The sequence below is a fragment of the Bradyrhizobium diazoefficiens genome (assembly GCF_016616885.1).
GTDB lineage: Bacteria > Pseudomonadota > Alphaproteobacteria > Rhizobiales > Xanthobacteraceae > Bradyrhizobium > Bradyrhizobium diazoefficiens_F.
In genome coordinates this window covers 2453100-2510770 of the sequence record NZ_CP067102.1, presented here as the reverse complement: position 1 = coordinate 2510770, position 57671 = coordinate 2453100, and the positions used below count along the sequence as shown (strand labels likewise).

General features: G+C 65.0%; 49 protein-coding genes (1 of these 49 only partly in view). 25 read left to right on the top strand and 24 right to left on the bottom strand.

What is annotated here, in order from left to right; translation table 11 throughout:
- Positions 1-283: 283 nt before the first annotated feature.
- From nadA to nadC, 3 genes are all read left to right on the top strand, one after another.
- Positions 284-1387, top strand: a complete 1104-nt coding sequence (nadA, locus tag JJC00_RS11355) for a quinolinate synthase NadA (protein WP_200472643.1) — start codon at positions 284-286, stop codon at positions 1385-1387.
- A gap of 182 nt (positions 1388-1569) precedes the next feature.
- The gene (locus JJC00_RS11350; RefSeq protein WP_200472642.1) at positions 1570-3177 is read left to right on the top strand and encodes an L-aspartate oxidase; all 1608 of its coding nucleotides are present in this window, start codon (positions 1570-1572) and stop codon (positions 3175-3177) included.
- 11 nt (positions 3178-3188) lie between these two features.
- Complete coding sequence (gene nadC / locus JJC00_RS11345) at positions 3189-4067, top strand: carboxylating nicotinate-nucleotide diphosphorylase (RefSeq protein ID WP_200472641.1); 879 nt, start codon at positions 3189-3191, stop codon at positions 4065-4067.
- Between the two features lie 4 nt (positions 4068-4071).
- Here nadC and JJC00_RS11340 read toward each other — a convergent pair whose 3' ends face one another.
- The 3 genes from JJC00_RS11340 to JJC00_RS11330 form a co-directional block, all read right to left on the bottom strand.
- Positions 4072-5529: a cell wall hydrolase gene (locus tag JJC00_RS11340; RefSeq protein WP_200472640.1), complete on the bottom strand. Its 1458-nt coding sequence runs from the start codon at positions 5527-5529 to the stop codon at positions 4072-4074.
- Positions 5530-5972: 443 nt separating this feature from the next.
- Positions 5973-8933: a pyruvate, phosphate dikinase gene (gene ppdK, locus JJC00_RS11335; protein WP_200472639.1), complete on the bottom strand. Its 2961-nt coding sequence runs from the start codon at positions 8931-8933 to the stop codon at positions 5973-5975.
- A gap of 96 nt (positions 8934-9029) precedes the next feature.
- The gene (locus JJC00_RS11330; protein ID WP_084291949.1) at positions 9030-9185 is read right to left on the bottom strand and encodes a DUF3096 domain-containing protein; all 156 of its coding nucleotides are present in this window, start codon (positions 9183-9185) and stop codon (positions 9030-9032) included.
- Positions 9186-9415: 230 nt separating this feature from the next.
- Here JJC00_RS11330 and JJC00_RS11325 point away from each other — a divergent pair, with 230 nt between their 5' ends.
- Complete coding sequence (locus JJC00_RS11325) at positions 9416-9769, top strand: DUF1236 domain-containing protein (protein ID WP_200472638.1); 354 nt, start codon at positions 9416-9418, stop codon at positions 9767-9769.
- Between the two features lie 120 nt (positions 9770-9889).
- Here the strand turns inward: JJC00_RS11325 and glyS are convergent, their stop codons facing one another.
- From glyS to JJC00_RS11295, 6 genes are all read right to left on the bottom strand, one after another.
- Positions 9890-11998 (bottom strand): glycine--tRNA ligase subunit beta, encoded by a 2109-nt coding sequence (gene glyS, locus JJC00_RS11320; RefSeq protein WP_200472637.1) that lies wholly within the window; start codon positions 11996-11998, stop codon positions 9890-9892.
- The gene (locus JJC00_RS11315) at positions 11998-12933 is read right to left on the bottom strand and encodes a glycine--tRNA ligase subunit alpha (RefSeq protein ID WP_200472636.1); all 936 of its coding nucleotides are present in this window, start codon (positions 12931-12933) and stop codon (positions 11998-12000) included. The genes glyS and JJC00_RS11315 overlap by 1 nt, the downstream gene beginning before the upstream one ends.
- A 216-nt stretch (positions 12934-13149) precedes the next feature.
- Positions 13150-13341, bottom strand: a complete 192-nt coding sequence (locus JJC00_RS11310) for a hypothetical protein (RefSeq protein WP_008131462.1) — start codon at positions 13339-13341, stop codon at positions 13150-13152.
- Between the two features lie 105 nt (positions 13342-13446).
- Positions 13447-14355, bottom strand: coding sequence for a S49 family peptidase (locus JJC00_RS11305; RefSeq protein ID WP_200472635.1), 909 nt, complete (start codon positions 14353-14355; stop codon positions 13447-13449).
- Between the two features lie 216 nt (positions 14356-14571).
- Entirely contained in the window at positions 14572-15339 is a 768-nt protein-coding gene (locus JJC00_RS11300) for a tRNA1(Val) (adenine(37)-N6)-methyltransferase (protein WP_200472634.1), read from the bottom strand.
- Positions 15332-15559 carry a DUF2007 domain-containing protein gene (locus JJC00_RS11295; protein ID WP_027529147.1) on the bottom strand — a complete coding sequence of 76 codons (228 nt, stop codon included), beginning with the start codon at positions 15557-15559 and terminating at the stop codon, positions 15332-15334. The genes JJC00_RS11300 and JJC00_RS11295 overlap by 8 nt, the downstream gene beginning before the upstream one ends.
- 130 nt (positions 15560-15689) lie before the next feature.
- Here JJC00_RS11295 and JJC00_RS11290 point away from each other — a divergent pair, with 130 nt between their 5' ends.
- The 5 genes from JJC00_RS11290 (at position 15690) to JJC00_RS11270 (ending at position 20295) form a co-directional block, all read left to right on the top strand.
- Complete coding sequence (locus tag JJC00_RS11290) at positions 15690-16697, top strand: polyprenyl synthetase family protein (RefSeq protein ID WP_200472633.1); 1008 nt, start codon at positions 15690-15692, stop codon at positions 16695-16697.
- 261 nt (positions 16698-16958) lie between these two features.
- Complete coding sequence (locus JJC00_RS11285) at positions 16959-17474, top strand: winged helix-turn-helix transcriptional regulator (protein WP_200472632.1); 516 nt, start codon at positions 16959-16961, stop codon at positions 17472-17474.
- A 1-nt stretch (position 17475) separates the two neighbouring features.
- On the top strand, positions 17476-18738 hold the full coding sequence (fabF, locus tag JJC00_RS11280; RefSeq protein ID WP_200472631.1) for a beta-ketoacyl-ACP synthase II: 1263 nt from the start codon (positions 17476-17478) through the stop codon (positions 18736-18738).
- A 43-nt stretch (positions 18739-18781) separates the two neighbouring features.
- The gene (locus JJC00_RS11275; RefSeq protein ID WP_200472630.1) at positions 18782-19414 is read left to right on the top strand and encodes a LysE family translocator; all 633 of its coding nucleotides are present in this window, start codon (positions 18782-18784) and stop codon (positions 19412-19414) included.
- A 5-nt stretch (positions 19415-19419) separates the two neighbouring features.
- Positions 19420-20295 carry an alpha/beta fold hydrolase gene (locus tag JJC00_RS11270; RefSeq protein WP_200472629.1) on the top strand — a complete coding sequence of 292 codons (876 nt, stop codon included), beginning with the start codon at positions 19420-19422 and terminating at the stop codon, positions 20293-20295.
- A 109-nt stretch (positions 20296-20404) separates the two neighbouring features.
- Here the strand turns inward: JJC00_RS11270 and JJC00_RS11265 are convergent, their stop codons facing one another.
- From JJC00_RS11265 to JJC00_RS11255, 3 genes are all read right to left on the bottom strand, one after another.
- Positions 20405-21289, bottom strand: coding sequence for a 4-(cytidine 5'-diphospho)-2-C-methyl-D-erythritol kinase (locus tag JJC00_RS11265; RefSeq protein WP_200472628.1), 885 nt, complete (start codon positions 21287-21289; stop codon positions 20405-20407).
- 26 nt (positions 21290-21315) lie between these two features.
- A complete protein-coding gene (locus JJC00_RS11260) occupies positions 21316-23112 on the bottom strand; it encodes a tetratricopeptide repeat protein (RefSeq protein ID WP_200472627.1) in 1797 nt (598 codons plus the stop codon).
- 285 nt (positions 23113-23397) lie between these two features.
- A complete protein-coding gene (locus JJC00_RS11255; protein ID WP_200472626.1) occupies positions 23398-25059 on the bottom strand; it encodes an electron transfer flavoprotein-ubiquinone oxidoreductase in 1662 nt (553 codons plus the stop codon).
- Between the two features lie 136 nt (positions 25060-25195).
- Between JJC00_RS11255 and JJC00_RS11250 the strand changes: the two genes are divergently transcribed.
- A complete protein-coding gene (locus JJC00_RS11250; RefSeq protein ID WP_200472625.1) occupies positions 25196-26002 on the top strand; it encodes a uracil-DNA glycosylase in 807 nt (268 codons plus the stop codon).
- 28 nt (positions 26003-26030) lie between these two features.
- Here JJC00_RS11250 and JJC00_RS11245 read toward each other — a convergent pair whose 3' ends face one another.
- The 4 genes from JJC00_RS11245 to JJC00_RS11230 form a co-directional block, all read right to left on the bottom strand.
- Complete coding sequence (locus JJC00_RS11245; protein WP_200472624.1) at positions 26031-27539, bottom strand: glycosyltransferase family 39 protein; 1509 nt, start codon at positions 27537-27539, stop codon at positions 26031-26033.
- Positions 27540-27637: 98 nt separating this feature from the next.
- Positions 27638-28426 (bottom strand): ribonuclease HII, encoded by a 789-nt coding sequence (locus tag JJC00_RS11240; RefSeq protein ID WP_200472623.1) that lies wholly within the window; start codon positions 28424-28426, stop codon positions 27638-27640.
- Between the two features lie 72 nt (positions 28427-28498).
- On the bottom strand, positions 28499-28954 hold the full coding sequence (locus JJC00_RS11235; RefSeq protein ID WP_200472622.1) for a VOC family protein: 456 nt from the start codon (positions 28952-28954) through the stop codon (positions 28499-28501).
- 25 nt (positions 28955-28979) lie between these two features.
- Positions 28980-30143 (bottom strand): PA0069 family radical SAM protein, encoded by a 1164-nt coding sequence (locus tag JJC00_RS11230; protein ID WP_200472621.1) that lies wholly within the window; start codon positions 30141-30143, stop codon positions 28980-28982.
- 222 nt (positions 30144-30365) lie between these two features.
- Between JJC00_RS11230 and JJC00_RS11225 the strand changes: the two genes are divergently transcribed.
- On the top strand, positions 30366-32753 hold the full coding sequence (locus JJC00_RS11225; protein WP_200474080.1) for a phosphoketolase family protein: 2388 nt from the start codon (positions 30366-30368) through the stop codon (positions 32751-32753).
- Between the two features lie 4 nt (positions 32754-32757).
- Complete coding sequence (locus JJC00_RS11220; RefSeq protein WP_200472620.1) at positions 32758-33963, top strand: acetate/propionate family kinase; 1206 nt, start codon at positions 32758-32760, stop codon at positions 33961-33963.
- A 40-nt stretch (positions 33964-34003) separates the two neighbouring features.
- On the opposite strand, the gene JJC00_RS11215 is transcribed toward JJC00_RS11220, so the two are convergent.
- On the bottom strand, positions 34004-34843 hold the full coding sequence (locus JJC00_RS11215; protein WP_200472619.1) for an RMD1 family protein: 840 nt from the start codon (positions 34841-34843) through the stop codon (positions 34004-34006).
- Positions 34844-35175: 332 nt separating this feature from the next.
- On the opposite strand from JJC00_RS11215, the gene JJC00_RS11210 reads away from it, so the two are divergent.
- Together JJC00_RS11210 and JJC00_RS11205 are read left to right on the top strand one after the other, a co-directional pair.
- Entirely contained in the window at positions 35176-35751 is a 576-nt protein-coding gene (locus JJC00_RS11210) for a glycosyl transferase (RefSeq protein WP_200472618.1), read from the top strand.
- Between the two features lie 62 nt (positions 35752-35813).
- Positions 35814-36743, top strand: a complete 930-nt coding sequence (locus tag JJC00_RS11205; protein ID WP_200472617.1) for a bifunctional helix-turn-helix transcriptional regulator/GNAT family N-acetyltransferase — start codon at positions 35814-35816, stop codon at positions 36741-36743.
- 471 nt (positions 36744-37214) lie between these two features.
- Here JJC00_RS11205 and moaB read toward each other — a convergent pair whose 3' ends face one another.
- Both moaB and ypfJ read right to left on the bottom strand, forming a co-directional pair.
- On the bottom strand, positions 37215-37778 hold the full coding sequence (moaB, locus tag JJC00_RS11200) for a molybdenum cofactor biosynthesis protein B (RefSeq protein ID WP_200472616.1): 564 nt from the start codon (positions 37776-37778) through the stop codon (positions 37215-37217).
- 136 nt (positions 37779-37914) lie between these two features.
- Entirely contained in the window at positions 37915-38850 is a 936-nt protein-coding gene (gene ypfJ / locus JJC00_RS11195; RefSeq protein WP_200472615.1) for a KPN_02809 family neutral zinc metallopeptidase, read from the bottom strand.
- Positions 38851-39265: 415 nt separating this feature from the next.
- Between ypfJ and JJC00_RS11190 the strand changes: the two genes are divergently transcribed.
- Positions 39266-40396: a site-specific DNA-methyltransferase gene (locus tag JJC00_RS11190; protein ID WP_283816810.1), complete on the top strand. Its 1131-nt coding sequence runs from the start codon at positions 39266-39268 to the stop codon at positions 40394-40396.
- 307 nt (positions 40397-40703) lie between these two features.
- Positions 40704-41384, top strand: a complete 681-nt coding sequence (locus tag JJC00_RS11185) for a glutathione S-transferase family protein (protein ID WP_200472613.1) — start codon at positions 40704-40706, stop codon at positions 41382-41384.
- A 51-nt stretch (positions 41385-41435) separates the two neighbouring features.
- On the opposite strand, the gene JJC00_RS11180 is transcribed toward JJC00_RS11185, so the two are convergent.
- A complete protein-coding gene (locus JJC00_RS11180) occupies positions 41436-43445 on the bottom strand; it encodes a methyl-accepting chemotaxis protein (RefSeq protein WP_200472612.1) in 2010 nt (669 codons plus the stop codon).
- 276 nt (positions 43446-43721) lie between these two features.
- Positions 43722-44165: a nuclear transport factor 2 family protein gene (locus JJC00_RS11175; protein ID WP_200472611.1), complete on the bottom strand. Its 444-nt coding sequence runs from the start codon at positions 44163-44165 to the stop codon at positions 43722-43724.
- Between the two features lie 92 nt (positions 44166-44257).
- On the opposite strand from JJC00_RS11175, the gene JJC00_RS11170 reads away from it, so the two are divergent.
- Both JJC00_RS11170 and JJC00_RS11165 read left to right on the top strand, forming a co-directional pair.
- The gene (locus JJC00_RS11170; RefSeq protein ID WP_200472610.1) at positions 44258-45172 is read left to right on the top strand and encodes a LysR family transcriptional regulator; all 915 of its coding nucleotides are present in this window, start codon (positions 44258-44260) and stop codon (positions 45170-45172) included.
- 93 nt (positions 45173-45265) lie between these two features.
- On the top strand, positions 45266-45964 hold the full coding sequence (locus JJC00_RS11165; protein WP_200472609.1) for an FkbM family methyltransferase: 699 nt from the start codon (positions 45266-45268) through the stop codon (positions 45962-45964).
- Between the two features lie 13 nt (positions 45965-45977).
- Here JJC00_RS11165 and JJC00_RS11160 read toward each other — a convergent pair whose 3' ends face one another.
- Positions 45978-46598, bottom strand: a complete 621-nt coding sequence (locus JJC00_RS11160) for a glutathione S-transferase family protein (protein ID WP_200472608.1) — start codon at positions 46596-46598, stop codon at positions 45978-45980.
- Between the two features lie 141 nt (positions 46599-46739).
- Here JJC00_RS11160 and JJC00_RS11155 point away from each other — a divergent pair, with 141 nt between their 5' ends.
- A complete protein-coding gene (locus JJC00_RS11155) occupies positions 46740-48020 on the top strand; it encodes a flavin-dependent oxidoreductase (protein WP_200472607.1) in 1281 nt (426 codons plus the stop codon).
- A 781-nt stretch (positions 48021-48801) separates the two neighbouring features.
- Positions 48802-49254 (top strand): hypothetical protein, encoded by a 453-nt coding sequence (locus JJC00_RS11150; protein ID WP_200472606.1) that lies wholly within the window; start codon positions 48802-48804, stop codon positions 49252-49254.
- Position 49255: 1 nt separating this feature from the next.
- Here JJC00_RS11150 and JJC00_RS11145 read toward each other — a convergent pair whose 3' ends face one another.
- Entirely contained in the window at positions 49256-49675 is a 420-nt protein-coding gene (locus JJC00_RS11145) for a PaaI family thioesterase (protein ID WP_027529179.1), read from the bottom strand.
- A 68-nt stretch (positions 49676-49743) separates the two neighbouring features.
- On the bottom strand, positions 49744-50844 hold the full coding sequence (mutY, locus tag JJC00_RS11140) for an A/G-specific adenine glycosylase (protein ID WP_200472605.1): 1101 nt from the start codon (positions 50842-50844) through the stop codon (positions 49744-49746).
- 122 nt (positions 50845-50966) lie between these two features.
- Between mutY and JJC00_RS11135 the strand changes: the two genes are divergently transcribed.
- From JJC00_RS11135 to JJC00_RS11115, 5 genes are all read left to right on the top strand, one after another.
- Entirely contained in the window at positions 50967-51458 is a 492-nt protein-coding gene (locus JJC00_RS11135) for a DUF721 domain-containing protein (protein ID WP_200472604.1), read from the top strand.
- Positions 51459-51596: 138 nt separating this feature from the next.
- Complete coding sequence (locus JJC00_RS11130) at positions 51597-52268, top strand: DsbA family protein (protein WP_200472603.1); 672 nt, start codon at positions 51597-51599, stop codon at positions 52266-52268.
- A gap of 216 nt (positions 52269-52484) precedes the next feature.
- Positions 52485-55949, top strand: a complete 3465-nt coding sequence (gene smc / locus JJC00_RS11125; protein ID WP_200472602.1) for a chromosome segregation protein SMC — start codon at positions 52485-52487, stop codon at positions 55947-55949.
- A gap of 129 nt (positions 55950-56078) precedes the next feature.
- Complete coding sequence (locus tag JJC00_RS11120; RefSeq protein ID WP_200472601.1) at positions 56079-57059, top strand: small ribosomal subunit Rsm22 family protein; 981 nt, start codon at positions 56079-56081, stop codon at positions 57057-57059.
- A 138-nt stretch (positions 57060-57197) separates the two neighbouring features.
- On the top strand, positions 57198-57671 hold the 5' portion of the coding sequence (locus JJC00_RS11115; protein WP_200472600.1) for a LemA family protein. It continues 87 nt past the right edge of the window; the window shows 474 of its 561 coding nt (coding positions 1-474); it begins with the start codon at positions 57198-57200; its stop codon lies off the right edge, out of view.

Genomic DNA, 57671 nt, shown 5'->3' with positions numbered 1-57671 from the left:
TAATGCAAATGCATGAAAATCCCAAGTCAAAAGTGATTGCGTTCCACGAGGGGCTGTCGCGGGAGCATTGCGTTTCATCGCGACCTTGCTGGACGCGACGAGACCGGACTTGACGAGAATGTGTGCGGCGAGACCTAGCGGCTCCCCGATCAGCGTGTTATCTTTGATCTACTCAGATTGAGTATATGTAAGCGCTGGCGAATCCTACCGGCCCTCTCGGCCGGATTTCTCAGGCTCCATATATACTCTAATTGAGCATAATTATCATACACGGGAGGCTTCGATGCCGATTACTGGAATTTACGGCCCCGACGATCTTGCAAGCCGGCCGCAGAGCCAATCGACCACTCCTCGCACTGCGCCGGCGCGAACCGGACCCGCGTTGCCGCGGCCCTCGCTGGAATGGACCAGTGAAGTCGAACGCGCCACCGCGCCGATCTACCAGCGCGTCAAGCATGTGATCCCGCCGATCGAATGGCCGCTGATGGCGCCGACGATACACGCGATCAATGAACTGAAGCGCGCGCGCAACGCGGTGATCCTCGCCCACAACTACCAGGCACCGGAGATCTTCCACGGCGTCGCCGACATCGGCGGCGATTCGCTTCAGCTTGCCGTCGAGGCCACCAAGGTGAAGGCCGATGTCATCGTTCAGTGCGGCGTTCACTTCATGGCGGAGACCTCAAAGCTGCTCAATCCGGACAAGACCGTACTGATCCCGGACTCTCGCGCCGGCTGCTCGCTCGCCGCCAGCATCACCGGCGCGGACGTGCGGCTGCTCCGCGAAAAATTTCCCGGTGTGCCCGTGGTCGCCTATGTCAACACGTCCGCGGAAGTGAAGGCCGAGGTCGACATCTGCTGCACCTCGTCGAACGCGGTGCAGGTGGTGGAGAGCCTGAACGCGCCAAGCGTGATCTTCCTGCCCGATCGTTATCTCGCGACCTATGTCGCCTCGAAGACCGACGTAAAAATCATCGCCTGGAAGGGCGCGTGTGAAGTGCATGAGCGCTTCACCGGCGACGAGCTGCGCGCCTTCCGCGACGCCGATCCCTCCGTGCAGATCATCGCGCATCCCGAATGCCCGCCGGATGTGCTGGCGGAAGCCGACTTCACCGGCTCGACCGCGCACATGATCAACTGGGTGCGCGAGCGGCGGCCGAAGCGCCTGGTGATGATCACGGAGTGCTCGATGGCCGACAATGTCCGCGCCGAGCTACCTGACGTGGAGATGCTGCGTCCCTGCAATATCTGCCCGCACATGAAGCGCATCACGCTCACCAACATCCTGGAGAGCCTGCTGACCCTCGGCGAGGAAGTGACGATCGATCCAGCGCTTGCGGAGCGCGCACGGCGCTCGGTCGAGCGGATGATCAATCTGAAGAATTGAGGACAGAAGGCAGCAACACACACCACCGTCGTCCCGGACAAGCGAACGAAGTGAGCGCTGATCCGGGACTCATAACCACAGGACGTGGGTATTGGCACGCTGGTCGCTCCGGCTTGCCGCAACAACCCGCAGTCGGGGTTATGGGTCCTGGCTTTCGCCAGGACGACCATTAGGAGAAGGCTATGCAAGACAACATCCACAACCTCACCCGTTCCACCGACGACGTCGTCATCGTCGGCGGCGGTCTCGCCGGCCTGTTCTGCGCATTAAAACTCGCGCCGAGGCCGGTGACACTGATCTCGGCGGCGCCGCTCGGACAGGGGGCGTCATCCGCATGGGCGCAGGGTGGCATCGCGGCCGCCGTCGCCGAGGGCGACAGTCCCGAAGCGCATGCGGCGGATACCATCGCGGTCGGTGGCGGCATCGTCGATGAGGCCATCGCGCTCGGCATCGCGCGCGAGGCCGCGCCGCGGATTCATGATTTGCTCGCCTACGGCGTCCCATTCGATCGCGATCTCGAAGGCCGGCTGGCCGTGGGACGCGAAGCCGCGCACTCGGCGCGACGGATCGTCCACGTCCGCGGCGACGGTGCCGGCGCGGCAATCATCGCGGCGCTGAGCGAGGCCGTGCGCCGCACGCCGTCAATCCGCCTGATCGAAGGCTTTGTCGCCGAAGCATTGCTCACCGAAGACGGCGCCGTCACCGGCCTCCAGTTGCGCGAGGCCGGCAATTTCGCCGCGAAGCCCCTGATGATCGCCTCGCGCGCGATCGTGCTGGCGACCGGCGGCATCGGCCATCTCTATGCCGTCACCACCAATCCGGCCGAGGCCAATGGATCGGGCCTTGCGATCGCCGCGCGCGCCGGCGCTGTGATCGCCGATCCTGAATTCGTGCAGTTCCATCCGACCGCGATCATGGTCGGCCGCGATCCTGCGCCGCTTGCGACCGAAGCGCTGCGCGGTGAAGGCGCGACGCTGATCAACGGTCAGGGCGAACGCTTTATGGCGGCACTGCATCCGCTCGCCGAGCTTGCGCCGCGCGACATCGTAGCCCGCGGCGTATTCGCCGAGATCGCAGGCGGTCGCGGCGCCTTCCTCGATGCACGAGAAGCGCTGGGCGCGCGCTTCGCCGACAAATTCCCGACCGTGCACGCAAGCTGCATCGCCGCCGGCATCGACCCGGCGACGCAGGCGATCCCGATCGCGCCGGCCGTGCACTACCACATGGGCGGCATCGCGGTGGACGCACGCGGCCGCAGCTCGATCGGTGGGCTCTGGGCCGGGGGTGAGGTGTCGTCCACCGGTGCGCACGGTGCCAACCGGCTCGCCTCGAATTCGCTGCTGGAGGCCGTGGTCTATGCCGCCCGCATCGCCGACGACATCGCCGGCCACGCGATCCCCTCACCTGCTCGCCTCCCCGAGGCGCTGGTGACGCCGCGTGGTGGCGCGCCGGACGCAGCTAGCGTGAAGCGGTTGCGCATGATGATGAGCGCGCATGTCGGCGTGATCCGCGAGCGCGACGGCCTTGCGGAAGCCGTGCGCAGCTTTGCGGCACTTGAGCACGCGGCGACGAGCGTCACGGTCCGCAACATGGCGACAGCGGCCCTGCTCGTAGCCACTGCTGCCTGGAGCCGGCGCGAGAGCCGCGGCGCGCATTTCCGCTCCGACTATCCGACGGATGTTCCCGCGCTGGCGCAGAGAACGATGACCACACTCGCTGCCGCACGCGAGGTCGCGGACGGCCTTACCGAGCATCCAATGCCGCGCATCGCGCAATCCATGATCGCCTGACGGAGTCTTTTATGATCGCCCCGACCTCCCTGCTCTATCCCGACGCCTTTCTCTCTCCGCTCGCCATCGACGAGGCCGTGCATCGCGCGCTCGACGAGGACCTTGGCCGCGCCGGCGACGTCACCTCGCTCGCGACGATCCCGGAAGCGACCAAGGCGCAGGCTGTCCTGGTGGCACGCCAATCCGGCGTGATCGCCGGCCTGCCGCTCGCGCTGGCGACGCTGCAAAAGCTCTCCCCCGACCTCGAGGTGCGCGCGCATGTCCGCGACGCCGCGCGCGTCGCCCGCGGACAGCACGTGCTGACGATCTCCGGTCCGGCCCGCGCCATTCTCACGGCTGAGCGAACCGCGCTGAATTTCGTCGGCCGGCTGTCCGGCGTCGCCACGCTCACGGCCGACTACGTCGCGCGCACCGAGGGCACCAAAATGCGCATCTGCTGCACGCGAAAGACCACGCCGGGATTGCGGGCGCTGGAGAAATACGCGGTGCGTTGCGGCGGCGGCTTCAACCACCGTTTCGGCCTCGACGATGCGATCCTGATCAAGGACAATCACATCGCGGTCGCCGGCGGCATCCGCCCGGTGCTGGAGCGTGCCCGCCGCCATGCCGGCCATCTCGTCAAGATCGAGATCGAGGTGGATACGCTCGCGCAACTGCGCGAGGTGCTTGACACCGGCCTCGCAGAAGCCGCGCTGCTGGACAACATGGACATCGCGACGCTGCGCGAGGCGGTGCGGATGACGGAAGGCCGCCTCACGCTGGAAGCCTCCGGCGGCGTCACGCTGGACTCGATCGCGACGATCGCGGCCACCGGCGTCGACTACGCCTCATCTGGCGCGCTGACGCATTCGGCGCCGAATTTCGACTGCGCGCTGGATATCGAGACGTGAGCGGCTACCTTCGCTCGACCACGCCCATCTCGGCGGAGCTCTTGGCTTCCTGGGTGAGCTCTGCCGAAAGTGCGGCGGTCTGCGCCGGGGTGCCCCAGCTCGGCTCTTCGCTGCCATCGCCCCAGTTGCGCGGCCGGTAGAAGGTGTGCACGCCGAATTTGTACATCTTCTTCATCTCGGCGACCCAGGACGGGCGCACCCAATAGGCGTGGTAATGCGTCGACTTGCCGACTTCGGGCAGCCAGATCTGGCCGTCGAGCATCGCCTTCGAGATCCTCTTCGCGCGCTCCCACATCTCGGGCTCGCGGATCACATCGGGATTGTTGTCGCAGGCGAAGGTGAACTGGCAGGCGAAGTGGCGGTACTTGTTCTGATAGACCACGCCGCACACGGTGTCCGGATATTTGCCGGAGAATACCCGGTTCATCACGACTTGCGCGACCGCGATCTGGCCGCGCACGGCCTCGCCGCGGGATTCGAAATAGACCGCCTCAGCAAGGCATTTTTCCGACTTCGCGCGTGACTTGTCGTCGAGCGCCAGCCGCTCGGCCGGCGATTTGGCGCGCTGATTGTCGGCGTTGACCTCGCCCTTCGGCGCGACGCTCTCGCCGCTCTCGGTGGCGTTCGCGATATCCTCGTTCGGCGGCGACAGCGAGGCCAGCTTCATGTCGGGATCGGGCGTCACGATCAGCGGCTCGGCGCCGGGCTGCCAGCTCTCGATGCTCTCGACAGAGCCGCCGAGCGAGGAGCTGCCGAAGAACAGGTTCGAGGTCTTGACGCTGAAGGGATCGCGCGGCGGGGCTGCGACCGTCGCCTGCTTGAGCGCGTTGAGCGGCTGCGCCGCAAACGACAGCGCATTGTCGTCGGCCTTCGGCGGATTGGCATATTGCGGCAAGGGCGGCGCGCGCATCGCCTCCTGAAGCTCGGGATCGAGCGCCGCCGCGGACTCCGGCGACATCGCTTGCGGCTGCGCTGCCGGCAATTGTACAGTCTTGGCGCCGAACACGGAGCTGTTGGAGGTCGCCGGATCTTGCTGCGCGGGCGCGGCGGCCGGTGCAGCCGTCTCGGGCGCCGGTGTGACGGTGGCGAGACGGTCGCCTTTCAGCGCGCGATCGACCCTGGGGAAATCGGAGGCCTGGTAGCGCGTCGGCGCCTGGAGCGTCGGATTGCCGCGTGAGATGGTGCCGGTGATGTCGCGGCCATCGAGGCTTGCGAGACGAACCATCGCGCTCTGTGGAACCGACGTCCCGATCGGGCGCGAAAAGCTGTAAGTGGCAAGCTGAATGGACGAGGCCGCAGAAAACACCTGCTTCTGCCAGCGCTCGGCGACGCCGGGCTGACGCGCCAGCAACGAGCCTATGTCCTGATAGCCGGTCTCTCTCGGCATCAATGCGAAGATGCAGAGACCGATTCCGAAGGATGCGAACCGTGCACCCTTCGGATGGTTACGCAACACTGACATCGATACGCTCACGCTACGCTTACACCAGACAGATCGATCCGCAGTACATCCGTGCAATTCGATCTTTATCGTGAGTATCTAATTTAGGTTGCCGGGGCGTTAATCGACGTTGCGCAACCGACACACTCAAGCGATGTCAGGTGTTTTCACGGGGCAATGCTGCGCGTTGGTAAATGCGGCCCCACTTGAAGCGGTAAACATCTGGTCAACGCGAATGGTGAAGGAACTCTTGCTGATATTTCTTGCGCGCACGTATCATTACAGGACGCGTGCGGTTCCGCCCTCCGTCATTGCGAGCGAAGCGAAGCAATCCAGAGTCTCTCCGCGGCGACAGTCTGGATTGCTTCGCTTCGCTCGCAATGACGGCGTGGATGGGAGTGTAGCGTAAGACAAAAGAGGCGGGGACTGGCCCCGCCTCTCTCAACTCAATCGTGCTCTTCGCCTTACGCCTGGCTCGCAACCACCTTGCCGAGCGCAGCTTGCGCCGCTGCGAGGCGCGCGATCGGCACGCGGTACGGAGAGCACGAGACGTAGTCGAGGCCGACATTGTGGCAGAACGCGACGGAGGCCGGATCGCCGCCGTGCTCGCCGCAGATGCCCATCTTGAGCGAGGGGCGGGTCTTGCGGCCGCGCGTGACGCCGATCTTGACGAGCTCGCCGACGCCTTCCTGGTCGAGCGAGATGAAGGGATCGATCGAAAGGATGCCCTTCGCCACGTAGGGACCGAGGAAGCTCGCGGCATCGTCGCGGCTGATGCCGTAGGTGGTCTGCGTCAGGTCGTTGGTGCCGAACGAGAAGAACTCGGCACTCTCGGCGATCTCCTCGGCGAGCAGGCAGGCGCGCGGCAGCTCGATCATGGTGCCGACCTGATAGGCGAGCTTGGTGTTGGTATCGCGCATCACCGCCTTCGCGGTGGCGTCGATGCGCGCCTTGACGAGGTCGAGCTCGGCCTTGGTCGCGATCAGCGGCACCATGACCTCGAGGCCGACGGCCTTGCCGGTGCGCTTCTCGGCTTCGACCGCCGCCTCGAAAATCGCGCGAGCCTGCATCTCGGCGATTTCAGGATAGGCGATCGCGATACGGCAGCCGCGGAAGCCGAGCATCGGATTGAACTCCGACAGCTCGCGCGCGCGGTCGGCCAGGCGCCGCGGATCGGTGTTCATGGCGCGCGCCACTTCCTCGACCTCGGCATGGGTGTGCGGCAGGAACTCGTGCAGCGGCGGGTCGAGCAGACGGATCGTGACGGGCAGGCCCTTCATGATCTCGAACAGCTCGACGAAGTCGGCGCGTTGCATCGGCAGCAGTTTTGCAAGCGCCGCACGGCGCGACTGCTCGTCCTCGGAGAGGATCATCTCGCGCACCGTGCGGATGCGCGTCTCCTCGAAGAACATGTGCTCGGTGCGGCAGAGGCCGATGCCTTCGGCGCCGAACTTGATCGCGGTGCGGGCGTCATCCGGCGTATCGCCGTTGACGCGGACGCCGATCTTGCGGACCTGGTCGGCCCAGTTCATCAGCGTGCCGAACTCGCCGGAAAGCTCCGGCTCGATCATCGGCATGCGGCCGGCCAGCACCTGGCCGAGCGAGCCGTCGATGGTGATGACATCGCCCGCCTTGAAGGTGCGCGAGCCGATGCTCATGGTGCCGCGGCCGTAATCGACGCGGATGGTGCCGCAGCCGGAGACGCAGGGCTTGCCCATGCCGCGCGCGACCACGGCGGCGTGCGAGGTCATGCCGCCACGGGTGGTCAAGATGCCTTCGGCGGCGTGCATGCCGTGGATGTCTTCGGGGCTGGTCTCGATGCGGACCAGGATGACCTTGCGTCCGTCACCCTGGAGCTTGGCCGCTTCGTCCGACGAGAACACGATCTCGCCGGAGGCCGCACCTGGCGACGCCGGCAGGCCGGTCGCGATCACGTCGCGCTTGGCGTCGGGATCGATGGTCGGATGCAGCAGCTGGTCGAGCGAGGCGGGATCGATCCGCATCACCGCTTCCTTCTTGGTGATCAGCCCCTCATTGGCGAGCTCGACTGCGATACGCAGCGCCGCCTTCGCCGTGCGCTTGCCGCCACGGGTCTGCAGCATCCACAGCTTGCCCTGCTCGACCGTGAACTCCATGTCCTGCATGTCGCGGTAGTGCTTCTCGAGCAGCGTGTAGATCCGCGTCAGCTCCTTGAAGGCTTCCGGCATCGCCGATTCCATCGACGCCTTGTCGGAGCCCGACTCCTTGCGCGCATCCTCGGTGATGTCCTGCGGCGTGCGGATGCCGGCCACCACATCCTCGCCCTGCGCGTTGATCAGGAACTCGCCGTAGAGCTTGCTCTCGCCGGTCGAGGGGTTGCGCGTGAACGCAACGCCGGTCGCCGAGGTCTCGCCCATGTTGCCGAACACCATGGCCTGCACGTTGACCGCGGTGCCCCAAGATTCTGGAATGTCGTGCAGCTTGCGGTAGGTCACCGCGCGCGCATTCATCCAGGATGAAAACACCGCGCCGAGCGCGCCCCAGAGCTGGTCATGCGGATCCTGCGGGAAATCCTTGCCGGTTTCGCGCGCGACCGCGTCCTTGTACTTGCCGACCAAATCGACCCAGTCCTCGGCGGTGAGGTCGGTGTCGAGCGTGTAGCCCTGACTGTCCTTGAAGGTGTCGAGGATTTCCTCGAAGTGATGATGCTCGAAGCCGAGCACCACGTCGGAATACATGGTGATGAACCGGCGATAGCTGTCATAGGCGAAGCGACGGTCGCCCGACAGTTCCGACAGCGCTTCCACGGTCTCGTCGTTGAGGCCGAGATTGAGCACGGTGTCCATCATGCCCGGCATCGAGGCACGCGCGCCGGAGCGCACGGAGACGAGCAGCGGGTTCTTGGTGTCGCCAAACACCTTGCCGGTCAACTTGCCGACATAGTCCAGCGCCTTCTCAACCTGCGACTGCAATTCCTTCGGATAGGATTTGCCGTGGGCGTAGAAATAGGTGCAAACCGAGGCCGGGATGGTGAAGCCCGGGGGCACCGGCAGGCCGAGATTGGCCATCTCGGCAAGGTTGGCGCCCTTGCCGCCGAGCAGGTCGCGCATCTCCGAGCGGCCCTCGGCTTTGCCGTCGCCGAACGTGTAGACCCACTTGCCCGCCTTGACCGCGGCCGGCGCTGCTTTGGCAGGCGCAGCCTTCGCAGCGACCTTGGCGGCAACCTTCGGCGCAGCCGGCTTGGTCGCAGCCTTCGCCGCCGGCTTGGTCGCAGGTTTCGCAACCGGCTTGGCAGCGGCCTTCGCCGCAGGCTTTGCAGCGGCCTTGGCAACCGGCTTCGGGGCGCTCTTGGGGAGCGCCTTGCGGGCCGCCGGCATGGTCTTCGCCTTGGCGGAGGGCTTTGATTTCGCTGCAGTTTTAGAAGGCTTCGAGGCGGCTTTGGCCATAGCTTGCACACAACCTGCGAGAGGAATGGGAAATCGCGCGCCTTACACCACTTTGGGCAGGCCCGCGCAAGTCGAAGAGTTCCGGAAAATGAAGGCCTAGAGATGGAGCCACTTCAATAAACCGAGCCCGATCGCACCATTGATGATGAGAAAGATCGCAACGATCAGGTTGAGAAGGCGCGGCATGATCAGGATGAGCACACCCGCAATCAGCGACAGGATCGGCGAAATGTGGGCGATGGTGAGGTGCATGAACTATCTTTCCAGGCTTGGGTAGCTTGAGGCGAATCGCGGGCGGATCATAGCGGACCGGGTTCCGCGGGTAGAGACGCTCAAGGGACGAATGAGTTCCCGGCTTCGCGAAAACTGCCCGAAATTGCCGCGTATGCGGCAGCTCTTTTCCGGAACATCGCGCGCGCCGCAGCATTGGCAACCGGTCGCGCCACTGGCGCTTGCCGAAAAACTTGTCGAAGGAGTTTTCCATGCGGAACAGGATTCTCGCCCTTGCAGCGCTCGCGGCCGCGATCGGCTCGCCCGTCGCAGCGCAGGCGCAAACCGGGATCACGGTGGGACGCGCGCCAGCCGTGGTCGATAGCGGCCCGACCATTGCGGTCGAGCAGCGGCCGGCCTTCCGCGACTATGTCGTCGAACAACGTGTGCCGGCCTTCAGCATTCCGGATCGCGTCGTGGTCGGTGCCACCTTACCTGAAACCGGCATCACCTATTATGACGTGCCGCAACGTTTCGGCGCCACGACCTATCGCTACACCGTCGTGAACGGTGAGACCGTGCTGGTCGAGCCGCGCTCGCGGCGCATCGTCGAGGTGCTGAACTAGCGCTTTTAGGGATCAACTAGATGTCCGGCGCGTCACATCAATCAGGCTGACGCGCATCGCGTAGTCGGACATCAGGCCCCGCCCGGTCTTCCCCCCGCCGGGTGGGGCTTTTTTGCAAGATCAATCCTGGATTTTCGAGAAGTCCGCCACCGCACGCGTGGCGCTGCGGATCTCGTTGAGCAGTTTCAGGCGGTTCTCGCGCACCTTGGCATCGTCGTCGTTGACGCGCACCTTGTCGAAGAATGCATCGACCGGCGGCCGCAGCTTCGCCATCGCGCTCATGGCGGCAACATAGTCATCCCGTAACACAGCGTCACGTGCCTGAGGCACTATCTCATCGATCGCCGCCGCAAGCTCCCTTTCTTCGCCCAACGCGTAGAGACCTGGATCGGGATCATCGTGATAGATCTTGCCGTCCTTCTTTTCCTCGATACGCAAGATATTCTCAGCGCGCTTCGTACCGGCGAGAAGATTCTTACCGTCGCTCGTCTCGAGAAACTGTCCCAATGCTTCAACTCGACGAACGACAGACAGAAGCCCAACCTCGCGTCCGCCCAAGTCGATAACAGCAGCGACCAAATCGTGCCGAGCCCCGTCTTCGCGAAGTTGGACGGTTAAACGATCCTCGAAGAACACCCGGAAGGAATCACCAATATCCGAGATATCCGCATCGGATAGGGTCGGCCGTATTTCTTTAATGTGCTTTTCAAGGAAATGACGCGGATAGAAATCAAATCCACGATCAAGTGCAATTCTAATCACGCCAAGTGCCGCTCGACGCAACGCGTACGGGTCTTTGCTCCCTGTCGGCTTCTCATCAATCGCCCAGAACCCGACCAACGTATCAACTTTATCCGCAAGCGCGACCGCAACGCTCACCGGATCGGTCGGCACGCGATCCGTGGGCCCTTGCGGCTTGTAGTGCTCCTCGCACGCGGCAGCAACCGACGCGTCCTCGCCTTGGGCCAAGGCGTAATACTTGCCCATGAGCCCCTGTAGTTCCGGGAATTCGCCAACGACCTCCGTCAGCAGGTCCGCTTTGGCCAGATGTGCAGCGCGCTTCGCTTTAGCGGCGTCGGCTCCCACCAATGTCGCCGTGTACTCGGCTAGCCGCTCGATACGACTAATGCGCGCAGCCTGTGTGCCCAGTTTCGCATGAAACACAATCTGCTCGAACTTCGGCAGCCGATCCTCGAGCTTGGTCTTCAGGTCGGTCTCGTAGAAGAACTTTGCGTCCGACAGGCGTGGACGGATCACGCGCTCGTTGCCGGCGACGATGACCTTGCCGCCGTCGGCCGCCTCGATATTGGCGGTGAGGACAAACTTGTTGGTCAGCTTCCCGGTTCTGGGATCCTTGACCACAAAGCACTTCTGGTTGTTGCGGATGGTGGCGCGGATGACCTCGTCCGGGATCGCGAGATACTCTTCTTCGAACGATCCCATCATGACAACAGGCCATTCGACGAGGCCCGAGACCTCGTCCAGCAACGCCTGATCCTCGACCAGTTCGAACCCTTGCGCGAAGGTCAGCTCCTTGGCGTCGGCGAAGATGATGTCCTTGCGCGCCTGCGGGTCGAGGATGACTTTGGCAGCCTTCAGCTTCGCCTCGTAGTCCTCGAAGCGACGCACGTTGATGGCGCTAGGCGCCATGAAGCGATGGCCGTAGGTGGTTTGGCCCGTCTCGATGCCGTCGACCGCGAACTTCACGACATCAGGCTCTTCGGTCTCGAGACCGAACGTCGCGGTGATCGCGTGCAGCGGACGCACCCAGCTCAGCGAGCCGGGCTTGCCGGAGCGCGCGCCCCAGCGCATCGATTTCGGCCAGGGGAAGGTGCGGATAATGACGGGCAGGATTTCCGCAAGCACGTCGATCGCGTCGCGGCCAGCCTTCTCGATCAGCGCGATATAGAAGTCGCCCTTGGGGTCGCGCTGGATCTTGGCCTCGTCCAGCGACTTCAAGCCGGTCGCTTTCAAAAAGCCCTGCACGGCCGCATCGGGCCCGCCGACTTTCGGTCCGCGGCGTTCGGTCTTGAGATCGGGTTGGCGCGCAGGGATTCCATGCACGGTGAGCGCAAGGCGGCGCGGCGTCGCAAAGGCTTTTGCGCCGTCATAGACGAGGCCTTCGGCGACGAGCTTGTCGGTGACCAGACGGCGCAGATCGTCGGCCGCCTTGGCCTGCATGCGTGCAGGGATTTCTTCCGAGAACAGTTCAAGCAAAAGATCGGGCATCAGGCCGCTCCGCCCGCTTCAGTATGGATCCAGGCCTCGCCGCAGGCCTTTGCCAGCTCGCGCACGCGAAGAATGTAGCTCTGCCGCTCGGTCACGGAGATCACGCCGCGCGCGTCGAGCAGATTGAAGACATGGCTCGCCTTGATGCACTGGTCATAGGCGGGCAGCGCCATCAGGTGCTCTTTGCGATTGCCTTCGCGCCAGCCTGACTCGAGGTATTTCCGGCACGCGGCTTCTGCCATCCTGAACTGCTCGAACAGCATCGCGGTATCGGCAATTTCAAAGTTATGCCGCGAATATTCCCGCTCGGCCTGCAGGAAGACGTCGCCATAGGTGACCTTGGCATCGCCTTCGCGGCCGTTGAAGTTGAGGTCGTAGACGCGATCGACGCCCTGCACATACATCGCGAGGCGCTCGAGCCCATAGGTGAGCTCGCCCGCGACCGGCGCGCATTCAAAGCCCGCGACCTGCTGAAAATAGGTGAACTGGCTGACTTCCATGCCGTCGCACCAGCACTCCCATCCCAGGCCCCAGGCGCCCAGCGTCGGGCTCTCCCAATCGTCCTCGACGAAGCGGATGTCATGCACGGCGGAATCGATGCCGATCGCGGCGAGCGACTTCAGGTACAGCTCCTGAAGGTTCGGCGGCGACGGCTTCATGATCACCTGGAATTGGTAGTAGTGCTGCATCCGGTTCGGATTCTCGCCGTAGCGGCCGTCCTTGGGCCGGCGCGAGGGCTGCACATAGGCCGCGTTCCAGGGCTTCGGCCCGAGCGCGCGCAAAGTGGTGGCCGGATGGAAGGTACCCGCGCCCATCTCCATGTCGTAGGGCTGCAAAATCACGCAGCCCTGCTCGGCCCAGAACTTCTGGAGCGCGAGGATAAAGCCCTGGAACGAGCGTTCCGGGCGCATATGGGCGGGCAATGAGGCGTCCATCGTCAGATCAGGCTCTCGCGGGGGGTTTTGAATCGCGCGGGACCGTATCGACGGCGGGGGTGGGAATCAAGGCAAAGGGGGCGACTTCGGGCTCAACGACTGCCGTAGGGTGGGCAAGGGCGCACTTGCGCCGTGCCCACCATCTTTCCAAAATTGCGATTGGCGGTGGGCACGCTTCGCTTTGCCCACCCTACGGCACCTTGCGCGCAGCGAGAGCTAACCCGGCCGGTACGCTCCGGTCACGGGGTCGCGCTTGAGCGTCTGGATATTCCCCATATGGGCGGCTTCGGCGACACGCGACAGGCGCATTTCTTCCAGCTCCTGGTTGATCCGGACAGCGGTCTTGTAGGCCCAGCGGACCACGGCAAGCCCGCCCAGGACGCCCGCGAAAGCGACGAACGGCGGCATTTGACGATCCTTGTTGAGTGCTCAGCCCCCACGCGCATTCTTGCGCAGACCGGGCCGCGCCGCAATTGGTTCGGCCCGGACCAAATGGCGCGGGAGTGGCTCCGCCTAGAACCCGAATTTCGCCCAAATCGCCCGCGTTTCAACCGCCGAGATCAGCTCGTCCGGCAGGCCGGCCATTGATTCCATGGCCGAAAGCTGGCCGGCGCCTGGCGATTTCCGCCCCAACAGGCCGGACAGCAGACCGGACGGCTGCGCAATCACAGGGGTGAGAACCTTCTCGCCGTAGCGGGCACGAAGAGTTGAGCGGATATCGCCGATGCCGTCGGCGAGCCCCAGCGCGATCGAACTCTCGCCGGCCCAGTACTCGCCGGTGAACAGGGTGTCGTCGGCGCCCTTGAGCCGCGCGCCGCGGCTTTCCTTCACCAGCGCGATGAAGATCTGGTGGATCTCACGCTGAAGCGCCATCAGCTTGGCGACGTCGTCGGGATTCTCGGGCAGGAACGGATCGAGCATCGCCTTGTGGGCGCCGGCCGTGTAGAGCCGCCGCTCGATGCCGAGCCGCTTGATCGCCTCCTGGAAGCCGAAGGTGCCGCCGACCACGCCGATCGAGCCGAGGATCGAGGACGGATCGCAGAAGATCTCGTCGCCGGCACAGGCGATCATGTAGCCGCCGGAGGCCGCGACGTCCTCGACGAACACCAAAACCTTCAACTTCTTCTCCGCCGCAAGCTGCTTGATGCGCAGATAGATCTGGCGCGACTGTACCGGCGAGCCGCCCGGCGAATTGATCACCAGCGCCACCGCCTTGGCATTGCGGACCGAAAACGCCCGCTCCAGCACGCGGGCGACGCCCGAGAGCGTCATGCCTGGACGCAGCGGCGTCACCGCGCCGATGACGCCCGAGAGCCGCACCACCGGCACCACCGCCGTGCCCGGGCGGAAGCGCGCCGGCAGATATTGCAGCAGCTTGTCGGCCAGGCCGGAATTTTCGCGATCGTTCAATTGTTCGGCCATGCCGTTACCTCTGATTAACCATTTCTTATCACGCGACTGTCATTGGAAGTGCCTGGAACGTGTTTTGCAGATTCCTTGTTGGGAAGCTGCAATGAAGCAGCGGAGGAAATGCCATGAAGATCTATCTGCTGTTGATGCTGATCGGCGCGCTTTTCACGGCTATCCGCTTTACGTCCCCGCAGGAACAGCAGTCGGAATCGCTTCCGCAGTAAGTCGTCACGACTCCGCCAGCGGCAAGACCGCCCTCCCTTCCAGAATATTCCTCACCTTTTTTTTAGGCACGCGTGACTCATCATTGAGCATGAGTCCCGGCAGCAATCGCGTCGGGGCCCGTCCGCCTTTGATCGCGCGGACCAGCACGCGGATCGCAGGCCTTCCCGCTTCGCCATGAACCGGCAGGACCGACAGGCTGCCGAAGCCGCGTGACAACGCTGCCAGAACCTCCGCGATCCCATCCGCGCGCCAGATCAGGGTCAGCACACCGTTCGATCGGAGAATGCGCCGCGCTGCATGCACCCAGGCATGCAGCGTCGCCTCGGTCGCGACATGAGCGGTGCGGCGCGCCTGGTCCGGCGAGCCACGGTGGCGCGTGGAATCGTTGAAGGGCGGGTTCATCAACACGCAGTCGGCGCTGCCGGGCATGAGCCCATGTGCCGCAAAAGCCTGCGCATCCGCCGTGACATCGAGCACAATCACCTCCGCGGCAATCGCATTCGCGGCCGCATTGGTGCGCGCGAGCCCGGCCAGCTCCGGATCGATCTCGACGAGGCAAAGATCGACCCCGGCCACGCGCCGGGCCAGCGCCAGCCCGGCCGTGCCGACACCAGTGCCGAGATCGACCACACGGTCGCCTGCGCGGGCATCTGTCGCGGCCGCAAGCAGGATGGCATCGTGTCCGGCGCGGTGGCCGGAGCGCTTCTGCTTGAGCAGCAGCTGGCCGCCGAGAAAGGCGTCCTCGGTGAGATCTGTGACGACGTCAATCATCGCCACGCAGTTCGTGGCTGAGCCCGGCCTCGGTCAGCAATTGCCGGGCCTCGATGGCGTCGTCCTCATGGACCAGGATCCGCCGCGGCAGGACGCCGAGCGAACCTTCGATGATGCTCATGTTCTGGTCCAGCACCAGATGATGGATGTTGGCGCCGTCGAGCAGCGCGCCGATCGCCGACACCAGCACGATATCGTTGGTCCGAACCAGTTCACGCAAACGAGCCTCCTGCCTGAAAGGGGTCAAAGCGGCAAATGTCAATGGTTCCACAGGCCTTGCCGCATCCCCGTCCAGTTTCTATTGTCTTTCCATCAGAATAGCCCTTCCAGGGCAAATATTGGAGACCGGCGTGGCCGTCATCGTACCTTTCGAAACTCCCGGCGCGTCGATCGAAGAGCTGGTTGCCCTTGTCGCCGGTGACATGGAGCGCGTCAACGCCACGATCCTGTCGCGGACCGGGTCCGACGTGACCATGATCCCGGAGGTGGCCAACCATCTGATCTCCTCGGGCGGCAAGCGGCTGCGGCCGATGCTGACGCTCGCCATGGCCAACCTGGCCGGCTACAGCGGCGACGGCCACATCAAGTTAGCTGCCAGCGTCGAGTTCATGCACACCGCGACCCTGCTCCACGACGACGTCGTCGACGAGAGCGAGATGCGGCGCGGCAAGCTGTCGGCGCGCATGCTCTGGGGCAATGAGGCCAGTGTGCTCGTCGGCGACTTCCTGCTCGGGCAAGCCTTCCGCATGATGGTCGAAGTCGGCTCGCTGCGCGCGCTCGATATCCTTTCCGCGGCCGCTGCCACCATCGCCGAGGGCGAGGTGATGCAGCTTGCCGCCGCCAAGAACACCGCCACCACCGAGGACGAATATCTTGCCGTGATCCGCGGCAAGACCGCCGAGCTGTTCGCAGCCGCCTGCGAGGTCGGGCCCGTGATCGCCAACCGCCCGAAGGCCGAGCAGACGGCCTGCCGCTCGGTCGGCATGAATCTCGGCATCGCCTTCCAGCTCGTCGACGACGTGCTCGACTATGGCGGCAAGAGCGCAAAGCTCGGCAAGAATACCGGCGACGACTTTCGCGAGGGCAAGATCACGCTTCCCGTCGTGCTCGCCTTCCGCCGTGGCAACGACACCGAGCGCGCCTTCTGGATCAAGGCGCTCGAGCGCGGCGAGATCGGCGCCGGCGATCTCGATCACGCCCTTGGGCTGATGAACAAGCACCGCGCGCTCGAGGACACGCTGAGCCGTGCCCAGCACTACGGAGCCATGGCGGTCGACGCGCTGGCGCTGTTCCCGTCCTCGCCAATGAAGAGCGCGCTGGAGCAGGTGGTGGCGTTCTGTCTGGCACGGTCGCATTAGGCGATCGCCTGACGCGCTTTCTGATTCCCCACTGCGGTTAGCCCCGTCATCGTTCGAGGCTCGCTCCCTCACCCCTCAAGGTGACGGCGATCGATGTGCGCACGCTGCCCCCTCATCGTCATTGCGAGCGGAGCGAAGCAATCCAGTCTGTCCCCGCGGCAAGATTCTGGATTGCTTCGCTCCGCTCGCAATGACGGAGTGTGTCCCCCTGGCCGTCGCCAGTGACTTGCATTTTGCAAGTCGTTCACCTACCTTCCCGCCATGCAGCCCAAATCCCCCTCGATCCTGGAATGCCCGGTCGGCCGCGCCGTGGAGACGGTTGGCGAGTGGTGGAGCATTTTGATCCTGCGGGATGCGTTTCAGGGCTCGACGCGGTTTGACGAGTTCGAGCGCAATCTCGGCATCGCGCCGAACATCCTGTCGCGGCGTCTCGCCCATCTCACCAAGACCGGCATGTTTGTCCGCCGCCGCTATCACGAGCGGCCGCCGCGTTACGAATATGTACTGACGGACAAGGCGCGGGATTTCTTCCCCGTGATCGCCACGCTGCTCGCCTGGGGCAACAAGCATCTCGCCTCAAAAGGCGAATCCATCCTGCTGGCGAACCGGGACGATCGGCGGCCGCTCGATCCGGTCGTGGTCGACGCCGCCGATATGCAACCGATCACGCTCGCAAATGCGGTGGTGATCGCAGGCCCCGGCGCGAGCCGCCTGATGCGGCGGCGGCTCACTTCGCTCAAAGCCATGAACCCGGCGGTCGCGCCGGCAGGAGACTGACATGCGTCGTATCGTCGTGACAGGAATGGGCGCGGTGTCGCCGCTCGGCTGTGGTGTCGAATTGTCCTGGCGCCGGCTGCTCGCGGGTCAAAGCGGGCTGCGACCGCTGCCCGAATGGTCGCAGGCGCTGCCGGCGCGCATCGCGGGTCTCGTGCCCGACAAGGCCGACGATGCCGATGGCGGCTTCGATCCGGCAGCGGCGGCAGCGCCAAAGGATCAGCGCAAGATGGACCGCTTCATCCTGTTTGCACTGCTCGCCACAGCAGAAGCAGTCGCGCAGGCCAAATGGACGCCGCAGGATGCGGCATCGCTGGAGCGGACTGCGACGATCATCGCCTCGGGCATCGGCGGCTTCCCGGCCATGGCGGAGGCCGTGCGCATCACCGAGCAGCGCGGCCCGCGTCGGCTGTCACCATTCACGGTCCCCTCGTTTCTCGCCAATCTCGCCGCCGGCCACGTCTCGATCAAATACGGTTACAAGGGCGCGCTGGGCACGCCGGTCACGGCGTGTGCCGCCGGCGTACAGGCGATCGGCGACGCCGCGCGCATGATCCACGCGGGCGAGGTCGATGTCGCGATCTGCGGCGGCGCGGAGGCCTGCATCGATATCGTCAGTCTCGGCGGCTTCGCGGCAGCGCGCGCGCTGTCGAGCGGATTCAACGACGAGCCCGCGCGCGCCTCGCGCCCGTTCGATCGCGACCGCGACGGTTTTGTCATGGGCGAAGGCGCCGGCATTCTGGTGATCGAGGAGCTCGAACATGCGCTCGCGCGCGGCGCCACGCCGATCGCCGAGATTGTCGGATATGGCACCACCGCGGACGCCTATCACATGACGTCGGGTCCGCCCGATGGCGACGGCGCCCGCCGCGCGATGGAGATCGCGCTGCGGCAGGCGAAGCTTGCGCCGGCAGATCTGCAGCACCTCAACGCGCATGCGACCTCGACGCCGGCCGGCGACGAGAGCGAGCTCGGCGCCATCGCTGCGCTGTTTGGCCGCAACAATTCTATCGCGGTGAGCGCAACCAAATCCGCCACGGGCCATTTGCTCGGCGCCGCCGGCGGGCTCGAGGCAATCTTCACTGTACTCGCTTTGCGCGACCAGATCGCGCCGCCGACGCTCAATTTCGAAAACCCCGACGCGAGCGCTGATGGCATCGACATCGTCTCAGGCAGCGCGCGGCCTATGCCAGTGCAGCATGCAATCTCCAACGGCTTCGGCTTCGGCGGGGTGAATGCCAGCGCGATCTTCCGCCGGATCGGCTAGCGAGAGGACTTGCAATCACGCCGGGCATCGTTACCAAAGCAGGATGACCGACACGAATTTCTGGCTGTTCCTCGCCGCCGCTCTTGTCATCGCCGCCATTCCCGGCCCCGGCATCTTCTATGTCGCGGCGCGAACCTTGTCGGAAGGGCGCGCCAGCGGCTTTGCCTCGACCGCCGGTACGGCGCTGGGCGGACTGGTTCATGTGGTCGCGGGCAGTCTCGGCATCTCCGCGATCATCCTCGCCAGCGCCGAATTGTTCGCCGTCGTGAAGTTCATCGGCGCGCTCTATCTGGTCTGGCTCGGCATCAAGACCTTTCGCAGCGCCGGCCGAACCCTGTCGCTCAAGAGCGAGCCCGTCGGCGACAAGCGCGCGTTCCGTGACGGCATGCTGGTCGAGGCGCTGAACCCGAAGACCGCGGCGTTCTTCCTCGCCTTCATTCCACAATTTCTCGATCCCACGGGAGCGAGCCCCACGCTGCAATTCATCGTGCTCGGCGCCATTTCGGTAACGCTGAACACGCTGGCCGATGTCGTGGTGGTGCTGATGGCGTCCGCGACACGCACGCAGCTCATCGGGCGCCCGCAACTGATGCGTCGCCTCACCCAAGGCTCCGGCGTCTTCATCGCCGGTCTCGGCCTGTCGCTCGCGCTGGCGCGGCGACCGGTGAACGGGTAGCCACGATGCTCGCCCCGCAAAGTCGCCACTACGAGTCCCATGGCCTGCGGCTGCACTATGCCGATTGGGGCAACGAGGACGCGCCGCCTCTCATCCTGGTCCATGGCGGCCGCGATCATTGCCGGAGCTGGGATGCCATCGCCCGCTCGTTGCAGCCGCACTTCCATGTGATCGCGCCCGATCTGCGTGGCCATGGCGATTCCGACTGGACCAGGGGCGGCAGCTACGCGCTGACGGAATATGTCTACGATCTCGCCCAGCTCGTCCGCAGCATCGCAGCGCCTCAAGTGACGCTCATCGGCCATTCGATGGGCGGAATGGTGAGCCTGATCTTTTCAGGATCGTTCCCCGAGCTGGTTTCCAAGCTCATCGTGCTCGACGGTGTGACAATGTTGCCGGATTCACCAAAACCGCCGACGCATGAGCGCATCAGCAAATGGGTCGCACAGCTCGACAGATTGCACGACCGCACGCCGCGCCGCTATGCGACCCTCGAGGACGCGGCCGCGCAGATGGTGCTTCACAACAAGCGCCTCGCCCGCGATCTCGCGCTGCACCTTGCCACGCACGGCGCGCGCCGGAACGAGGATGGCACCTACAGCTGGAAGTTCGATCCCTATCAGCGCGCCTCCGCGCCGCACCGGCTCTGGCCGGACGACCACGTCGCGCTATGGTCGCGCATCGCTTGCCCGACGCTGCTGCTCAATGCCGGCGAAAGCTTTCTTGCCGGCGCTCGGTCGGCGGGACTGGAGCGCTATTTCCGAGAGGCGCGCATCGAGACCATCGCCGGTGCCGGGCACTGGCTGCAGCATGACAAGCCGGAGGAGGTGCTGGGTGAGATCCGGCAATTTCTGGGGCTTGCAGAGGATGGCGCGGGTTAGCCGCACGGCTCGGCTTTATCCTCGTCATTGCGAGCGGAGCGAAGCAATCCAGACTGCCAACGCGGAGGGATTCTGGATTGCTTCGCTGCGCTCGCAATGACGAATAGGCCTAGCTCAACGTCCCCGCATGCACCCACCAGCCGGGATGATCCCTGCGGATATTCTCCGCGGCAGCGTGCGCCTCCGCGGCCGCGCCATAGATCGCAAAGCACGTCGCGCCCGAGCCGGACATCCGCGCCAGCTTGACACCGGCAGAGTTACGCAAGACCTCCAGCACGTCACCGATGACAGGCTCGATGCGCAGCGCAGGGGCTTCGAGATCATTGGCGACGGTTTCGAGAACATCGACCCAATCGGCAATCGACGCGCCCTGCTCCGGCCAGGCCGGTGCTTCAAGCACATCGGTCGCGCCGACCAGCAATTCGCCGTTGCGCAGGCCCAACTCCCTGAACACGTCCTTGGTCGCAACCGGCACGCGTGGATTGACCATCACGCAGGGCATGCTTGGCAACGCCAGCGGCAGCAACTGCTCGCCAACGCCGGTCATGTCGCAGGCGCGCGAGAACAGGCACACCGGCACGTCGGCGCCGGTCGCGAGCGCGACCTCCTGGAGCCGGGGATCATCGAGCGACAAATTGTTGAGGCCCGCGAGAAGACGCAGCGCCGCCGCGGCATCGGCCGAACCGCCGCCGATACCGGCTGCGACCGGCAAGACCTTGTCGAGCGCGAAGGCGCCGAGCTTCAAATTCGGCACCGCGTCGGCCAACAATTTTGCGGCCTTGAACACGAGATTGTCCGATGTCTCGCCGCAGGCCGCGGCAAGCGGCCCCGTGGTCGCAAGCCTGAGCTCGCCACCCGGTTCCAGCGTGAGCCGATCAGCACAATCGGCAAACGCCACCACGCTTTCGAGATCATGATAGCCGTCGGCGCGACGGCCGACCACGCGAAGGCTCAGATTGACCTTCGCGCGCCCTTCTTCAACCAACGCCGGCATCGGCGATATGCCCCCAGTGACTCGGATCAACCGCCCTTGCCGTCGTCCTTCTTCTTGTCCGCCTGCGCGGCCGAAGAGTTCGAATTGTCATCGGTCATGCCGTTGGCGATCTTGGCCTCTATCTTCGGCAGATCGTCCGGCTCGGGCTTGAGATCGCGCGCATGCGCCCACTGGAATTTTGCCTCCAGCGTGCGGCCGACGCGCCAGTAGGCGTCGCCGAGATGGTCGTTAATGGTGGGATCCTCAGGCTTGAGGTCGATCGCGCGCTCGAGGTTCTTCACCGCCTCTTCGTAATTGCCGATGCGGTAATAGGCCCAGCCGAGGGAATCGACGATGTAGCCGTCGTCGGGCCGCTGCTCGACGGCACGCTTGATCATCTTCATGCCTTCGTCGAGGTTCACGCCCTGGTCGATCCAGGAATAGCCGAGATAGTTGAGGACATGCGGCTGGTCGGGCTGCAGCTCGAGCGCCTTCTTCATGTCGGCTTCGGCCTTGCCCCACTCTTTGGTGCGCTCCTCGCAGATGCCGCGGTAGTAGTACCAGACGCTGTTGGCCTTGTCGTTGCCGGCCGGCAGCACGTCGATGCCCCGCGAATAGGTCGCGCCGCAGTCGCCGAACTTCTTGCGGCCGCGCTCGAGATTGCCAAGTGCCATGATGGCTTCGAGATCCTTGGAGTCCTCGGCGGTCACGCCCTTGAGGATCTTGATCGCCTCGTCGGTGCGGTCGGCGGAATCAAGGTCAATAGCGAGCTGGATCTGCGCGTTGCGCTTCAGGGGCGAGGACGACGGCACGCGCTCATAGATCTTGATCGCCATCTGCGGCCGCTTCACCGATTCATAGAGGTCGGCGAGCGAAAGCAAGGCCAGCGGATGCGTGGGCTGGAGATAGAGCGCGAGTTGGAGATAGACCAGCGCGAGATCCTCACCGCCGCGGCGGGTCAGGGTGGCGCCGATGCCGTAGAGCGCCTCGGCCGCACCGGCCTGCGCGGAATCGACCAGCGACGGCATCTTCTTGCCGGCCTTGGTCTCACGCAGCCCTTCCACGATCAGCGGATGGCGGGCGAGCTTCTTGTCGAAGGCCTCATAGATCGCGGTCGCCGAGGCGGCGTCCTTGTTGCGCGACAGCCAGCGCGCATAGGCCTCGCTGACGCGCAGCATGGAATCGTCGAGCTTGTAGGCGCGCTCGAAGCGGGTGCCCGCATCCTTCTCCTTGCCGGCGTTCTCGAGGATCATGCCGGCGTGCAGGTCCTTGAACAGCGGATACCATTCCGGGCCCGCCAGCTTGTCGATGGTCGCGACCGCGCCCTTGGCATCACCCGCACCGTAGGCGGCCCAGCCGGACAGCAGCGTCGCGACGAGATCGGTGATCGGCCCGCGAATCGACTGGTTGATGTTGCTCTGCGCGCTCGGATATTTTTTCAGCTTGAGATCATGCACGCCGACCACGAGGCGCGCGACGCGATTGGTCTTGTCGATGGCGAGGATGCGTTCGGCGAGCTTGACCGCTTCCTCGATGTCGCCATCGCCGACCGAGGAGATGAAGGCGCGGTCGAGCAGCTCGTTGTTCTTGGGGTCGGTCCGCAGCGCGGAGCGGTAGAAGGCGGCGGCCGAGGTCGCGTCGCGCTCGACGCTGGCGTGGCGGGCGGCGAGATAGCTGCCGGCGGTGGTGAGTGCCTTCAGATCGTTTCGGGTCGGAAACTGCGCGGCCGTATCGGCCGGATGATCCGGCGTCTGCGCCAGCACCGCGCCAGGGACCGCCACGATCGCGGAGCCGGCAAGGGCGATGGCAGCAGCAGTCCAGCGGTTGAAACGATTTGAAAACATCAGGGCTCGCCTTGAGTTGGTAGTGCCTGGGTTTGGAGCAAAAGGCCGTCTCGCACGCGAACGCGGCCGGCGACATCGGGACCCGGAACCGTCGGGTCGGGACAATGCCGCTTTTGGCGCTTGACCGCAAGGATTCGCACCGCGCGGTCCCCTCCGCACGCCCCAAATCGGCAGTCAGCGCCCCAAGACGCTGCTACTATGGCCTTATCGTGGCCGCGGCGGGCGGCCACGGCCGGATCCTCACGCGAACGTGCGCCAGATCACGCTTTGTGACCCAGCGCGCCGTTACATCGCCTCGTAGTTCGGGCCGCCGCCGCCTTCCGGAGGAACCCAGGTGATGTTGCCGTTGGGGTCCTTCACGTCGCAGGTTTTGCAGTGGACGCAGTTCTGGGCGTTGATCTGGTAGCGCGGGCTGCCGCCCTCCTCGACCCACTCATACACGCCGGCCGGACAATAGCGATTCGACGGCCCGGCGAAGACGTCATGCTCGGACATCTTCTGGAGGTTCATGTCGGCCACCCTGAGATGGACCGGCTGGTCCTCCTCATGGTTGGTGTTGGACAGGAACACCGAGGACAGCTTGTCGAAGGTGATCTTGCCGTCCGGCTTCGGATAGTTCTTCGGCGCGTGTTGCTTGGCCGGATCGAGCGTGGCGCGGTCGGGCTTGGCATGCGACTGCGTGCCGAACAGCGAGGCGCCGAACAGCGTGTTGAACCACATGTCGAAGCCGCCGAGCGCGACGCCGAGCAGGGTGCCGAACTTCGACCACAGCGGCTTGACGTTTCGGACCAGGAACAGATCCTTGCCGACCGATGACGAACGCCAGGCGTTCTCGTAGTCGATGATCTCGTCATTGGCCCGATCGGCCGCGAGCGCGGCGGCGACATGCTCGGCAGCCAACATGCCGGTGCCCATCGCATTGTGGACGCCCTTGATACGCGGCACGTTGACGAAGCCGGCCGCACAACCGACCAGCGCGCCCCCGGGGAAAGTCAGCTTCGGCACCGACTGGTAGCCGCCTTCGGTGATGGCGCGCGCGCCGTAAGCCAACCGCTTGGCACCTTCGAAGGTGCCGCGGATCGACGGATGGGTCTTGAAGCGCTGGAATTCGTCGAACGGCGACAGATACGGATCGTCGTAGTTCAAATGCACGACGAAGCCGACGGCGACGAGATTGTCGTCGTAATGATAGAGGAACGAACCACCGCCGGTCTTCAGGTCGAGCGGCCAGCCGAACGAATGCTGGATCATGCCCTTCTGGTGCTTGGCGGGATCGATCTGCCAGACTTCCTTGAGGCCGATGCCGAACTTCGCCGGCTCGCTTTTGGCATCGAGCGCGAATTTGTTGATGAGCTGCTTGGTCAGGCTGCCGCGTGCGCCCTCGGCGAACAGCGTGTACTTGCCGAGCAACTCCATGCCACGGGTGAAGGAGTCCTTCGGCTTGCCGTCGCGACCGACGCCCATGTCGCCGGTGGCGATGCCCTTCACCGCGCCTTGCTCGTCAAAGAGCACTTCGGTGGCGGCAAAGCCCGGATAGATCTCGACGCCGAGCGCCTCAGCCTTGCGCGCCAGCCAGCGGCAGACGTTCCCGAGCGAGCCGATATAGCAGTGATGGTTGTCCATCAGCGGCGGCATGATGAAGTTCGGCAGCTTGATCGCGCTGCCGGTCGTCATCCAGTAGAAGCGGTCATCCTTGACCTCAGTCTTCAACGGGCAATCGGAATCTTCGCGCCAGTCCGGGATCAGCTTGTCGAGCCCGGCCGGATCGATCACGGCGCCGGAGAGAATGTGCGCACCGACCTCGGAGCCCTTCTCCACCACGACGACGTTGAGATCGGCATTGATCTGCTTCAGCCGGATCGCCGCGGCCAGGCCCGAGGGGCCGGCGCCGACGATGACGACGTCGAATTCCATGGATTCGCGCGGGGGAAGTTCTTCGGTGCTCATCTGATCTCAGCCCTTGAGACGGTTCCTCGTCATTTGCGCCCTCTTGTTTCCGATTTTTCCGGGTAGGACAACCACGGAAATGCGTTCCGCTGGGATGCAAGGCGCCTTAAGATGAACTAATAGTCTGACTTTCCAAATGATCCCCGAGCCCGCACCCACCGTCCGAGAGCTTCTCGCCTTCTATCTGGAGGCTGGAGTCGATTGCGCGCTCTCGGAGGAACCGGTCGACCGCCTGGCGGAATTAGACGCCCCGCCGCCGGCCCCGCGCGCGGCGCCGGTCGAAACACCGCAACCAGTCGCCGCGCCTGCAGTGCTGCGCGGCGAGGCCGCACCGGCGCCGGACGTCGCCATTGCCTCGGCGCGCGAGGCCGCGCGCACAGCGCCGACGCTGGAGGCGCTCCGCGAACTGATGCAAGACTTCGAAGGCTGCGCGCTAAAACACACCGCAACGCAGCTGGTGTTCGCCGACGGCAATCCGCAGGCGCGCATCATGTTCGTCGGCGAGGCGCCGGGCCGCGACGAGGACATCGAGGGGCTGCCCTTCGTCGGACGCAGCGGCAAGCTGCTCGATTTGATGATAGGCGCCATAGGCCTCAGCCGCACCACGGCCTACATCACCAACGTCATTCCCTGGCGGCCGCCCGGCAACCGCACGCCGACGCCGCAGGAGACGCAGATTTGCCTGCCCTTCATCCAACGCCATATCGAGCTGGTGAACCCCGATGTGCTGGTGACGCTCGGCAATCCCTCGACGCAGACGCTGCTGTCGACCCGCGACGGCATCATGCGCACCCGTGGGCGCTGGTTCGACTACGACACAGGCGGGCGCACCATCCGCGCGCTGCCGACCTTCCACCCGGCCTATCTCTTGCGCTCGCCGTCCTACAAGCGCCTGGCCTGGCAGGATCTGCGCGCGATCGCGAAGGCGCTGGCGGGGGCGTGAGGGGGGAACGCTCCCTCCCGCGAGCAGCTCACGACCCCTTCGGCCGCACGATGGCCCAGCCGACGCGCAACAATCCCTGACGGCCATTGACCAGCCATTCGAAGGCGCGCGGCACTTCCGGCACGATGCCGGGGAAGCGCGCCAGGATTTCGGGCGGCGGGGTGCCGGCGGTATCTGAGGCGCGCCAGACCACGACGCCGCCGGTCTCGCTGAATTTTGCCTGTGACATCCACGGCGTGCGGGCGGGCGAAGCGTCGATGAAGAGATGCGGCCGGCCGGAGTGCAGGGTGATCAGGCTCGCAAGCTGGGTTTCACCTGCGACCGCGCGCAGACGATGGTTGGTGCGGCGGGCAAAGCTGTCGTCGAAAAAGTCCGAGATCGCGCGCGCCGGCATCGATGTCGCGATCTCGCCGGTGCCGCTCCAGGGCAGGAACAGCACGGCCAGCACGACGCCAATGGCGGGCGCCACGATGGCGGCGATCCAGACCGTGCGCAGCATGCGCGCGCGGCGCATGGCGATGAGATCGCCGGCCACCACGACCATGGCAAGGCCCGACATCACCAGCACCACGCCGGCGCCACCGACGACGGCATCGAGCCCGAACAGTCCGGAGATCAGGACCGCACCGAGCGCCGGCGCGAGCGCAAAGAAATAGACGAAGCTGCGCGCAAGCGGCTCGACCGGCGGCCGGTAGATGATCGGCGCCTCCTCGCTCTTGCCGGCGAACACGGGTGTGTTGAGGAAGCTCAGCACAGGGACGGCCACCGCGCCGAGCACGAGCCCGCCGAGCAGCCAGACCGCGTGCAGCGCGCGGGCGCTGAGGTCGGCAATTTGCGGCAGGGCCGGCAGCACAAGGGTTTCGGCGCGCATCAGCCAGACGGCATAGGGCAGCGCCAGCACGGCGACGACGACGAGCGCGAACAGCGGATCGAGCGCAAGCAACGTCCGGCGGCCGCCGGCGGTCGAGAGCGCGAAGATGACGAGCAATGCGAGCAGGAAGATCGCGGCGGGCGTGGTCAACAGCAGCAAGCCGGCTTCGATCGACCAGGCGAACCAGGCATTGCCGCGGCGCTGGCCGATGATCTGCCAGGAATGCAGCAGCAACAGCGCCCACAACGGCCGCGCCAGCACCAGCGGACCGAAATCGAGCGCCGACGAGGAGAAGGCCAGCACCGTCATGGTCAGGAGCACGGCGAGCACCGCCTGCTGGGTGCCGACGACGGCGCGGGCGAGATGATAGAGCGCGATGAAGGTCGCGATCTCGCAGAGCTCGGCCAGTACGTAGACGCCGAACATGTGGCCGCCCACGGCGCGGTAGGCGATATCGGCGAGCCAGATCGACAGAGGCGGGCCGAGATCAGTGCCGACCTGGTATTCCCTGCCGAAGGCCAGCAGGGTCGCGAGGCCGCCGGGCGGGCTGCGGTAGAACAGCAGCGCCACCAGCAGCCACATCGCGGCCTGAAGCAGCACGGCAATCCAGACGATCAGCCGCGGCCGGGCGCGAATGAGCTCGATGACCAGGGAGGTAAACCGCATGCAACGTCCGCAAGATGCAGCCAACCCGTCCAGCCGGCCCTATTCGCTCACCCTGTTTTGATAAAGCGCGCCACGCGTCGTGGCAACGACAGTCTGCGCTAGAGGCTCGCTGACGTATCGATGTCCACGGTCGCGTCCGTCTGCACCTCAACCTCGGCGACCGAGAACAGGTCCTGCACCGTCTCGACGGTCCAGGGCATGTGCTTGGCGCGGACGGCCGCGACGGGGGCGAAGAAGCTGCGATGGTGGATGGTGGGGCCGAGGCGGTCGAGCGCGTCGAGATGCTCAGGCACGCTATAGCCCTTGTGCTGCTCGAAGCCGTAGCCCGGGCAATCCTGCGCCAGCGCGCACATCAACCGATCGCGCGTTACCTTGGCGACGATCGAGGCCGCCGCGATCGACAGCACGATGCCGTCGCCGCCGATCACGGCCTCGCAGTCGCACGCCGTATCGAGCCGGTCGCGGCCGTCGACGAAGACGTGCTTCGGTGGCTCGGGCAACGCAATCACCGCACGCTTCAGCGCCCAGAGCGAGGCACGCAGGATGTTGTCGCGGTCGATCCGGGCGCGTGAGGCGACGACGACCGAGACCTGCGCGGTGGCGCAGATCTTGTCGAACAGCTTTTCGCGCTCTTCCGCCGTCAGCCGCTTGGAATCGTCGATACCGCGCGGGATGCGGTCGGGGTCGAGAATCACCGCGGCCGCCACCACCGGACCGGCGAGCGGCCCGCGGCCGGCCTCGTCGCAGCCGGCGACCGGCCAGACGCCGCGCTTGATCAGCGCACGCTCGCGACGGAAGCTTGGCGGCTTCGCAGGCGTGGCCTTTGTGGCAGCGTCCTTCTCTGGCGCGTCCGTGGCTGGCTTCTTGGCAGACTTGTCCCGAATCATGGCCGGGATCGTGCGCAAGCAGATCGGCCAGCGCAACCGGGAACCCTCGCAATTCCCGCTATTCAGACATCCCTACTCCGCTAGATGGACCCGCCGATCATCGCCGACCTCGATGCCGGGCGCGACGACGACCTCCCAGGGATGGCCGTCGGGATCGGCAAAATAGCGGGAATAGCCGCCGTAATCGGTTTCATGCGCGGGTTTCAGCAGGGCGGCGCCCTTGCCGAGCGCAAACGCCAGCACTGCGTCGACCTCCTCGCGCGTCGCGCAGTTCCATGCCAGCGTGACACCGCGGAAAGTCGATGGCCTTGGCTGATCCGGCAGCTTGGCGTCGGCCGCGAGCTGGTCCCAGGGAAACAACCCGAGCACCGGACCGCCGGTGTCGAAGAACGCAACGGCTTCGCCGGTCGCCCTCAGCCGGCGCGAAAAGCCAAGCGCGTCGTAAAAGGCGATGCTGGCGCGGATGTCACGCACGCCAAGGGTGATGACGGTGAGCCGCGGTATCGGAGCCGGCAGTTCCTTACTCATCACACACCTCGTTCGCTCCTCAGCCTCAGAACAGGCTGAGCTGCTCGCCGTTCTGCTTCGGTCTGGCAAAATGATCCGTCGTCAGCTTCGAGCGGCGCTTGTTGAGCCCCAGCCTGTCGCAGGCGATCTCGATGCGGCGGCCGATGGTCCAGGCCATCGGCCCGGTGCCCTTCATCCGCTCGCCCCATTTCGCGTCGTAGTCGCGGCCGCCGCGCATGTCGCGGATCAGCGTGAAGACGTGGCGATAGCGATCCGGATAGTTCGCCATCAGCCATTCGCGGAAGAGATCGCGCACCTCGAGCGGCAGCCGCAGCAGCACGTAGGAGGCTTCCTTGACGCCGACATGGGCTGCGGCATCCAGAATGCGCTCGATCTCGGAATCGTTCAGCGCAGGGATCACGGGCGCGACCATCACGGTGGTGGGAATGCCGGCGTCCGAGAGCTGCTTCAGCGCCTCAAGGCGCTTTGGCGGCGTCGAGGCGCGCGGCTCCATGGTGCGCGCGAGCTTCGGGTCGAGCGAGGTCACTGAGATTGCGACCTTGGCGAGGTTGCGCTTGGCCATCCGCGCGAGAATGTCGATGTCGCGTGTGACCAGCGCGGACTTGGTGACGATGCCGACGGGATGGCCGGTGCGCTCCAGCACCTCCAGAATGCCGCGCATGATTTTGCGCTCGCGCTCAATCGGCTGATAGGGATCGGTGTTGGTGCCGATCGCGATCATCCGCGGCTCGTAGCCGGCGGCCGCCAGCTCCTTCTCGAGCAGCGCCGGCGCCTCAGGCTTCACGAACAGCTTTGACTCGAAATCGAGCCCGGGTGACAGGCCGAGATAGGCGTGCGTCGGCCGCGCGAAGCAATAGACGCAGCCGTGCTCACACCCACGATAGGGATTGATCGAACGATCGAAGCCGATGTCAGGAGAGTCGTTGCGGGTGATCACCTTGCGCGAGGTGTCGACCGCGACCGAGGTCTTGAATGGCGGCAGCTCTTCCAGACTCTGCCAGCCGTCGTCGAAGGCGACGCGCGCCTCGGCCTCAAAGCGGCCGCTGGCGTTGGACTGTGCGCCCCGCCCCCGCCTGCGCGCGCGGTCGATGGCGACGCCAAGCTCGGGGAAATCAGCAGGCGCACCCGCCGGCTCGGAGGGCGCCGTGACCGGCGGGTGCTTGAGAGCAGAAGAAGATGCTGGACTCATGAAGCCAAGATAGCACGCAAACGGAACAAATCAAGAACAAGAATGAAAAACGTGAAAACAACCCCATGCACAGTAGCGCTGCCCAAACTTCGCGCGCTGACCTTTGACCTCACGCAACATCGCGTGAGCCCGATCCCGTCTGATGACGGCAAGTATCAATCTCGGGATCGATCTCGCCGGAACAAGGTTGATGACGATCGCTGGGTGGAGGTCCCCATGAATATGACAAATCAACAACAATCGGCCGCTGCGAGCACTGACCTCGATCTCCTCGATCGCTACTGGCGCGCCGCCAACTATCTCTCGGTCGGGCAGATCTATCTGCTCGACAATCCGCTGCTGCGCGAGCCCTTGCGGCCCGAGCACATCAAGCCGCGTTTGCTCGGCCATTGGGGCACGACGCCGGGGCTGAACTTCATCTACGCCCACCTCAACCGCGTCATCCACGCGCTGGACCTCGACGTGATCTATATCTGCGGCCCCGGACACGGCGGCCCGGGCATGGTCGCCAACACCTATCTGGAAGGCAGCTACAGCGAGATCTATCCTGATATCGCGCGCGATGCGGACGGATTGCGAAAACTTTTCAGGCAGTTCTCCTTCCCCGGCGGCATCCCGAGCCACGCGGCGCCGGAAACGCCGGGCTCGATCCACGAAGGCGGCGAGCTCGGCTACGCGCTGGTGCACGCCTATGGCGCGGCGTTCGACAATCCCGACCTGATCGTCGCCTGCGTCGTCGGCGACGGCGAGGCCGAGACCGGCCCGCTCGCAGCGTCCTGGCATTCCAACAAGTTCCTGAACCCCGCCCATGACGGCGCGGTGCTGCCGATCCTGCACCTCAATGGCTACAAGATCGCCAATCCCACCGTGCTCGGCCGGATGCGTGATGACGAGATCCGCGATCTCTTCCGCGGGTTCGGCCACGAGGCGCTATTCGTCGAGGGCGACGATCCCAAATTGATGCACCGGACCATGGCCGATGCGCTCGATGTCGCGTTGACCAGCATCCGCTCGATCCAGCAGCACGCCCGCGAGGGGCAAAAAAGCGTCGCACGGCCACGCTGGCCGATGATCGTGTTGCGCAGCCCCAAGGGCTGGACCGGCCCGAAGGAAGTCGACGGCAAGAAGGTCGAAGGCTTTTGGCGCGCGCATCAGGTTCCCGTTGCGAACTGCCGCGAGAACCCGGCGCATCTGAAGATTCTCGAAGACTGGATGAAGAGCTACGAGCCGGAAAACCTGTTCGACGCCAGCGGCGCGCTCGTTCCAGAGCTTCAGGCGCTGGCGCCCGAAGGCATCCGCCGCATGGGCGCCAATCCGCATGCGAATGGCGGGTTGTTGAAGAAGGAGCTGAAGCTGCCGGACTTCCGCAGTTTTGCAGTCGAAGTGCCACAGCCCGGCAGCGTGACGGGAGAAGCAACGCGCGAGCTCGGCAAATTCCTGCGCGACGTCATCCGCCTCAACGCCGAAGAGCGCAACTTCCGCATCATGGGTCCGGACGAGACCGCGTCAAACCGGCTCGACGCGGTGTTCGAGACGACCGAACGCGTCTGGATGGAGCCGATCGAATCTTACGACGTGCATCTCGCGCAGGACGGCCGCGTGATGGAGGTGCTGAGCGAGCATCTCTGCCAGGGCTGGCTGGAGAGTTATCTGCTCACCGGACGCCACGGCTTCTTCTCCTGCTATGAGGCTTTCATCCACATCGTGGATTCCATGTTCAACCAGCACGCCAAATGGCTGAAGGTGACGCGACACCTGCCATGGCGGCGCCCGATCGCATCGCTGAACTATCTCCTGACCTCGCATGTCTGGCGCCAGGACCATAACGGCTTCAGCCATCAGGATCCCGGTTTCGTCGATCTCGTCGCCAACAAGAAAGCCGACATCGTCCGCATCTATTTCCCGCCGGACGCCAACACGCTGTTGTGGATCGCCGATCACTGCCTGCGCACTTACAATCGCATCAACGTCATCGTTGCCGGCAAGCAGCCGGCGCCACAATGGCTGTCGATGCAGGAGGCGGCCACGCATTGCGATGCCGGCATCGGCATCTGGACCTGGGCCAGCAATGAGGCGTCCGGCAGCGAGCCCGACGTGGTGATGGCTTGCGCCGGCGACGTGCCGACGCTGGAAACGCTCGCCGCTGTCGATCTGCTCCGCAACGCGCTGCCGGACCTCAAGATCCGCGTCGTCAACGTCGTCGACCTCATGACGCTGCAACCGAAGGAGCAACATCCGCATGGCCTCTCCGATCGCGACTTCGACAGCCTGTTCACGTCGGACAAGCCTGTCATCTTCGCCTATCACGGCTATCCCTATCTCATCCACCGGCTGACCTATAAGCGCACCAACCATGCCGGCATGCATGTGCGCGGTTTTGCCGAGGAAGGCACCACCACGACGCCGTTCGACATGGTCGTGCTCAACGAGCTCGATCGTTATCATCTCGCGATCGAGGCGATCGAGCGCGTGCCGGGGCTCGCGACCAAGGCCGCACAGGTGAAGCAGCAGTTCCGCGACGCGCTGATCGAGCATTCGCGTTACGTGCGCGAGCATGGCGAGGACATGCCCGTGATCCGCGACTGGGCCTGGCCGGGCAAGGCGGGCTGACACGATGCCGGCCTCCGACGCGGTGCTCGTCCTCAACGCAGGCTCGTCAAGCATCAAGTTCGGCCTGTTCGAGATCTCGGGAAGCGAACCCGCCCTGCTCTGCAAAGGTCTGCTCGACGAGCACGAAGCAAAGCCGCGGCTGGTGGCAAAGAGCCCATCGGGCGAGGCGCTGTTCGAGACGCAGCGGGAGGCGTCGGATGCGGACGGCGGTCATCTGTTCGCCGACGTGCTCGGCTTCATCGAGGAGCGTTTTCGCGAGGCCCGCTTGCGCGCTGTGGGCCACCGCATCGTTCATGGCGGACCGGATTATTCCGGCCCGGTCGCACTGACCGATGACATCTATGGCAAGCTCGAGGCGCTGACACCGCTGGCGCCGCTGCATCAGCCGCGCTGCCTGGCGCCGGTCCGGACCATCAGGGCGATCCGCCCCTCGCTGACGCAGATCGCCTGCTTCGACACCGCCTTCCATCACGGCCTTTCGCCGCCGGCGAGCCGCTTCGCCATTCCGGGACGCTACGAGGCGCGTGGGCTGCGGCGCTACGGCTTTCACGGGCTGTCATTCGAATATGTCGCAGGGCGTCTCGCCAGGATCGCGCCGGAGCTTGCAGCCAAGCGCACCGTCATCGCCCATCTCGGCAATGGCGCCAGCCTCTGCGCGTTGCACGACGGCCGCAGCGTCGACACCACGATGGGACTGACGCCGCTCGACGGCCTGGTGATGGGCACGCGCTGCGGCTCCATCGATCCCGGCGTGCTGCTCTACCTGTTGCAACACGAGAATATGTCGGTGGAGGATTTGCAGCACCTGCTCTATCACGAGTCCGGCCTGCTCGGCGTCTCCGGCATCTCCGCGGACATGCGGACGCTGCTTGCGAGCGGCGATCCTGCAGCACGCGAGGCGGTCGATCTCTTCACCTTCCGTGCCGCACAGGAGATCGCGGTGATGGCCAACACGCTCGGCGGACTGGACTGCCTCGTCTTCACCGGCGGCATCGGCGAGCACGCCAGGGAGATCCGTAGCGCGATCGGCGAGCGTCTCGCCTGGCTCGGCGTCCGGATCGATCCCGCGGCAAATGACGCGGCGCGCGAGCGCATCAATGCCGGCGACAGCGCCGTGGATGTCCTCGTCATCCCGACCAATGAGGAGCTCACGATCGCGCGCCATTGCGCCGAGGTGTTGCTACACCTCTCCCCGACGGGGAGAGATTAACCGCGTCCTTGGCTCGCACCGCCAACCAAACTCAGATCGCTCAGTGAATCCCGGCAAAGATCTGAATACACCCAATCACGACCTCGATCACGATCAGCACCACCACCGCGATCTCGAGGCGGAGCGAGCGCTGGGTGTCGATGATGTCGGTCAGCGCATCGGCCGTCTCCGCGACGACCGTGAGCTTGCGCTCGAGCGTGTCGAGACGCTCCTTCAGCTCGTACTCGTCTTCAAGACGCGCATAGAGCCGGTCGAGCTGCGGCTTTTCCCAGAGCGCATCGGGCTTTTCCGCGACCGCGACGCGGCCGGCGACGCGCTGCTGGACGAGCAGCGCGTTGCCAATGAGCTGCAGAATGCCCTTGCGCGGCCGCGACGTCCGGCCTTTCTCGGCGAGCTCGCGGGCAAAAGGCTCGATGACGTCGAAGACCGCAGCGACGCGCCGCTCGTCGCGCGCCAGCGACGTGCTCTTGGCGAGAGCGTCCGCGATCAGCAGCAGTCGCTCGTCGGAAAATTTCGAGAGGTTGATCGGCCCGCCCGGCTGGATCGCTTCGGCGTTTTCGTCGTGGCAAAGCTGCGCCTGCGCGGTCTCCTCCTCATGGGGGCTGAGCTCGCCGATCACGCGCGACTTGAGACTGTCGATGAGAACCTTCTCCTCCGACGGCAACAGCCCGATCATCACCACGACGCCATAGCGGAAGATCACGGCAAGGCCGCCATGGACTCGGAAGGCAGCCGGCGTCGAGGACACCAGCGCGCCGAGCTCGAGCCCCGACGGATTGATGCGTTCGCCCAGCATCACGGCGCGGATCCGCAAGGTCGGCGCGGCGTCCGGCTTCGGCGATATCGGCGGCGCGCCAATGGGAAGTTGACCGGCATTCATTGGACAAATCTCGCTCTGTGCAGCGGCGCTTGCACGTTTTCCCTACGCACGTCATGTGAGACTGCCGATGCAATCTCGCGGAACGGCGTCGTCACCTTCGACGATATCGGCAGGGAAACGCCCCGTTTGAAGCTCACGAAACCGAAATTCGCCGAAACTTTCGGCAAGGTGAGCACCCCGCGCGCGACATATTCGGCTGCGATGGGCTCGCCTCGGTTTACCATCGCACGCCGGGCGGCCTGCGAGAAGTTGCGCTCGGCAGCGCCGCGTGTTTATGACAACATCATAACGAGTTACGCTTCTCCCGAATTGCGGACATCGAAGTCTCAATCATGCTGAGCGTCATCATTCCGACCGAAGGCGTCGAACAGACGGCTGTCGCAACTCTGGCCGCGCTGGTCCCCGGTGCCGCGTCAGGCATCATCAAGGAAGTTCTGCTGGTCGACGGCACCCGCAACGGCGTCATCGAGCGCGTTGCCGACGTCGCCGGCTGCCGCTTCGTCGGCTGCGAGGGGTCTTCGCAAGGCGCGGCGCTGGCCGCCGGGGCGCTCCAGGCCCGCTCGCCCTGGCTGATGTTCCTCCCTGCCGGCGCGGTGCTGGACACCGGCTGGATCGAGGAGACCACCCAGTTCATCCAGGCCGTCGCGGCCAGCGGGCGGGATCGTGCGTCCGTGTTCCGCTACGCCCGCTCACCTTACGCAGATACCGGCTTTCGTGACGTCTTGTGGTCCGTGGCACGCAAGCTGGTCGGCCCCCTCGGCGATCAGGGGCTTTTGATCGCGCGCGACCATTACGACCGGATCGGCGGCTACCCACCCCTGGCCCGCCGGTCCGAGGCGCGGCTGCTCAGGCGGCTCGGCCGCTCCTCCCGGACCATGCTGCGCAGCCGGATCGTCATGGTCGCGTGAGGCCACCATATACTTGCCAAAGTCAAATAATTATTTGACAATGGCAATTATTGAGGTGTCCCATGCCCGTCGACGGTACCGACGACCAGATCGCGGCGGTTCGCGCCTTCAACCGCTTCTATACCCGCAAGCTCGGCGTGCTCGACCAGCATCTTGGAAAGAGCCCGTTTTCGCTCAGCGAGGCCCGTGTGCTCTATGAGCTCGCGCATCGCGACGACCTTGCGGCAAAAGAGATCGGAAACGAGCTTGGTCTGGACGCCGGCTACCTCAGCCGCATCGTCCAGAGCTTCGACGAGCAGGGGCTGATCACGCGGAAGCCCCTGCCCGCGGATCGCAGGCAATACCAGCTCAGCCTTACCGCCAAGGGCCGCCAGACCTTCGCCAAGCTGAACCTGAGCTCGCAAAACGAGGTCGCCGCAATGCTGGCTCGGCTTTCGGCCAGTGATACGTCGCGGTTGACGCAGGCCATGGCGACCATTGAGACCGTGCTGGAGCAACGTCGAAACCAGCCCGCTTCCGTTGTGCTGCGCAGCCATCGCGTGGGGGACATGGGCTGGGTCATCTCCAAGCAAGGCGCCGCCTATGCCGCGGACTACAACTGGGACATCAGCTACGAGGCGCTGGTCGCCGAGATCTGCGCACAGTTCATCAAGAACTACGACCCCGCGCGCGAGCATTGCTGGATCGCGGAAGTCGGCGGCGAGCCGGTCGGCTCGATCTTTCTGGTCAAGGCCACGGACGAGATCGCAAAACTCCGCCTGTTGCAGGTTGAGAAGAAAGCACGCGGACTCGGTGTCGGCCGCGCGCTGGTCGAGCAATGCATCCAGGGCGCGCGCGCGAGAGGCTATCGCCGCATGACACTATGGACGCAGAGCATTCTGGTCGCCGCACGCGGCATCTACCAGAGCGCAGGATTTAAGCTCGTGAAGGAAGAGAAGCACCACAGCTTCGGTGCCGATCTGGTCGGCGAGACGTGGGAGCGGGATCTCTGATCATTTCGCGACGAGCGAGATGCGCATGAATGTGCCCTCGCCCCTTGTGGGAGAGGGCAGCGACGCTGGTGGACGCGGGCTCACTTGGGTGAGGGGTATGTCTCCACAAGCATTGACGCGCACGGATAGATACCCCTCATCCGGCGCCATAGCCGATGCAAAGCATCGGCGTTTTTAAGAACGGCGGCCGAAGGCCGCCTATGCCACCTTCCCCCACAGGGCAGGGCTATCGCATATGATTCTTGGCGGTCGCCTGAGCGCGCGCCTCGTCCTTCGAGACGACCGCTCCGCGGTCTCCTCAGGATGAGGCTAATCGGCATTGGTCTCCGTTGAAACTGGCGCCGCGTACTCCGCCCTCATCCTGAGGAGCCCGCCCAAAGCGGGCGTCTCGAAGGATGGCCCCAGCAAAAACGCTCAAATGCGATAGCCCTGCCCACAAGGGGGGAAGGGAAGAGGCACCGTAAGCGGGCATCACACCGTCGCGCCCTGCGCTTTCGGCCTGCGCAGATGCTCGTCCAGCCGCGGCATGATCTCGACGAAATTGCAGGGGCGCGTGCGGTAGTCGAGCTGCGCGGCGAGGATGCCGTCCCAGCCGTCACGGCACGCGCCGGGCGAGCCGGGCAGGCAGAAGATGTAGGTCGCACCTGTTACGCCCGCAGTGGCGCGGCTCTGGATCGTCGACGTCCCGATCTTGGCGTGGCTCAGCATGTGGAAGGCGATGGAGAAACCGTCCATCCGCTTCTCGAACAGCGGCTCGATCGCCTCCGGCGTCACGTCGCGCCCGGTAAAACCGGTGCCGCCAGTGGTGATGACCACGTCGACGCCGGCATCTGCCACCCAGCGGCGGATGACAGCGCGGATGGCCTCGACATCATCGGTGACGATCTCGCGCGCGGCGAGATGATGGCCGGCTGCTGTAAGGCGATCGACGAGCGTCTGGCCGGATTTATCATCGGCAAGCGCGCGCGTATCGGAGACGGTGAGAACCGCGATGTTGAGCGGGATGAACTGTTTGGATTCGTCGATGGAGGCCATTTCGTTACACCTTCTCTCCCACCCACCGCCGTCATCCTGAGGTGCGCGCGAAAGCGCGCCTCGAAGGATGGGCCGCGGATCCGTCATCCTTCGAGGCTCGCAAGGGCGAGCACCTCAGGATGACGTTACGAACAGTCTACGGCCCGCCGCCGCCGAACGTGTTGCAGGCCTGCAGCGTGCCCTGCTGATAGCCGGTCATGAACCACTGCTTGCGCTGCGCGGCCGAGCCGTGGGTGAAGGAATCAGGCACGACGCGCCCCGTGGCCTGACGCTGCAGCGTATCGTCGCCGATCGCGCTCGCCGTGGTCAGAGCGGCGTCGATGTCGCCGGCTTCGAGGAAGTTCGGACGCTTCTTCGACTCGCGATTGACCCAGACGCCGGACAGACAGTCGGCCTGCAATTCGACCTTCACCTGAAGCGCATTGGCTTCGGCCTTGCTGCCGGCCTGTTGCTGCAGTCGCGTCACCTTCGGAATGATGCCGAGCAGGTTCTGGATGTGATGGCCGGCTTCATGGGCGATGATGTAGGCGGTGGTGAAATTGCACGCCGACTTGCCGGAGCAGCCACGGAAACGCGTCTCGACCTCGCGGAAGAACGCGGTGTCGAGGAAGATGGTGCGGTCCGGCGGGCAATAGAACGGACCCATCGCCGACTCCGCCCGGCCACAGCGGCCGCCATTGGTGGCGTTGCGGAACAGCACGACCTTCGGGCCGGTATAGGACTGGCCGCTGGCCTGGAAGATCTCGCTCCAGCGGTCGTCGATCTCGCCGAGGATGCCGGAGATCATGCTGCCCATCTCGTCGGTCGGCGCGCCGCGCTTGGCCTGGGAAGACGGCCGGTCGCTCTGGTAGCTCGGCGCCTGGCCGCCGCCGGTGAGGATCTCGGCGCCGCCGATCAGGATGCGCGGATCGATGCCGAAGGCATAGCCGACCAGCCCGAGCACGATGATGGTGCCGATGCCGAGACCGCCGCCGCCCATCGGCAGGCCGAACCCGCCGCCGCCTCCACCGCCGCCGCCATCGTCGCGACGATCCTCGATGTCGTCGCTCCGGCGGAAATCATCGTAGCGCATGGCGGGCTTCCCTTAAGTGCTTGATGGCGTCAATTGGGCGGCGCGGAAACGCTGGAGCTCAACGCGCCACATACGTAAAATCTCCGTTGCCTTTATCAATATAGGGGTCGGCAAAAATTGCCTAGTGCGAGGGCGCCGTCGCACCAGCAATTTTTTCCGAGGGCCATGCACTTTTTTCCGAGAGAATTTTGGAGTCTTTTGCAGCTCCAGCCACTCCCGCAACGCGAAGAAACGCGAAACACACTGTAAAACACGGCAAATGCGCGCAGCCAGTCGCACACAATGCGCGATGGCCGGCCTGCTCACGAAAGCAGCGGGTTAAGTCGATTTTTACTTTGCCGCTTCAATGTAACGGTCAGTCGGTTGTTTGGTCCCGCGTCGCCGACAGCGTCGCCTGAGTCAGAGTTCTTGAGTCATGGTAGTGTCGCGTCGCGGGGCGTCTGCAAGGGCGCCCCGCACAAATTTTGAGTCCGCTTCGCACAGCATCATCCTCGGTGATTGCGTCGCCGAGATGTCGAAGCTTGAGGCTGGTTCGGTCGATCTGGTGTTCGCCGATCCGCCCTACAATCTCCAGCTCAAGGGCGATCTCAAGCGCCCCGACGAATCCCATGTCGATGCCGTCAACGACGACTGGGACAAGTTCGATTCATTCTCCGCTTATGACGATTTCACCCGCGCCTGGCTGCTGGCCGCACGCCGCGCGATGAAGCCGTCGGCGACGATCTGGGTGATCGGCTCCTATCACAACATCTTCCGCGTCGGCGCGATCATGCAGGACCTCGGCTTCTGGCTCCTGAACGACATCGTCTGGCGCAAGACCAACCCGATGCCGAATTTCCGCGGCCGCCGCTTCACCAACGCGCATGAGACCATGATCTGGGCCGCGCGTGATGAAAAGGCCAAGGGCTATACCTTCAATTACGAAGTGCTGAAGGCGGCCAACGAGGACGTGCAGGCACGTTCCGACTGGCTGATCCCGCTCTGCACCGGCGAGGAACGCCTCAAGGGCGCCGATGGCAAGAAGGTGCATCCGACGCAGAAGCCGGAAGGCCTGCTCGCGCGCGTGCTGCTGTCGTCGTCGAAGCCCGGCGATCTCGTGATCGATCCCTTCAACGGCACCGGCACCACCGGCGCCGTCGCCAAGCGTCTCGGCCGCTCCTATATCGGCTTCGAGCGCGACAAGACCTATGCCAAGGCGGCCGCAGCGCGCATCGCCGCGGTCGAGCCGCTGCCGGAAGAGAGCCTTGCCCCGTTCATGACCGCGCGCGAAGCCCCTCGCGTGGCGTTCTCCGAGCTGATCGAGCGCGGCATGATCATGCCCGGCACGAAACTGTTCGACGCCAAGAAGAAGCTTGGCGCGCTGGTCCGTGCCGACGGCGCCATCATGTTCGGTGACAAGGTCGGCTCGATCCACCGCATGGGCGCAGTGGCGCAGGGCGCGCAGGCCTGCAACGGCTGGACCTTCTGGTACGTCGAGACCAAGAAGGGTCTCAAGCTGATCGACGAGCTCCGCGCCGAGATCCGCGCCGGCATGGCGGCGGAATAGCCGCGCTCTGCGCTCTTGTAGGGTGGGCCGCAACGCGCCGTGCCCACCATCTCTCCAATAAATCGATGGAATTGGTGGGCACGCTTCGCTTTGCCCTACGGCACAGGAAGCCGTGGATACGAAAGCAATCGGCCTTTGTTACGCCGGCCGGTCTGCGCCTCGCGCAGACACCGCACGGCAATCTCGCCGGTTGCTCTCCCCGACAAGGTTCAGGCAAGAGAAGGCCGCCGCGCGGCAATGATGCTGCGTCCGCTCTCGGCCACCACCACTGGCACCCACACTTGCACCCATACTTGGGAGATGCCCGATGCTCAAATTCTATTTCAACGGATCGCCGAACCCGACCAAGGTCGCGCTGTTCCTCGAAGAGGCCGGCCTGCCGTTCGAGCCGGTGAAGATCGACACCCGCAAGGGCGAGCAGTTCACGCCGGACTATCTGAAGATCAATCCGAACGCCAAGGTGCCGGCGATCGACGACAACGGCACGATCGTGTTCGACTCGAACGCCATCTTGCTCTACCTCGCCGAGAAGACCGGCAAATTCCTGCCCGCGAACCGCGCTGAATTGCTGTCGTGGCTGATGTTTGTGGCCACCGGCGTCGGGCCGTATTCGGGTCAGGCCGTGCACTTCAAGCATTTTGCGCCGAAGGACCAGAACCACGACTACGCCCATAACCGCTACCAGTACGAGACCGACCGCCATTACAAGATCCTCGACGGTCACCTCAAAGGCCGCAGCTACATGGTCGGCGACAGCTATTCGATCGTCGACATGGCGCTGTGGGGCTGGGCGCGGATGGTGCCGTTCAAGCTCGGCGACGACGCCTTTGCGCGCTACCCGAACGTGAAGCGGCTGATCGACGAGATCTCGGCGCGGCCGGCGGCTGCGCGCGCGATCGCGCTGAAGGACAAGTTCACCTTCAAGGCCGAGATGGACGACGAGGCCCGCCGCAACATGTTCGGGCACATGACGACGAAAGTGGCCTGATCACATCTCGCCGCGATTGAAGGCCACGCGCATGCGCGTGGCCTTTTGCTTTCAGGCGGCGTGGACCGACTCGAGGAATTTGGTGACCTCGAGCTTCAGCCGGTTGCTGTCGGCCGACAGCGAGCGCGCCGCCGACAGCACCTGCGATGACGCCGAGCCGGTGTCGGAGGCGCCGCGCTGGACGTCGCCGATATTGGTCGAGACGCGTTGGGTGCCGTGGGCGGCCTGCTGGACGTTGCGGGAAATCTCCTGCGTGGCCGCGCCCTGCTGTTCCACGGCGGCGGCAACCGTCGAGGAGATTTCCGACAGCCGCTCGATGGTGCCGCTGATCTCTCGGATGGAGCCGACAGACTCTTCCGTCGCGGCCTGGATGCCTGAGACCTGCTGGGCGATCTCGCCGGTGGCCTTCGCGGTCTGCTCGGCCAGCGCCTTGACCTCGGAAGCGACCACGGCAAAGCCACGGCCGGCTTCACCCGCGCGCGCCGCCTCGATGGTGGCGTTCAGCGCCAGCAGATTGGTCTGGCCGGCGATGGTGCTGATCAGCTCGACGACATCGCCGATGCGGGCGGCCGCCTTGGAGAGCTCGCTGACGCGGGCGTTGGTCTTGGTCGCCTGCCCTACCGCTTCGCCGGCGATGCGGGCGGATTCCTGGACCTGACGCGCGATCTCGCTCACCGACGAGGACAGCTCTTCGGTGGCGGACGCGACGGCCTGGACGTTGGCGCTGGCCTCTTGCGACGCGGAGGCGACTTCCGTCGACAGATCCTGGGCACGCGTCGCGGTCGTGGTCAGCGTGCCGGCGGAGGCCTCGAGCTCGCTCGATGCCGACGACACGGTGTCGACGATCTCGCCGACGGCCTGCTCGAACTGGTCGGCGAGCCGGACCATGTCCTTCTTGCGGTCCTCGGCCTGGCGCGCCTCGATCTCGGTCTGCTCGTGGCGCATGCGCTCGGTGTCGATCATGTTGTCCTTGAACACCTGGATCGCCTTGGCCATGTCGCCGATCTCGTCGGCCTTGCCACGGCCGGGGATCTCGACCGCGAGATCGCCGCCGGCCAGCGCACCCATCGCCCGCGTCATCGCGGTCAGCGGCCCAACGATGCTGCGGGCGATCAGGAAAGCCACGATCAGTCCGAACAGGGTCGCCACCCCGCCCACGATCTCCTGCATGGACGTCGTGCCGTCGATCGCGGCTTCCGCCTGGCTGCGCGCGTCCTTGTAGTCCTTCTTGAGGGCGGTCTCGGCAACCTTGAGCTTGGCGATGCTGTCGACGATGAGCGGCGCGAGGCTCTTGTGATAGATCTCGTCGGCCTGGAGCATCGCGGCCGACGTGGTCTCGAATGCGGACTTGTAGATTCCGAGCGAGGTCTTCACCGGCGCCAGCGTGGCGCGCAATTCCGTCGCCTGCGGGCTCTTTTCGAGCGCGGCGAGGCGCTGGGACGCCCTGTCCACATTGGTCCTGAAGTTGGCAGGACCTTTGGTGTCGCGCAGCGCCAGGAAGCGCCAGTTTGCGATCTGAACGAGCAGCAGCCGGGATTCGAGGTCTGCGACGAGGGACGCGGTGTCTTCGTCGACGGCTGCGCGCGCCACGTCGACCAGCTTGTTCATCTTGACGCTCAGCTCGTCGCCGCTCGGCAGCAGCGTCGCCTTGCCGGTCCGCGCCTCGTTGACGGCGTCGCCGAGATTGTCACGCAGGCTTTTCATCTTCGCGATGTCGGCGATCAGATCGTTGTAGAGCTTGCGCCGTTCCTCGGAGAGCGTGCCCTTGGCGCCGACCTGCAGCAGCTCGGTCGCTGCGGTCTCCCGCTCCGAGGCCTCTCGCATCGCGGACTCATTGGCGTCGTAGATGTAGCGCAGATTGGCCCGCTGGATCGCCTGGAGATGGGTCGAGATCTCCAGGACCCGCGCCGTGCTGTCCGAAAATGCCGAGGCCTTGGCGACCTGGTCCTGCACGGACCGCAAGTTCCAGATGGCCACCACCGCCATCACGAGACCAACCACGACCAGCGCCATGAAGCCGGCATAGAGACGGCCCCTGATCCGCAAACGAAAGCTCGGCATTCCCACTGTCCACCCGGATGCATGTGAATTCAGGCGGGCGCACAACTCCGGCGATCGTCGCGGCCACCCCAGCAGCCGCGCGTCACCTCTTCGGCGACTCACGCTGCACCGCGACACAATGCGGGACACTCGTTAATTGAACCTTCAAGTTCTTCGCGCCTGCGCGCATCAGCCGGCACGAGGCTTGCTGGTATAATCGGCAGTCACGGTATTGTCGCACAGCCCGCAGCCCTATGCAGATCGCTGCAAAAGGGCGCGTGACGCCGCTCAATCCGCTCAGCTCGCGGCCCTCGCAGCCGTTTGCGGAAACGGACCGAGCGCTTTTTCGGTCAGGACCGAGTCGCAGTACTCGCGGATCTCCTTGATCCTGCCGTCCTCAAGCCGAAACACGAGGCAATAGTCATTGTCGTAGCGGACGCCCTCGGGCGTGACGTTGTCGCCCTTGGCCTCCACCACGACGATGTCACCATCGGCGATGAAGCGCTCGGCGACCGTGCGCGTCCGGTCACGCAGACGGGTACGCACGTAGCCGTGCAGATCGTTGAGGATCGCCTCTCTCCCGGTGAACGTGCGGGACCAGGAATACTGGCCGGTGACGATCCATTTGGCGTCGTCGGCAAGGCTTGCGGCGAACAGCGCGCGGTCGCGCACCGCCGGATCGGGGTTGGCGGCGGCGGCGAAAATATCCTGCATCAGTTTCTTGTTGGCGCTCGCGCTCATGGTGGCATCTCCGTTTGGTGGGCAACACGGAGAGCATCGCTGCCTGACGAGAATTCTTCAAATCGATAGTAGATATGATATCTATTCACTTCATGAATTTGAATTCGCTTGACCTCAATCTATTGACCGCGCTCGATGCGCTGCTGCGCGAGGCCAATGTCAGCCGAGCGGCCATGCGGATCGGCCTGTCGCAGCCGGCCACGAGCCATGCGCTGCAACGGCTGCGCGACATCTTTGGCGATCCGCTGCTGGTGCGCACCGGCGCGCGGATGGAGTTGACGCCGCGGGCGCAAGCCCTGCGCGCGCCGTTGGCGCAGGCGCTCGACCAGGTGCGCGGGCTGTTCGTGCCCGACGAGTTCGATGCCGCGCGCAGCGAGCGGCCATTCCGCCTGATGATGCCGGATCTCGCGGTCGAGCTGTTGATGCCGCCGTTGATGGAGAAGGTGACGCGCCTTGCGCCCAGCGTCCGCATCGACGTGGTGCCGTGGCGGGGCCCGGCGATCTTCCACGCCGAGTTCGCTCGCACCATCGATCTCGTGATCTCGATCGGCAACGCGTTCAAGGGTTTTCACCGCCAGTTGCTCTATACCGACAGCGACGCGCTGGCGGTGCGGCGCGGTCATCCCATGGGCGCCAAGCTGAAGCGGCGCGAGACGTTCCTCGCCGCACGCCATGTCGGCGTGATCATCCGCGGCAATAGCGAGGATCTGATCGACACCTGGCTGCGACCTAAGGACATCGAGCGGCACGTCTCGCTGGTGGTGCCAGGCTATCTCGAAGCGCTGCACGTTGCCGCCCGCACCGACCTCGTCGCCTTCGTGCCGCGCCGGCTGATCGCGGCGCTGTCAAAGCAGCTTGGGCTCGTCACGGTGACGCCGCCGCTCGATCCCGGGATCGACGAGCAGTTCATGTTCTATCCGACACGGGCGCAGATGGATCCGGGATCGATCTGGCTGCGGCGGCTGATGCTGGAGACGGGGCGGGAGTTGGAGAAACGCAAACGGTGAGCACCACAGCGACGTCGCAAGACGCTCGACTTGAAACGGGGCCACTCTGCGTCTTTAATGAGCCAACCACAGGAACCGAAGGGGATCGAGAGCATGCTGGACCCGCACCAACCACTTGGATGGTTGATCCGTCTTCCGTTCAAGCTGGTTTCGCCATCTTCCGTCATGCGGGTGCTCACCGGGCCGAACCGAGGCCTGAAATGGGTCGCCGGAGCCGGCAATCAGAGCTGCTGGCTCGGTACATATGAAAGCGATCATGCCAGGGCGATCGCCGCCCGCGTAAAGCCAGGCATGACGGTTTTTGATGTCGGCGCACACGCCGGATATTACACCCTGATGCTTTCGAGGCTTGTTGGACCGCAAGGCCGTGTTCTTGCGTTCGAAGCAAACCCTGCCAACGCGTCAAGGCTTCGCAAACATCTCAATCTCAACGACATCGGGAATGTCGAGGTGATCGAGGCGGCCGTAACCGACCGAGAGGGCGAGACGTTTTTCCATACCAACGATGATGTCGGCAAATACGGCTACATGGGGAAGATTTCAGAAACCGGAACTTCGATCAGGACGGTCCGCCTCGACGACTTTCCGACCCCGGACCTGATCAAGATGGATATCGAGGGCGCTGAGACGCTGGCGCTCACGGGAGCGGCGCGGCTCTTGTCCGAGCACAAGAGCACGATCTTCCTCGCCCTGCATGACGGCGCCTTCGAACAGGCGCCGTCTATCTTGAAACAGCATGGTTATCGGATCGAGCCAGCGGGAGAGCGTGAACTATGGGCCACGCCGACCTAGCGTCGCCGAGATCTTACGCCTTCTGCGCGTCCATCACCTTGCGCACGGCGGGGCGGTCCGACATGCGCTTGAAGTGATCGGCGATCTTCGGCGTGGCATTGATGTCGACGCTGTCTCCCTCGAGCCAGAGCGAGAGCGTGTGGAGATAGGGATCGCAGATCGTGAACTGGTCGCCCATCACCCAGGGGCCTTTGAACATCTTCTGCTCGATCAAGGAGAAGCAGGCTCCCATGGTCTTCGGGACCATCGCCTTCATGTCGGCGAACGAGCTCTCCTGCGTCGCCCAGCGCGCACCGCGAATCTTGTGGGCATGGTTGATGTGCGCGGTCGAGCAGAGATAAGAGTTGAACGACTGCGCTTGGGCGAAGTCGAAGGGATCGTCGAGCGGCGCGAGCTTCGCCTTGGGGAAGGTTTGCGCGAGGTAGGCCAGCATCGCCGGCGTCTCGGTGAGGACGCCACGATCGGTCACCAGCGCCGGCACGCGGCCCTTCGGATTGATCGCGAGATAGTCCGGGCTGTTCTGCTGATTATCCTTGAAGCTCAGCCGTTCAGCCGTGTAGTCGGCGCCGGCCTCCTCCAGGGTCATGTAGGTGGCGAGCGCGCAGGTGCCGGTGGCGTAGTAGAGCTTGAGCATGTCGGACCTCATGGGAAAATTGGAAATTAACGGCTGCGGGCCGCCAGGTCCATAGTACGTCGTTCTCAGTGCTTTTGCTCTTCGCAGTTGCCCACCGCGGCCCGCCTATGCCAAGACGCCCGCAATCGGAGGGGTTTGGTCATGACGGTACTCATCGCCGGCGGCGGCATCGGCGGGCTGACGCTTGCGCTCAGCCTGCACGGAATCGGCATTCCCGTGAAGGTGTTCGAGAGCGTCGCGGAACTGAAGCCGCTCGGCGTCGGCATCAACGTGCTGCCGCATGCGGTGCGCGAGCTGATCGAGCTCGGCCTGATGGACAAGCTCGATGCCAGCGGCGTGCGCACCCGCGAGCTCGGTTATTTCTCCAAGCACGGCAAGCCGATCTGGAGCGAGCCGCGCGGGCTGGAAGCCGGCTACAAATGGCCGCAGTTCTCGATCCATCGCGGCACCCTCCAGCAACTCCTGCTCGACACCGCAATCGAGCGGCTCGGCCGCGACAACATTTTGACCAGCCATCATCTGACCGGCTGGACCGAGACGGCGAACGGCGTCCGCGCCGACTTCATCGACAGGGCGACCGGCAAACCGGCCGGGACTTGCGAAGGCGCCATCATGATCGCCGCCGACGGGATCCATTCCGCCGCGCGAGAAAAGCTCTATCCGCAAGAGGGCCCGCCGATCTGGAACGGTCGTATCCTCTGGCGCGGCGTAACGCCGTCAAAGGCCTTCTTGACCGGCCGCACTATGATCATGGCCGGCCACGAGATCCTGAAATTCGTCTGCTACCCGATTTCGAAGGAGCCGGATGCGGCGGGCAATCACCTGATCAACTGGGTCGCCGAGCGCCACATGCCGCCGACCTATCAGTGGCGGCGCGAGGACTATAACCGCACCGCGCGGCTGGAAGAGTTCTTGCCGTGGTTCGAGAGCTGGCAGTTCGACTGGCTTGACGTGCCCGGCCTGATCAAGAATTGCCCGCACGCCTATGAATATCCGCTGGTCGACCGCGACCCGGTCTCGCAATGGACCTTTGGCAAGGTCGCGCTGATGGGCGATGCCGCGCATCCGATGTACCCGATCGGCTCGAACGGCGCCTCGCAAGCGATCCTCGATGCCCGCACCATCACCCGCGAGATTTTGGCGCACGGCCCGACGCAAGCCGCGCTGCTCGCCTATGAAGCCGAGCGGCGGCCCGCGACCACCGACCTCGTGCTGCTCAACCGCAAGAACGGCCCGGAGCAAGTGATGCAGCTCGTCGAGGAACGCGCGCCTGACGGTTACAAGGTCGTCACCGACGTGCTGTCGCAGAAGGAGCTGGAAGACATCGCCGCGAACTACAAGCGCGTTGCGGGTTTCCAGGTCGAGGCGCTGAACGCGAAGCCGCCGATCGTCAGTGGGGATGCGAAGCGCGCGAGCCCTTGATCGCGCCGCGTTGACGACGGAAGTGCAACTCGTGACATTGGCTGACGAACTGGCCGATTGGTACAGGGCTAGGGCTTAAACAGACAAGCGGGGCGGTAAGAGTGGTCCAGCCGCCCCGCATGCGTCACGGCCCATCAATATCCATACTGTCCGGAACACACCCAATTGCCGTAGGCATCGTAGCAACGGTTGTTGTAGTAGCCGTATGCACCTGCCGCCGCCGCTCCGACTCCTACTGCTGCGGCTCCGTATGCCGCTCCCCGGTAGACGCCTCTACGCGCCGCTGTGCGCGCTACAGGGTGCCTTGCTATCGGCCGGGAGACGTAAGCGCGGCCGCCGTAGCGACCAGCGTGAACGGCACCGCCCCTGTAGTGAGTGCCTCCTCCGTGAAATCCTCCTCCACCGCGATAGCCGCCACCTCCTCCACGGCCACCACGGGCGAGTGCGTCATCGGGAACAAGGCTTGCGCCGACAAGAGCGGCTGCGGCCAGGCCAACTAAAGCATATCGAAACATGGGCGTTCTCCCGTCGTTGGATCCGCAGGGTGATGCCGTCAACGGGACAGGCACTTACGCCATCATTTGGCGCGCCCTGCATGTCCAATTGACCTAGATCAATGCCTGTCGGTTTCAACGCCCCCGGGATGGTCCTGCGCTTTCAGCGCCGAGGTTGAAGACCATGAGCGGTCGCAACCGTTCGCTCGTGCGCTTTGATCTACGCCAGTCCTTGAATGCGAGAGAACTTGTCCATCCGATAGACGCCAATAACCGAGGCCGCGATCATGAAGTTCCGGGCAGAGTTGCTTGCGGCGGCTATCTTGCTGGCCGAAATGCACGCAAGTCATGCGGCGATACGGATCGCCGGCGATCGTGGCGGGCTAATCGACACCTACGTTGACAGATATCAGCGCCTGCGCACGTCCGGAGAGACCGTAATCATCGATGGACTTTGTGCCTCGTCGTGCACCATCGTTCTCGGTGCAGTTGCCGCTGACAAAATCTGCGTGACCTCGAAGGCCGCTCTCGGCTTCCACGCTGCTTGGGATTTCGGTCGGAAGGGAAGGACAATTACCAACCCTGACGCCACCAATTACCTGTGCTCCATGTATCCCGGGCCGGTGCAGCGTTGGATCGCGGCGCGCGGCGGGTTGAGGCCGCAACTCATGTTGCTGCGCGGCAAGGCGCTACAAGCGCTGTATAAGCCCTGCGTGCAGGGACGCCGCGTGCGCGGCTAGACTACCGCACCACCCTTGCCGCCTCCAGCAGCCGCTCGGTCGCACTCGCCGTCGCGAGCACGGTGCCATCCTCGGCCATCAGCTTCGCCTCGACGAACGCGATCGTCTTGCCGAGTTGCGTCACCGTCGCCTCGGCGATGATCGGGCCGGGCTTTGCGGGCGCAAGAAAATTCACGGTCATGCTGATGGTAGTGGTGTAGAGTCGGCCCTCGCTCATTACGAGCACAGCGGGGCCCATGGTGTCGTCGAGCATGGCCGAGAGCATGCCGCCCTGGATGAAGCCGGCCGGATTGCAGAATTCGGGCTTGCCCTCGAAGCCGAGCTTGATCCAGCCCTCCTCGGGACGGGCATCGAGCAGGCGCCACCCCAACAGTTCGGCGCAGGGCGGCCTTGGAAAGTTGTCAAGCGCGGTCTTGATCATGTGAACCTCCGTTACCGCTCGTACATAACGCAAGGCTGCTGACAGGCTAGTGTCAGCAGGAGCGAGGGCTAGAGGCTCAATCCGTGCGCGATCACCTTGCGCATGACGTTGGGCAGCGCCTCGCCGGCGAGCGTCGCGATCGGCACCCAGCGCATGCCCTCGGGGGCGCGCGTGCGGGGTTCGGCCTTCGCGATGTAGACCACGAGCTCCAGCGGGAAATGCGTGAAGACGTGGGTGACAACGCCGAGCTTGCGCTGCCAGCGCGATAGCCCTTTTAGGTCCGGCGCCTGCTGTTTTGCCGTCGCGTCCTCTTGTCCGGCGAACCAGCCGGAACCTGGCACCTCGGTCATACCGCCGAGTAATCCCTTTTCAGGTCGGCTGCGGACGAGCAGTTCATCGCCGCGCGTGACGACGAAGGCGGCACCGCGCCGCAGCGTTCCGCTCTTCTTCGGCGCCTTGCGCGGAAACGTCTCCTGCGTCCCAAGCGCGCGTGCCGTGCAATCCTCGTTCAGCGGGCACAGCGAGCAGGCCGGCTTTTTCGGCGTGCAGATCGAGGCACCGAGATCCATCAGCGCTTGCGCACTGTCGCCGGCGCGGGCGTTGGCCAGCAGCGTCGCCGCCAGTTGCTGGATCAGCGGCTTGGCCTGCGGCAGCTCCTCCTCGACCGCGAACAGGCGCGACACCACGCGCTCGATATTGCCGTCAACGGGCATGGTATGGCGATCGAAGGCGATGGCCGCAATCGCAGCCGCAGTGTAGGGCCCGATCCCCGGCAGAGTTCGCAGCCCCTCCTCGGTGTCCGGAAAGGCGCCGCCATGCTCGCGCGTGACCGCCACCGCACAGGCATAGAGATTGCGTGCGCGCGAATAATAGCCGAGCCCGGCCCACATCCGCAGCACGTCATCCTGCGAGGCGTTCCCCAGCGCTGTGACATCCGGCCAGCGCGCAACGAATTTCTCGAAATAGGGTTCGACCGCCTTGACCGTGGTCTGCTGCAGCATGATCTCCGACAGCCAGACGCGGTACGGATCCGACGTCTCACCGGGCGCGGCGCGCCAGGGCAGCCTGCGGCGGTGCCGGTCGTACCAGGCGAGCAGCAGCGTCGGGCGCGATGACGCTACCGGCTGCGTTGGTTCCGACTTGGCCTTGAGGGCAGATTTCGGGCTCATGGGGCCACTGTAGCGGCGCCGAGCCGATCTCTCCACGTCGTGCCCGCGCTCGTCGCGGGCATCCACGTCTTTCTTCACGGCGAGGAGCCTGTGGCTGGAGCCACGGAGTGCTATAAGGGCCCATGTCCAAATTCCCACCCAAACCCGGCCCCATCAGCGCCAAGCCGCTCGGGATCCTGCTCAACGACGTCTTTGCCGAGGCCTATGCCAAGCAGGGTTTTGCCGCGCGCGAGCTGGTGACGCGGTGGGCGCAGATTGCGGGGGCTGAGATCGCGGCCCATGCCGAGCCGCTGAAGATGCAATGGCCGCGGCCGGTCGAGGGCCAGCCGCAGGAGCCGGCGACGCTGGTGCTGCGGGTCGAGGGCCCGATGGCGCTGGAGATCCAGCACTCGGCCGACGTGATCCTGGAGCGGGTGAACCGCTTCTTCGGCTGGAGCGCGGTCGGCAAGCTCGCCTTCCGCCAGGCGCCCCTGTCGCGGCCGCGGCGCCCTGTGCGGCCCGGCCCGCCGGATCCCAAGGCCGTCGCCAAGGTGGCGGAGAGCCTGGGGGATATCGAAGATGAAGAGTTGAAGACGGCGCTGGCGCGGCTCGGAGCCGCCATCAAGCGAAATTGAGCCTCATTCTGCGGCCAATCTGGACCTTGCCCTGCCGCTCGCCATTGCCTCAAACGACGTTTCAAGCTAGCGACAGGCCGCCCGGGAACCTTCATATGAGCCTCAGGGCGCGAGACCACGCCAATTCGGGAGCCGACCTTGATCATCACCCGCCGCGCCTTCACCACGATGCTGTCGCTGACCGGTCTTGCCGCGCTCGCCGGGCTCTCGCCGCTGCGGTTCATTTCCGAAGCCATGATTCCTGAAGCTATGGCGCAGGCCGCCGGCGATGTCGCCAAGCCGGTGTCGCTGCCCGACATGGCGCTGGGCTCCAAGGACGCCGCCGTCACCATCACCGAATACGCCTCGATGACCTGCCCGCATTGCGCGGCCTTCAACGAGCAGGTGTTCCCCAAGATCAAGTCGGAATACATCGACACCGGCAAGGTGCGTTACATCTTCCGCGAGTTCCCGCTCGACATCAAAGCCGCCGCCGGCTCGATGCTGTCGCGCTGCATCGCCAATGGCGACGCGCCGAAATACTTTGCGGTCACCGACATGCTGTTCCGCCAGCAGAACGACTGGGTGACGAAGAACACCACCGAGACGCTGACGCGGATCGGCAAGCAGGCCGGCCTCACCCAGCAGCAGGTGGAAGCCTGCCTGAAGGACCAGGCGCTGCTCGACAAGATCGCCGCCGACCAGAAATATGCCAGCGACGTTCTGAAGGTCGATTCGACGCCGACCTTCTTCATCAACGGCGAGAAGATCAAGGGCGAGACCTCGTTCGAGGAATTCGCGAAGAAGATCAATCCGCTGCTGAAGAGCTGATTCGCTCGTCAAGATCCTGATTCGCATCTCGAAAACCGTAGCTTTCCCGGCATAAATCCCTTGGGAAAAGCGGCTTTCACAGGTTGCCCTTGCGGCGCACCGCGGCCATTGTCCGCCGCATGAGGCGCCCCGCGCGACTCGCCCAGACAGCGACATTGCCTTCCATGGTATTGTCCGGGCAGGGGGATTCGCGCCTGCCAACAGAGATGCGTGTTTATGAAAATCACCCGCCTGCGCCTTCACGGCTTCAAGTCTTTCGTTGAGCCCACGGACTTCGTCATCGAGCCCGGCCTGACCGGCGTGGTCGGACCGAACGGCTGCGGCAAGTCGAATCTGGTCGAGGCGCTGCGCTGGGCGATGGGCGAAACCTCGTACAAATCGCTGCGCGCCGCCGACATGGACGCGGTGATCTTTGCCGGCTCCGGCAACCGTCCCGCGCGCAACCATGCCGAAGTGACGATGACGATCGACAATGCCGATCGCACCGCGCCGGCGGCGATGAACGACAGCCAGCTGCTGGAAATCTCCCGCCGCATCGAGCGCGAGGCCGGCTCAGTCTACCGCATCAACGGCCGCGATGTCCGCGCCCGCGACGTGCAGATTCTGTTCGCCGACGCCGCCACCGGCGCGCGCTCGCCCGCCCTCGTCCACCAGGGCAAGATCGGCGAGATCATCCAGGCCAAGCCCGAGCAGCGTCGTCGCGTGCTGGAAGACGCCGCCGGCGTCGCCGGTCTGCACGCCCGCCGCCACGAGGCCGAGCTGCGGCTGAAAGCCGCCGAAACCAATCTCACCCGCGTCGAGGACGTGATCGGCCAGCTCGCAGGCCAGATGGAAGGCCTGAAGAAGCAGGCCCGTCAGGCCGTGCGCTATCGCGAAGTCGCAGCCAAGGTCCGCAAGGCCGAGGCCACACTGTTCCATCTGCGCTGGATCGGCGCCCACGCCGACGTCAACGAATCCGGCCAGACCCACGATCTCGCCGTGCGCGAGATGGCCGAGCGCACCCAGCACCAGGCCGAAGCCGCCCGTATCCAGGCGATCCGCGCCGCCGAAATGCCGGCGCTGCGTGATGCCGAAGCGCGCGCCGCAGCCGGGCTTCAGCGCCTGACCAATGCCCGCGAACTGCTCGACCGCGAGGAAGAACGCGCCAAGGAGCGCGTCGCCGAGCTCGAACGCCGCCTGGCCCAATTCGAAGGCGACATCGCGCGCGCCCAGCAGCAGACCATGGATGCCGACGTCGCCTTGCAGCGGCTCGACGCCGAAGATGCCGAGCTGAAGGAAGAGATCAAGTCGCGCGTCGAGAAGCGCTCCGGCGTCGACGAGCGCGTCGGCGAAGCCGAGGCGGTGCTGACCGAAACCGAGCAGCAGTTCGCCGAGCTCACCACCGCGCTCGCTGATCTCACCGCCAAGCGCAATCAACTCGAAGCCAACGTCCGCACCCACCGCGACAAGCTCGCCCGTCTCGACCAGGAAATCACCAATGTCGCCGCGGAAGAGCAGAAGCTCGCCGACGAGACCGGCGGCTTCGGCGACCTCGACGAGCTGACCGCAACCGTCGAGACCGCCGAGCAGACGCTTGCGGCGTCGGAAGCGGCAGCGCAGGCGAGCGAAGCCGCGCATGTCGCCGCGCGCCAGACGCTGGAATCCTCACGCTCGCCGCTGGTCGAAGCCGACAAGCGCGTGCAGCGGCTCGATACCGAGGCGCGCACGATCTCAAAAATCGTCAACGGCGAGACCAAGAATCTGTGGCCGCCGATCATCGACGGCATCACCGTCGACAAGGGCTTTGAAAAGGCGATCGGTGCCGCACTCGGCGACGATCTCGATGCGCCCGTCGATCCCTCGGCGCCGATGCGCTGGACCAATGCCGGCGTCACCGACGGCGATCCGGAGCTGCCCGAAGGCGTCACCCCGCTCGCCAACCATGTGCAGGCGCCGGCCGAGCTGACGCGCCGCCTGGCGCAGATCGGCGTGGTGCCGCGCGAGCGCGGCGCCGAGCTGGTCTCGCAGCTCAAGACCGGCCAGCGGCTGGTCTCGCCCGAGGGCGACGTCTGGCGCTGGGACGGCTTCGTCGCCGCTGCTCACGCCCCGACCGGTGCCGCGCGGCGCCTGGCCGAGCGCGCCCGCCTCGTCGACATCGAGAACGAGCTGGAGCAGGCCCGCATCGACGCGCAGATCAAGCGTCAGGCGCTGGAGAATGCCGAGTCCGAACTGCAGATGGCCGCCAGCACCGAAGGTGCCAGCCGCGAAGCCTGGCGCGCCGCGCAGCGCGAGCTGAACGTCGCGCGTGAGCGCCATGCCACCGCCGAGCGCGAGATCAGCCGCCACGCCGCGCGCAAGGCGACGCTGTCGGAGGCGCACAGCCGTCTCGCCGCCGACCGTGCCGAGGCCGAAGCCGCGTACGAATACGCCGAGGCCGGCATCAGCGAGTTGCCGTCGAGCGAGGACACCGAGACCCGTCTCGCCGCCGTCCGCAGCGACATCGAAGGCCATCGCCGCATGGCCGCTCAGGTCCGCGCCGAGGCGCAGGCACTGGCGCGCGAAGCCGAGCTTGCCGACCGCCGCGTGCAGGCGATCCTCGCCGAGCGCACCGAATGGCAGAACCGCAAGGAGAGCGCGGCCTCCCATATCGACACCATCCAGACCCGCATCACCGAAGTCTCGATCGAGCGCAGCGATCTCGAAAACGCCCCCGCCGTGTTCGCCGAGAAGCGCAGCGCGCTGATCACCGAGATCGAGTATGCCGAGAACGACCGCCGCATGGCCGCCGACGCGCTCGCCACCGCGGAGACCGCAATGGCGGAGACAGATCGCGTTGCCAAGCTGACGCTCGAAGCGCTGTCGAGCTCCCGCGAGGCAACTGCACGTGCCGAGGAGCGCATGGAGGGTTCGCGGCGCCGGCTCGAGGACATCGAGCGCGAAATCCGCGACATGCTCGAAGTCGAGCCGCAGGCTGTCGCCGGCCTTGCCGAGATCGAGCCCGGCGCGGAGCTGCCGCCGCTGCATGTCATCGAGGAAGACCTCGAAAAGATGCGCCGCGACCGCGAGCGCCTGGGCGCGGTCAACCTGCGCGCCGAGGAAGAGCTGCGCGAGGTCGAGACCCAGCACACCGGCCTGGTCACCGAACGCGATGACCTCGTCGAAGCCATCAAGCGCTTGCGCCAGGGCATCCAGAGCCTCAACAAGGAAGCGCGCGAGCGCCTCTTGACCTCGTTCGAGGTCGTTAACAACCACTTCAAGCGCCTGTTCGTCGAGCTGTTCGGCGGCGGCGAGGCGGCGCTCCATCTGATCGAAAGCGACGATCCCCTCGAAGCCGGTCTCGAAATCATCGCCAAGCCGCCGGGCAAGAAGCCGCAGACGCTGTCGCTGCTCTCGGGCGGTGAGCAGGCACTGACCGCGATGGCGCTGATCTTCGCGGTGTTCTTGACGAACCCCTCGCCAATCTGCGTACTGGACGAAGTCGACGCGCCGCTCGACGACCATAACGTCGAACGGTACTGCAACCTCCTGCACGAGATGACCGGCTCGACCGACACGCGCTTCGTCATCATCACGCACAACCCGATCACGATGGCGCGGATGAACCGCCTGTTCGGCGTCACCATGGCCGAGCGCGGCGTCTCGCAACTCGTGTCGGTGAGCCTGTCAGAGGCGGTGGACATTCTCGACCAGAACGTGGCGTGAGGCGCAATCCATCCGTACCCATTGACGTCATCATCCGCGCAGGCGGATGATCCAGTACGCCGCGGCTTCTCGGTTGACGGCACTGTCTCGGAGTACTGGATGCCCCGCCTGCGCGGGGCATGACCGCGGATGATGATCTCACCCACCCTCCCCGCCGAACTCAAGGCCGCGCTTGATGCCAGGCTGCAAGGCTTTTCCCGCACCGACGCTGCACAGCGCTCGCAGAAGATCTCGACCACCTATCGCTCAGGCGGCGGCTCCGGCACGATCAAATCCGAAGCCGATGCGCTCGCCTACGCGCTGGCACGCATGCCGGCGACCTACGCGGCCGTCGCAGCGAGCCTGAATGCGCTGACCGAAATCGTGCCGGACCTCGCCCCTGAAACGCTGCTCGACGTCGGCGCAGGTCCGGGCACCGCAAGCTGGGCTGCTGCGGAAGCCTTTCCGTCATTGCAAGATTTCACCCTGCTTGACGCCAACGCCACGCTCAGCCGGCTCGCGCTCGAGTTGGCGCGCGACAGCACGCGCCTCGCGGACTGCCGCTACCTGCCGGGCGATGCCGGCGGCAATCTCGCCGAGGTCTCGGAAGCCGATCTCGTCGTCGCGAGCTATGTCATCGGCGAGCTCGCCGAGAGTGACCAGCGCAAGCTCACCGAGACAATGTGGGCCAAAGCGCGCCACGCGCTGGTCGTGATCGAGCCCGGCACGCCTGCCGGCTACGCCCGCATCCTCGCACTGCGCCAGCAACTGATCGCGGCGGGCGCTTATGTCGCCGCGCCCTGCCCGCACGAAAAGCCCTGCCCGCTCATCGCGCCCGACTGGTGCCATTTCAACCAGCGCCTGCCCCGCTCTCAGGCGCACCGCCAGATCAAGGGCGCCGAGGTGCCGTTCGAGGACGAGCGCTTCATCTACGTCGCCCTGACACGCGCTCCGCCCGTAACCCGCGCCGCGCGGATGCTGGCGCCGCCGGATGTCGGCAAGGCCGAGATCACGGCGAAGCTCTGCACGGAGGACGGTGTCGAACTCGCCAAGGTCGCGCGGCGCGACAAGGCCGCCTATGCAGGCGCCCGTCGCTGGCGCTGGGGCGATGCCGTTCCGTCCGAAAGTTAACCCCGTTCGGCCCTTTTTGCCTTGAACTCGGATGGTTCCTGATCCGACCAAGTCTTACCTCTCTCTGCGCTGGGGCTCTCGCTCCGCGCCAATTTGGTCTAGGCTGCGCCCGCCTTCTTCCCCCTTCAGGAGTTCTCCATGTCGACCGGCTGGATCGTTCTCGGCGTCATCGTTGTCCTCGTGCTGTTCGCTTTCAGCGCCTACAACCGACTGGTGGCGCTGGGCCAGCGCGTCGGCCAGGCCTTTGCCGATGTCGACGTGCAGCTCAAGCAACGTCATGACCTGATCCCGAACCTGGTCGAGACAGTGAAGGGCTATGCCTCGCATGAGCGCGGCACGCTCGACGACGTCATCAAGGCGCGCAATTCGGCGATGTCGGCGCAGGGGCCGGCGCAGGTGTCCGCCGCCGAGAACCAGCTCTCCGGCGCGCTCGGCCGGCTGATCGCACTGTCGGAGGCCTATCCCGACCTCAAGGCCAACGCCAATTTCCAGCAGCTCGCCAGCGAGCTCTCCGACCTCGAGAACAAGATCGCGGCGAGCCGCCGCTTCTTCAACAACGCGGTCCAGGAATACAACACCGGTATCCAGCAGATGCCCGTCGCCCTGTTCGCC

Bases quoted from the DNA above. Each gene is read 5' to 3' on its own strand.
- JJC00_RS11210 (WP_200472618.1), top strand. From the start codon at position 35,176: ATGCTGAGCGTCATCATTCCGACCGAAGGCGTCGAACAGACGGCTGTC.
- JJC00_RS11225 (WP_200474080.1), top strand. From the start codon at position 30,366: ATGACAAATCAACAACAATCGGCCGCTGCGAGCACTGACCTCGATCTC.
- JJC00_RS11150 (WP_200472606.1), top strand. From the start codon at position 48,802: ATGAAGTTCCGGGCAGAGTTGCTTGCGGCGGCTATCTTGCTGGCCGAA.
- JJC00_RS11285 (WP_200472632.1), top strand. From the start codon at position 16,959: ATGCAGCCCAAATCCCCCTCGATCCTGGAATGCCCGGTCGGCCGCGCC.
- JJC00_RS11315 (WP_200472636.1), bottom strand. From the start codon at position 12,933: ATGGACGCCTCATTGCCCGCCCATATGCGCCCGGAACGCTCGTTCCAG.
- JJC00_RS11250 (WP_200472625.1), top strand. From the start codon at position 25,196: ATGATCCCCGAGCCCGCACCCACCGTCCGAGAGCTTCTCGCCTTCTAT.
- JJC00_RS11155 (WP_200472607.1), top strand. From the start codon at position 46,740: ATGACGGTACTCATCGCCGGCGGCGGCATCGGCGGGCTGACGCTTGCG.
- JJC00_RS11270 (WP_200472629.1), top strand. From the start codon at position 19,420: ATGCTCGCCCCGCAAAGTCGCCACTACGAGTCCCATGGCCTGCGGCTG.
- JJC00_RS11275 (WP_200472630.1), top strand. From the start codon at position 18,782: ATGACCGACACGAATTTCTGGCTGTTCCTCGCCGCCGCTCTTGTCATC.
- JJC00_RS11170 (WP_200472610.1), top strand. From the start codon at position 44,258: ATGAATTTGAATTCGCTTGACCTCAATCTATTGACCGCGCTCGATGCG.
- JJC00_RS11230 (WP_200472621.1), bottom strand. From the start codon at position 30,143: ATGAGTCCAGCATCTTCTTCTGCTCTCAAGCACCCGCCGGTCACGGCG.
- nadA (WP_200472643.1), top strand. From the start codon at position 284: ATGCCGATTACTGGAATTTACGGCCCCGACGATCTTGCAAGCCGGCCG.
- JJC00_RS11120 (WP_200472601.1), top strand. From the start codon at position 56,079: ATGATGATCTCACCCACCCTCCCCGCCGAACTCAAGGCCGCGCTTGAT.
- JJC00_RS11190 (WP_283816810.1), top strand. From the start codon at position 39,266: ATGGTAGTGTCGCGTCGCGGGGCGTCTGCAAGGGCGCCCCGCACAAAT.
- glyS (WP_200472637.1), bottom strand. From the start codon at position 11,998: ATGCCCGATCTTTTGCTTGAACTGTTCTCGGAAGAAATCCCTGCACGC.
- moaB (WP_200472616.1), bottom strand. From the start codon at position 37,778: ATGGCCTCCATCGACGAATCCAAACAGTTCATCCCGCTCAACATCGCG.
- JJC00_RS11205 (WP_200472617.1), top strand. From the start codon at position 35,814: ATGCCCGTCGACGGTACCGACGACCAGATCGCGGCGGTTCGCGCCTTC.
- JJC00_RS11175 (WP_200472611.1), bottom strand. From the start codon at position 44,165: ATGAGCGCGAGCGCCAACAAGAAACTGATGCAGGATATTTTCGCCGCC.
- JJC00_RS11235 (WP_200472622.1), bottom strand. From the start codon at position 28,954: ATGAGTAAGGAACTGCCGGCTCCGATACCGCGGCTCACCGTCATCACC.
- JJC00_RS11350 (WP_200472642.1), top strand. From the start codon at position 1,570: ATGCAAGACAACATCCACAACCTCACCCGTTCCACCGACGACGTCGTC.
- JJC00_RS11135 (WP_200472604.1), top strand. From the start codon at position 50,967: ATGTCCAAATTCCCACCCAAACCCGGCCCCATCAGCGCCAAGCCGCTC.
- JJC00_RS11330 (WP_084291949.1), bottom strand. From the start codon at position 9,185: ATGCACCTCACCATCGCCCACATTTCGCCGATCCTGTCGCTGATTGCG.
- mutY (WP_200472605.1), bottom strand. From the start codon at position 50,844: ATGAGCCCGAAATCTGCCCTCAAGGCCAAGTCGGAACCAACGCAGCCG.
- fabF (WP_200472631.1), top strand. From the start codon at position 17,476: ATGCGTCGTATCGTCGTGACAGGAATGGGCGCGGTGTCGCCGCTCGGC.
- JJC00_RS11245 (WP_200472624.1), bottom strand. From the start codon at position 27,539: ATGCGGTTTACCTCCCTGGTCATCGAGCTCATTCGCGCCCGGCCGCGG.
- JJC00_RS11265 (WP_200472628.1), bottom strand. From the start codon at position 21,289: ATGCCGGCGTTGGTTGAAGAAGGGCGCGCGAAGGTCAATCTGAGCCTT.
- ppdK (WP_200472639.1), bottom strand. From the start codon at position 8,933: ATGGCCAAAGCCGCCTCGAAGCCTTCTAAAACTGCAGCGAAATCAAAG.
- JJC00_RS11340 (WP_200472640.1), bottom strand. From the start codon at position 5,529: ATGTCAGTGTTGCGTAACCATCCGAAGGGTGCACGGTTCGCATCCTTC.
- JJC00_RS11260 (WP_200472627.1), bottom strand. From the start codon at position 23,112: ATGTTTTCAAATCGTTTCAACCGCTGGACTGCTGCTGCCATCGCCCTT.
- JJC00_RS11310 (WP_008131462.1), bottom strand. From the start codon at position 13,341: ATGCCGCCGTTCGTCGCTTTCGCGGGCGTCCTGGGCGGGCTTGCCGTG.
- smc (WP_200472602.1), top strand. From the start codon at position 52,485: ATGAAAATCACCCGCCTGCGCCTTCACGGCTTCAAGTCTTTCGTTGAG.
- ypfJ (WP_200472615.1), bottom strand. From the start codon at position 38,850: ATGCGCTACGATGATTTCCGCCGGAGCGACGACATCGAGGATCGTCGC.
- JJC00_RS11300 (WP_200472634.1), bottom strand. From the start codon at position 15,339: ATGATTGACGTCGTCACAGATCTCACCGAGGACGCCTTTCTCGGCGGC.
- JJC00_RS11305 (WP_200472635.1), bottom strand. From the start codon at position 14,355: ATGGCCGAACAATTGAACGATCGCGAAAATTCCGGCCTGGCCGACAAG.
- JJC00_RS11220 (WP_200472620.1), top strand. From the start codon at position 32,758: ATGCCGGCCTCCGACGCGGTGCTCGTCCTCAACGCAGGCTCGTCAAGC.
- JJC00_RS11255 (WP_200472626.1), bottom strand. From the start codon at position 25,059: ATGAGCACCGAAGAACTTCCCCCGCGCGAATCCATGGAATTCGACGTC.
- JJC00_RS11240 (WP_200472623.1), bottom strand. From the start codon at position 28,426: ATGATTCGGGACAAGTCTGCCAAGAAGCCAGCCACGGACGCGCCAGAG.
- JJC00_RS11145 (WP_027529179.1), bottom strand. From the start codon at position 49,675: ATGATCAAGACCGCGCTTGACAACTTTCCAAGGCCGCCCTGCGCCGAA.
- JJC00_RS11160 (WP_200472608.1), bottom strand. From the start codon at position 46,598: ATGCTCAAGCTCTACTACGCCACCGGCACCTGCGCGCTCGCCACCTAC.
- JJC00_RS11215 (WP_200472619.1), bottom strand. From the start codon at position 34,843: ATGAATGCCGGTCAACTTCCCATTGGCGCGCCGCCGATATCGCCGAAG.
- JJC00_RS11165 (WP_200472609.1), top strand. From the start codon at position 45,266: ATGCTGGACCCGCACCAACCACTTGGATGGTTGATCCGTCTTCCGTTC.
- JJC00_RS11185 (WP_200472613.1), top strand. From the start codon at position 40,704: ATGCTCAAATTCTATTTCAACGGATCGCCGAACCCGACCAAGGTCGCG.
- nadC (WP_200472641.1), top strand. From the start codon at position 3,189: ATGATCGCCCCGACCTCCCTGCTCTATCCCGACGCCTTTCTCTCTCCG.
- JJC00_RS11180 (WP_200472612.1), bottom strand. From the start codon at position 43,445: ATGCCGAGCTTTCGTTTGCGGATCAGGGGCCGTCTCTATGCCGGCTTC.
- JJC00_RS11325 (WP_200472638.1), top strand. From the start codon at position 9,416: ATGCGGAACAGGATTCTCGCCCTTGCAGCGCTCGCGGCCGCGATCGGC.